Annotated in this window: 42 protein-coding genes; 12 read left to right on the forward strand and 30 right to left on the reverse strand. The window is 43.0% G+C overall.

Annotated features, from left to right (window positions below; genetic code table 11):
- Positions 1-145 precede the first annotated feature (145 nt).
- The 3 genes from PSI23_RS13570 (at position 146) to PSI23_RS13580 (ending at position 8,295) form a co-directional block, all read left to right on the forward strand.
- On the forward strand, positions 146-772 hold the full coding sequence (locus PSI23_RS13570; RefSeq protein WP_273555590.1) for a ubiquinone biosynthesis protein UbiH: 627 nt from the start codon (positions 146-148) through the stop codon (positions 770-772).
- Between the two features lie 163 nt (positions 773-935).
- Positions 936-3,152 (forward strand): flotillin family protein, encoded by a 2,217-nt coding sequence (locus PSI23_RS13575; protein WP_273555591.1) that lies wholly within the window; start codon positions 936-938, stop codon positions 3,150-3,152.
- A 130-nt stretch (positions 3,153-3,282) separates the two neighbouring features.
- The gene (locus tag PSI23_RS13580) at positions 3,283-8,295 is read left to right on the forward strand and encodes a DNA repair ATPase (protein ID WP_273555592.1); all 5,013 of its coding nucleotides are present in this window, start codon (positions 3,283-3,285) and stop codon (positions 8,293-8,295) included.
- 214 nt (positions 8,296-8,509) lie between these two features.
- Here the strand turns inward: PSI23_RS13580 and PSI23_RS13585 are convergent, their stop codons facing one another.
- Complete coding sequence (locus tag PSI23_RS13585) at positions 8,510-9,949, reverse strand: amidase (RefSeq protein WP_273555593.1); 1,440 nt, start codon at positions 9,947-9,949, stop codon at positions 8,510-8,512.
- Positions 9,950-10,529: 580 nt separating this feature from the next.
- On the opposite strand from PSI23_RS13585, the gene PSI23_RS13590 reads away from it, so the two are divergent.
- Positions 10,530-11,618 (forward strand): saccharopine dehydrogenase family protein, encoded by a 1,089-nt coding sequence (locus PSI23_RS13590; RefSeq protein WP_273555594.1) that lies wholly within the window; start codon positions 10,530-10,532, stop codon positions 11,616-11,618.
- Positions 11,619-11,718: 100 nt separating this feature from the next.
- Here the strand turns inward: PSI23_RS13590 and PSI23_RS13595 are convergent, their stop codons facing one another.
- The 3 genes from PSI23_RS13595 to PSI23_RS13605 all read right to left on the reverse strand — a co-directional run bounded on the left by PSI23_RS13595 (position 11,719) and on the right by PSI23_RS13605 (position 15,292).
- Complete coding sequence (locus tag PSI23_RS13595) at positions 11,719-12,297, reverse strand: TetR/AcrR family transcriptional regulator (protein ID WP_273555595.1); 579 nt, start codon at positions 12,295-12,297, stop codon at positions 11,719-11,721.
- Positions 12,298-12,656: 359 nt separating this feature from the next.
- Positions 12,657-14,105 carry a flavin-containing monooxygenase gene (locus PSI23_RS13600; RefSeq protein ID WP_273555596.1) on the reverse strand — a complete coding sequence of 483 codons (1,449 nt, stop codon included), beginning with the start codon at positions 14,103-14,105 and terminating at the stop codon, positions 12,657-12,659.
- 185 nt (positions 14,106-14,290) lie between these two features.
- Positions 14,291-15,292 carry a Fic family protein gene (locus tag PSI23_RS13605; protein ID WP_273555597.1) on the reverse strand — a complete coding sequence of 334 codons (1,002 nt, stop codon included), beginning with the start codon at positions 15,290-15,292 and terminating at the stop codon, positions 14,291-14,293.
- Positions 15,293-15,401: 109 nt separating this feature from the next.
- Here PSI23_RS13605 and PSI23_RS13610 point away from each other — a divergent pair, with 109 nt between their 5' ends.
- On the forward strand, positions 15,402-16,166 hold the full coding sequence (locus PSI23_RS13610; RefSeq protein WP_273555598.1) for a hypothetical protein: 765 nt from the start codon (positions 15,402-15,404) through the stop codon (positions 16,164-16,166).
- 120 nt (positions 16,167-16,286) lie between these two features.
- On the opposite strand, the gene PSI23_RS13615 is transcribed toward PSI23_RS13610, so the two are convergent.
- From PSI23_RS13615 to asnC, 24 genes are all read right to left on the reverse strand, one after another.
- Positions 16,287-19,460, reverse strand: coding sequence for a type III restriction-modification system endonuclease (locus PSI23_RS13615; RefSeq protein WP_273555599.1), 3,174 nt, complete (start codon positions 19,458-19,460; stop codon positions 16,287-16,289).
- Positions 19,461-19,470: 10 nt separating this feature from the next.
- Positions 19,471-21,375: a site-specific DNA-methyltransferase gene (locus PSI23_RS13620; RefSeq protein ID WP_273555600.1), complete on the reverse strand. Its 1,905-nt coding sequence runs from the start codon at positions 21,373-21,375 to the stop codon at positions 19,471-19,473.
- A 370-nt stretch (positions 21,376-21,745) separates the two neighbouring features.
- Positions 21,746-22,288, reverse strand: coding sequence for a GNAT family N-acetyltransferase (locus PSI23_RS13625; protein ID WP_273555601.1), 543 nt, complete (start codon positions 22,286-22,288; stop codon positions 21,746-21,748).
- Entirely contained in the window at positions 22,269-22,574 is a 306-nt protein-coding gene (locus PSI23_RS13630) for a type II toxin-antitoxin system TacA family antitoxin (protein ID WP_273547552.1), read from the reverse strand. The genes PSI23_RS13625 and PSI23_RS13630 overlap by 20 nt, the downstream gene beginning before the upstream one ends.
- Before the next feature lie 222 nt (positions 22,575-22,796).
- Positions 22,797-23,114 (reverse strand): hypothetical protein, encoded by a 318-nt coding sequence (locus PSI23_RS13635; RefSeq protein ID WP_273555602.1) that lies wholly within the window; start codon positions 23,112-23,114, stop codon positions 22,797-22,799.
- A 42-nt stretch (positions 23,115-23,156) separates the two neighbouring features.
- Positions 23,157-26,072, reverse strand: a complete 2,916-nt coding sequence (locus PSI23_RS13640; RefSeq protein WP_273555603.1) for a type I restriction endonuclease subunit R — start codon at positions 26,070-26,072, stop codon at positions 23,157-23,159.
- Positions 26,073-26,130: 58 nt separating this feature from the next.
- Positions 26,131-27,348, reverse strand: a complete 1,218-nt coding sequence (locus PSI23_RS13645; RefSeq protein ID WP_273555604.1) for a restriction endonuclease subunit S — start codon at positions 27,346-27,348, stop codon at positions 26,131-26,133.
- On the reverse strand, positions 27,348-28,955 hold the full coding sequence (locus PSI23_RS13650; protein WP_273555605.1) for a type I restriction-modification system subunit M: 1,608 nt from the start codon (positions 28,953-28,955) through the stop codon (positions 27,348-27,350). The genes PSI23_RS13645 and PSI23_RS13650 overlap by 1 nt, the downstream gene beginning before the upstream one ends.
- A gap of 64 nt (positions 28,956-29,019) precedes the next feature.
- Positions 29,020-29,178 carry a hypothetical protein gene (locus PSI23_RS13655; RefSeq protein ID WP_273555606.1) on the reverse strand — a complete coding sequence of 53 codons (159 nt, stop codon included), beginning with the start codon at positions 29,176-29,178 and terminating at the stop codon, positions 29,020-29,022.
- Between the two features lie 77 nt (positions 29,179-29,255).
- Positions 29,256-31,085 (reverse strand): glutamine--fructose-6-phosphate transaminase (isomerizing), encoded by a 1,830-nt coding sequence (gene glmS, locus PSI23_RS13660; protein ID WP_273555607.1) that lies wholly within the window; start codon positions 31,083-31,085, stop codon positions 29,256-29,258.
- 219 nt (positions 31,086-31,304) lie between these two features.
- Entirely contained in the window at positions 31,305-32,705 is a 1,401-nt protein-coding gene (gene glmU / locus PSI23_RS13665) for a bifunctional UDP-N-acetylglucosamine diphosphorylase/glucosamine-1-phosphate N-acetyltransferase GlmU (RefSeq protein WP_273555608.1), read from the reverse strand.
- Between the two features lie 183 nt (positions 32,706-32,888).
- Complete coding sequence (locus tag PSI23_RS13670; protein WP_086109486.1) at positions 32,889-33,314, reverse strand: F0F1 ATP synthase subunit epsilon; 426 nt, start codon at positions 33,312-33,314, stop codon at positions 32,889-32,891.
- A 21-nt stretch (positions 33,315-33,335) separates the two neighbouring features.
- On the reverse strand, positions 33,336-34,718 hold the full coding sequence (atpD, locus tag PSI23_RS13675) for a F0F1 ATP synthase subunit beta (RefSeq protein WP_198688923.1): 1,383 nt from the start codon (positions 34,716-34,718) through the stop codon (positions 33,336-33,338).
- A gap of 34 nt (positions 34,719-34,752) precedes the next feature.
- Positions 34,753-35,616: a F0F1 ATP synthase subunit gamma gene (gene atpG, locus PSI23_RS13680; RefSeq protein WP_273555609.1), complete on the reverse strand. Its 864-nt coding sequence runs from the start codon at positions 35,614-35,616 to the stop codon at positions 34,753-34,755.
- A 58-nt stretch (positions 35,617-35,674) separates the two neighbouring features.
- On the reverse strand, positions 35,675-37,216 hold the full coding sequence (atpA, locus tag PSI23_RS13685) for a F0F1 ATP synthase subunit alpha (RefSeq protein WP_273555610.1): 1,542 nt from the start codon (positions 37,214-37,216) through the stop codon (positions 35,675-35,677).
- Between the two features lie 14 nt (positions 37,217-37,230).
- On the reverse strand, positions 37,231-37,764 hold the full coding sequence (gene atpH, locus PSI23_RS13690) for a F0F1 ATP synthase subunit delta (RefSeq protein ID WP_086109482.1): 534 nt from the start codon (positions 37,762-37,764) through the stop codon (positions 37,231-37,233).
- 12 nt (positions 37,765-37,776) lie between these two features.
- On the reverse strand, positions 37,777-38,247 hold the full coding sequence (gene atpF / locus PSI23_RS13695; RefSeq protein ID WP_273555611.1) for a F0F1 ATP synthase subunit B: 471 nt from the start codon (positions 38,245-38,247) through the stop codon (positions 37,777-37,779).
- 55 nt (positions 38,248-38,302) lie between these two features.
- Positions 38,303-38,527, reverse strand: a complete 225-nt coding sequence (gene atpE, locus PSI23_RS13700; protein ID WP_370688885.1) for a F0F1 ATP synthase subunit C — start codon at positions 38,525-38,527, stop codon at positions 38,303-38,305.
- Positions 38,528-38,585: 58 nt separating this feature from the next.
- Positions 38,586-39,410 carry a F0F1 ATP synthase subunit A gene (gene atpB / locus PSI23_RS13705; RefSeq protein WP_273555613.1) on the reverse strand — a complete coding sequence of 275 codons (825 nt, stop codon included), beginning with the start codon at positions 39,408-39,410 and terminating at the stop codon, positions 38,586-38,588.
- Between the two features lie 30 nt (positions 39,411-39,440).
- Entirely contained in the window at positions 39,441-39,818 is a 378-nt protein-coding gene (gene atpI, locus PSI23_RS13710; protein WP_273555614.1) for a F0F1 ATP synthase subunit I, read from the reverse strand.
- Positions 39,819-40,428: 610 nt separating this feature from the next.
- Complete coding sequence (gene rsmG, locus PSI23_RS13715) at positions 40,429-41,049, reverse strand: 16S rRNA (guanine(527)-N(7))-methyltransferase RsmG (protein WP_273555615.1); 621 nt, start codon at positions 41,047-41,049, stop codon at positions 40,429-40,431.
- A gap of 11 nt (positions 41,050-41,060) precedes the next feature.
- On the reverse strand, positions 41,061-42,950 hold the full coding sequence (gene mnmG / locus PSI23_RS13720; RefSeq protein ID WP_273555616.1) for a tRNA uridine-5-carboxymethylaminomethyl(34) synthesis enzyme MnmG: 1,890 nt from the start codon (positions 42,948-42,950) through the stop codon (positions 41,061-41,063).
- A gap of 375 nt (positions 42,951-43,325) precedes the next feature.
- The gene (gene mioC / locus PSI23_RS13725; protein ID WP_273555627.1) at positions 43,326-43,766 is read right to left on the reverse strand and encodes an FMN-binding protein MioC; all 441 of its coding nucleotides are present in this window, start codon (positions 43,764-43,766) and stop codon (positions 43,326-43,328) included.
- Between the two features lie 90 nt (positions 43,767-43,856).
- Positions 43,857-44,318, reverse strand: coding sequence for a transcriptional regulator AsnC (gene asnC / locus PSI23_RS13730; RefSeq protein ID WP_273555617.1), 462 nt, complete (start codon positions 44,316-44,318; stop codon positions 43,857-43,859).
- A gap of 165 nt (positions 44,319-44,483) precedes the next feature.
- Between asnC and asnA the strand changes: the two genes are divergently transcribed.
- From asnA to rbsR, 7 genes are all read left to right on the forward strand, one after another.
- A complete protein-coding gene (gene asnA / locus PSI23_RS13735; RefSeq protein WP_273555618.1) occupies positions 44,484-45,476 on the forward strand; it encodes an aspartate--ammonia ligase in 993 nt (330 codons plus the stop codon).
- Between the two features lie 332 nt (positions 45,477-45,808).
- Entirely contained in the window at positions 45,809-46,228 is a 420-nt protein-coding gene (gene rbsD / locus PSI23_RS13740) for a D-ribose pyranase (RefSeq protein WP_273555619.1), read from the forward strand.
- 7 nt (positions 46,229-46,235) lie between these two features.
- Complete coding sequence (rbsA, locus tag PSI23_RS13745) at positions 46,236-47,780, forward strand: ribose ABC transporter ATP-binding protein RbsA (RefSeq protein WP_273555620.1); 1,545 nt, start codon at positions 46,236-46,238, stop codon at positions 47,778-47,780.
- A gap of 25 nt (positions 47,781-47,805) precedes the next feature.
- The gene (gene rbsC / locus PSI23_RS13750; RefSeq protein WP_273555621.1) at positions 47,806-48,777 is read left to right on the forward strand and encodes a ribose ABC transporter permease; all 972 of its coding nucleotides are present in this window, start codon (positions 47,806-47,808) and stop codon (positions 48,775-48,777) included.
- Positions 48,778-48,802: 25 nt separating this feature from the next.
- Positions 48,803-49,693 (forward strand): ribose ABC transporter substrate-binding protein RbsB, encoded by an 891-nt coding sequence (gene rbsB / locus PSI23_RS13755; RefSeq protein WP_273555622.1) that lies wholly within the window; start codon positions 48,803-48,805, stop codon positions 49,691-49,693.
- An 81-nt stretch (positions 49,694-49,774) separates the two neighbouring features.
- The gene (rbsK, locus tag PSI23_RS13760; protein WP_273555623.1) at positions 49,775-50,704 is read left to right on the forward strand and encodes a ribokinase; all 930 of its coding nucleotides are present in this window, start codon (positions 49,775-49,777) and stop codon (positions 50,702-50,704) included.
- 2 nt (positions 50,705-50,706) lie between these two features.
- A complete protein-coding gene (gene rbsR, locus PSI23_RS13765; protein WP_273555624.1) occupies positions 50,707-51,708 on the forward strand; it encodes a ribose operon transcriptional repressor RbsR in 1,002 nt (333 codons plus the stop codon).
- Between the two features lie 5 nt (positions 51,709-51,713).
- Here the strand turns inward: rbsR and mdtD are convergent, their stop codons facing one another.
- Complete coding sequence (gene mdtD / locus PSI23_RS13770; RefSeq protein ID WP_273555625.1) at positions 51,714-53,099, reverse strand: multidrug transporter subunit MdtD; 1,386 nt, start codon at positions 53,097-53,099, stop codon at positions 51,714-51,716.
- A gap of 186 nt (positions 53,100-53,285) precedes the next feature.
- A partial coding sequence (locus PSI23_RS13775; protein WP_273555626.1) for a hypothetical protein occupies positions 53,286-53,646 on the reverse strand: 361 nt, incomplete at its 5' end.

The raw sequence follows: 53,646 nt of genomic DNA on the forward strand, positions 1-53,646 counted from the left end.
AATCGCCCTCGTAAAACACGAGATTACAAAACACCGAATGAGTTATTTAAAGGAGTACCCACTCATTTACTTCGTTCATTACGGTGTTGCGCTTAATATGTGAATCCAAGTTTAATTATTATTATCGTCTTGAGACAGCATTCTGATGGAGCTTTTCTTACAAAATTGTTTGGCTTTTCCGGTTGTTATTTTCAGTGGATTATTATTCATTATTTTGTTTTATTGGATATGTGCTGCTTTTGGTTTGCTTGATATTGATATCCTTAATATGGATGTGGATGGATTTGATGCCTCAAGTCTGGCAGGTTGGTTAACAAAACTTGGCTTAACAGGAATTCCTGTCACCATTATTATCACGCTGTTTACTCTGATTGGTTGGCCTTTGAGTTATTTCAGCATGCACTTGATGCTCCGCTTTATTGAAACCGATGTATTCCATTATTTACTTGGAACCATCACTTTCTTTGCCGTGAGTTTCATTTCCTTATTACTGACAGCAATGTTATTGCGCCCATTACAACCGAAACTGACCAAACTCAATCGCTCCAACAGCGTCGATAATCTGATAGGAAAATTTGCCGAAGTCCGTTCTCCCATCGTCACAGAACAGCGCGGCGAAGCTCTGATGGCAAACCACGGAGCCAGCCTTATTTTACAAGTACGGGCTCCAGAAAGTGACGGTATTACCCGCGGTGACCGTGTTGTCCTGATCAGTTACGACGCCGCAACCCACAGTTACACCGTGGTCAGCGAAGACGAATTTAGGCTGTAACGGCTGACCATGACCAGCCGCCGCTTAACGTTAAATCACTATCATAAACCTTGCTATCTGATATGCCTCACTCAACATTTATTTCGGTCATGGATGAATAGCAGCTTAAATTATGGGTCACTGACGCCTTTCCCGTTAGCCCCAAAATAAAATGGAGAAATACATGTCAGATATTGCCTTGGCGGATTTCATGCCTTTTTTGATCATCATTGCGACAATAATTATCGTCATTCTGGGTTTCTTTGGGCTTTTTAAAGCGTTTTATATCAAAGTCCCACAGGGAACGGCGCTGATCGTCAATGATATGTCTGCCCAGCCGAAAGTACATTTCACTGGTGCGCTGATTTATCCGGTGATTTACAAAAAGGAGTTCATGCGTATCTCCCTGCTGACGCTGGAAGTCGATCGCCGTGGTAAAGATGGCCTGATCTGTAAAGATAACCTGCGTGCGGACATCACCGTTGCATTCTACCTGCGGGTTAATGAAACCACCGAAGACGTGCTGAAAGTGGCAAAATCCATCGGTGTAGAGCGTGCTTCTGACCATAACGCCGTCAATACCCTGTTCAGTGCCAAATTTTCAGAAGCCCTGAAAACCGTAGGTAAGCAATTCGAACTGTCAAAATTGTTCGAAGATCGCCAAAATTTTCGTGATCGCATTGTTGATGTCATCGGTAAAGATCTGAACGGTTATGCACTGGAAGATGTCGCCATCGACTATCTGGAACAAACACCGAAAAACTCGCTGGATCCAAACAATATCTTTGATGCGGAAGGTATTCGTAAAATTACCGAAATTACCGCTATCCACAATATTGAAACCAATCAGAAAGAACGCGATCAAGAACTGGCTATCCAGAAGAAAAACGTGGAAACCCGCGAAGCCAGTCTGGCATTGGAACGCCAGCAAGCGGATGCGGAAGCCCGGCAACAACGTGAAATAAAAAGTATCCGTGCTCGTGAATCTGCTGAAACTCTGCGTGTACAGGAAGAAGAACGCCTGAAAGCAGAACAGGCTCGCATCCAGACTCAGCAGGAAATTGAAATCCGCGAAGAAAATCGTCTGCGTGAAGTTGAAGTGGCACAACAAAACCGTTCCCGTGCCGTCGCCATTGAGATGGAAAAAGTCATTCGTGCGCAGGAATTGGAAATTGTTTCCCGTGAACGTGAAGTGGAACTCCAGCGCATTGAAAAAGAAAAGACATTGGAAGAAGAGCGCAAAAACATCTCTAACGTGATTCGTGAGCGTGTAGTGGTAGAAAAAACCGTTGCACAGGAAGAAGAACGTATCAAAGAAGTGCGCATGATTTCTGAAGCTGACCGCAAAAAACAAATCACAATTATTGATGCTCAGGCTAAAGCGGAACAGGAACTGGTTCGTCAGGTGAAACAAGCAGAAGCGGATGAAAACAGTTCTAAATTTAAGGCACTGGAAATCAGTACCATGGCACAGGCAGAGCTGGAAGCCGCCGCCAAACAGTCAGAAGCGAAAAAACGCATGGCCGAAGGTATTGAGGCAGAAGAGGCCGCATTAGGTTTGGCCGAAGCCCGTATCCGCCAGGCTAAAGCCGAAGCCGAAGAGAAAGAAGGTCTGGTGCAGGCGAATGTGATTGCAGAAAAACTGCTGGCAGAAGCCCGTGGTACACAAGAAAAAGGTTTGGCGGAAGCGCGGGTTATGGAAGCCCAAGCCAATGCATCTGAAAAACAGGGCCTTGCCGAAGCGAAAGTACTGCAAGAGAAATTGGCTGCTCAGGCACGTGGTGATGAAGAACAAGCCAACGCCAAAGAAAAATTGGGTCTGGCGGATGCCAAAGTGCTGGAAGAAAAACTGGTGGCACAAGCCCGTGGTGAAGGTCAGTTGGGTACAGCTCAAGCTGAAGTTATCCGTCAACGCCTGAAAGCAGAAGCAGACGGTCTGACCGACAAATTCACCGCCATGGGCAATCTCAACGATACGGCTCGCGATCACGAAGAGTTCCGTATGCAGCTTGAGAAGAACTTCGAACAAGCAATGGCCTCAATCGCCGCCAACAAAGAGATCGCCAAAGAGCAAGCAGAAGTGCTGGCTGCGGCACTCAGCAAAACCAACATTGATATCGTGGGTGGTGATGGCAGTTTCTTCAATACCTTCTCCAAAGCGCTCAGTGTGGGCAAAGCCATCAATGGTGTAGTAGACAAAAGTCCTTTGGTAAAAGAGGCTGTACAGAAATTGCTGGCAGGCAAAGGTGAAAAAATCAATGGGGAGAAAAACGGAGAAAAAGAAGTCGGGGAGCAAAAACTGGACCTTGATTCACTCCTGAAAAACCCTGAAGTGCAGTCTTTGATTAAGATGTTTGGCTCAAGTAAAAAGCGCCCTAACAAAGATAATACCAAAGAGTAATCAATAACACTCATCCGTCACAGGCAACTGTGACGGATTTTCCCTGCACTAAACCATGCATATCAGTACAAGCCCCAAACCAGAATCAACATCATTAAAATCAATCTTAAGCAAGGAAACGTGATACGCCATGTCAGATAGCCAATTGAATAATCGTGAACAGGAATTATTGGATAACGCTGTCGCAGAAGGCGGAGCTTACGATATCTTACGCAATCGCCTGTCTGAACAAGGCCAGCAGCTACATGAAAAAGCCAGCCTGTTGAACACCCGCCGTCTGGAAGAGTTTGGTAAAAATCAGACTGATATTATCGGGCGTATCCGTATTCGCACAGAAAACAACTGCGTTGCCCGCGATATCGTCCGGGTCGGTGATTGGCTGCTGTTTGGCTATAACGTATTCCTCGGCTTAAAAAAAGAGACACGAATTGAAGATGTCTTCTCCCTGTATAAGCTCAAAAAAGAAAATGGCGAATATGATGTGGAATCCGTCCCACTGACAGGTACATTTCTCAATATCACCAGCTTTGTGCAGGATTTCAGTGAACTCTACATTTACTATAAAAACACTCAATTGCTGGGTCTGGTCGAGCGCGATGGCAAACTTCTCGCTAGTTTCCAGATTGGTGAACGAATCACAGATATTCGCGTATTTCGCTGGGCGATTTCCAGCGACAAAACAGAAATAACCTATATTGATAATCGTGGCGAACGGGATATCGCCCTGCCCCCTGCCTATGATTTTGAATGGCAAAAAACCACGCGGGAAAATGCCGTTAATGGCCGTTATCCACATATGAACATTCTGGATACGGTGTTTGTCGAAACCATTGGCGGCGATCTGACCATAAAATGTGAAAACAACACCGAAGATGGTCTGGGGATCTATCGGGAAGCCGTTCTGGATAAAACCCAGTCACTGGATGATGCGCAGATTGAATATGCTCAGACAGGTAGCCTGATCCTGCTGAAAATCCTGCCTTATCGTGAAGAATCTTGGCGTTATCTGGTCTACAACACCCTGACCCAAAGTGTACAGCGCATTGATGCCATCGGCTCGGCCTGCATTCAGTTACCGGAAGATCACGGTATTATTTTCCCCGGCGGTTATTACCTGCAAAGTGGGGAATACAAAACTTTTGATCAACCGATGAATGGAATGTGCTTCCGCCGTGTCCGCCGTTCCCCAAATGGGGAAGATGTCATGTACATCTTCTACGAACCAAAGCTTGGTCGCCTGGCACTGTTCAATTACAACCTGATCGAACGCAAGCTGCAAAACCCGCTGTTTGGTCACGGCTATGCTATGTTGGAAGATGGTCAGATGGTGCTGTTTGAAGGGCAATCAGAAGAGCCGACCCGTATCCACCCGATGCAAATCTGGCAAACCCCATTTTATTCTGATGAATATGCCGCTCGCCAACCAGCAAGAAACAGTTTTTTAGGCCGAATCGGCAATGCTGAACTAGTACGTGGTATTTCAGATCTTTACCATATCGCCAAAGAAATAGAACAACAGCAAGTGTCTTCCCTGCTCTACGAAAAACTCTGTCAGGACACCCACCGTCTGGTGGATATCTACTATTGGTTTAATGATGAACATAGGTTTAATGATGAACATAGGTTTAATGACGAACATTGTCTTAATAACGAACATTGCCTTAATGACGAACAGAGCCTGAATATCTCTGGGTTGTTGAAAGAGATCGCCAATACTGGCGAAAAGGTACTGGATGAATACGAAAAAGTAGAAAGCATCCGCCGCCAGTCTGTTCGGGCCATGAATGAAGCAACGTCGTATCAGAAAGATTTATTGTCTGCGATGCTGCCGGAAAGCTGGACAGAGACTCAGCAATTCATTGAAGCCTTAAAAAAATTGAGCATCCAGCGTGGTCACTTGATCACTTTGCGCGATCATCGTTATATCGATCTGTCCCAACTTGATGAAATGGAAGCACAACTGTCTGATAGCCAGCAACGTATTTCTCTGGCGACAGCCGAATTCCTTGCCAGCGAAAAGGCATTACAGCCATTTACTCAGCAATTACAAGAACTGGAAAAACAGGTTCAGGCTGCCGCTAACAGCGCTCAGCTTAGCGAGCCGCTGGCGAACATAGAGAAAATGTCCGCCGATTTGGATATGCTGTCAAACTTGATGGCTTCACTGAAATTCGAAGACACCACTCAGCAAACCCATATCATTGAGTCGATTTCTGAAATTTATGCCCTGCTGAATCAAGCACGAGCCAGACTGCAACAACGCCGCAAAGAACAAGGTTCTGTTGAGTCTATTGCTCAGTTCGGAGCACAATTTAAACTGTTCAGTCAGGGAATTACTAATGCGCTGGCGCTTTCTACCGATCCTGAGCGTTGTGACGAACAACTCTCCCGCTTGCTGGTACAACTCGAAGAGCTGGAAACCCAATTCAGTGATCACGATGAATTCTTGAATGACATTCTGGGCAAACGTGAAGAGTTGCTGGAAACATTTGAAACCCACAAACAGTCACTGTTGGATGAGCGCCAGCGAAAAACCCAGAATTTGCAGGTTGCCGCAGAGCGTCTTCTGGACAGCATTAGCCGCCGGACAGCAAAATTTTCCTCACTTGATGAACTGAATGCCTTCTTTGCTTCCGATACTCTATCGCTGAAAACCCGCGAAATTATTGAACGCTTACGAGAATTGAAAGACAGCGTAAAAGCGGATGATATTGATGCCAAATTCAAGGCAGCACGAGATCAAGCCATTCGCAGCTTACGGGATAAAACCGAAATCTATGAAGATGGCGGTAATGTTATCAAACTTGGCCCGCGCCACCGTTTCAGCGTTAATACCCAAGAGCTGGATCTTACTATTTTGCCACGGGGTGATCGTCTCCACCTGCATCTAACGGGAACGGATTATCAGGAGCCGATTGACAGCCCAGAACTCGAATCCCTGAAACCTTATTGGCCGATTGCACTTGAATCAGAAGCACCACAAGTTTATCGCGCGGAGTATCTTGCTTATTCACTGATCTACGCTGCAAGTAAAGAACACGCTGGCTTGACACTGGACGAACTAAAATCCCTGTTAAGCCAGCCTGATATGCTGGAAAAAACCGTACGTGAATTTGCGGCGCCTCGCTATAAAGAAGGTTATGAGAAAGGTATTCATGACCATGATGCCGTCGCGATCTTACGCAAATTAATCCCTGTCGGGGAAAGTGCCGATCTTTTGCGATTCAACCCTCACGCCAGAGCGATTGCCGTTCTGTTTTGGGAACAGATTCAACACGAAGAACAGCCAGCATTGTGGCCTGAACGTGCCCGTACCTGTGCCAATATTTATCAACTTTTCCGTAATGATACTGGTTTGCGGGATCTACAGGCAGAAATCGAAGCAGAAATTAGCCTGTTCCTTGAGCGCCATCCAATCAAGTGTGAACCTTACCAGCAGACACAAGCCGCGGAATATTTAAGTTTGGCAATAAGCCGGGCAACCGTGGAATTCAGTTTCAGTAAATATGCCCGTACTCTACTGGAAGGGCTGCAATCTGAGCTGGAAAAAGCGCATATGTGGGGGGATTTCAACCACTCACAACAAAATCTCAATCAACGTTTCGCCCAGCGCTGGATGTTGGTGGAAAACTGGCTGAATGGTCTCTGTTCCCTGCAAAAATTTGCCCCACTGAAAGGCTATATTTCAGAAGCTGTGGCACTGGTTTTATTGGAAAAAGCGCTTAATGCTCGTTTCAGTGAAGTCGATCTGCATTTCACTGTCACGGATTTGATCGGCGAGCACCCTTCCATCGTCAATCAAACTCTGACTCTGAGTCTTGATGATTATTTCTGCCGGATGCGTAAACAGCGTAAGGTCTTTATTCCTGCCTATCACCATTATCAGGAATTGCGCCAAAACGTACTGAATCAGCAGAGAAAAGCGCTGCGCCTACATGAATTCAAGGCTCGACCACTCAGTTCATTTGTGCGCAACAAATTGATCAACGATGTTTACCTGCCGCTAATTGGCGATAATCTTGCCAAACAAATTGGTGCCATTGGGGAAGGTAAGCGCACCGACTTGATGGGGATGTTATTGATGATTTCCCCACCGGGTTATGGCAAAACGACCTTGATGGAATATATTGCCAATCGCCTTGGATTGATCTTTATGAAGATCAACGCACCCGCATTGGGGCACGACGTTTTGTCACTTGATCCCGTTCAAGCTCCGAATGCAACCGCCCGTCAGGAATTGGAAAAGCTGAATCTGGCGCTGGAAATGAGCAATAACGTGATGCTGTACGTGGATGATATCCAGCACACCAACCCTGAATTCCTGCAAAAATTTATTTCCCTGTGTGATGGCACACGGCGTATCGAAGGGGTTTGGAAAAACCAGACCAAAACCTACGACATGCGGGGCAAAAAATTCTGCGTTGTTATGTCAGGTAACCCTTATACCGAATCCGGCGAATTGTTCAAAATTCCCGATATGCTGGCAAACCGTGCTGATATTTATAACCTCGGTGAAGTATTGGGTGGCATGGAAGAGGCATTTACGCTGAGTTATATCGAAAACAGCCTGACCTCAAATCCGGTACTGGCTCCATTGGCATTGCGCGATATGAATGATCTCTATCTGTTTATCGATAAAGCAATGGGCAAACCATTCTCCAGCAATAATCTGAGTTACCCCTACAGCGAAGCAGAGATCACCGAAATCGCCGCCATTCTTGAGCGTTTGCTGATGATGAGGGATGTCGTCTTCAAGGTGAACCAACAATATATTGCCAGTGCCGCGCAATCCGACAAATACCGGACAGAACCACCGTTCAGGCTGCAGGGCAGTTATCGCAACATGAATAAACTCAGCGAAAAAGTTTCTGCGGTTATGAACACTGAAGAAATACGCCGCATTATTGATGATCACTATTTAGGTGAAGCTCAATTACTAACGAGTGGTGCCGAAGAGAACCTACTCAAACTGGCAGAGATTCGCGGCACAATGACACCGGAAGAGGTGCAACGCTGGCAGCAAATCAAACGTGACTTTATGCGGAATAAAGCACTGGGTGGTGATAATGCCGATGTGGGTGATCGCGTGGTTGCTCAGTTGGCTGACTTAGTTGAAAGTGTTCAGGCATTGAAGAACGGATAGTTACAGGTTTTTTTATAAAATCACTTGATTCAGGTCAGAAGGGTAATCTGAACATTCTTCTTTTCCTGTCCTGCTAAAGATAATTATCCGGCATGCGATGCACGAGCGATGTAAGAGTAAAGGTTGGTCATGAGATCAACCTTTACTCCAATTTCAGACGTATCTCACACACTTGCCCTACACATATTTTGTTACGTTGCTGTTACACCATCCTTCAGGTTGTTATCAATGGCCGACGGTCTTTCCAAGCCATCTCTTGCTCTAGTTGAGCGGAAACCTGAAGTACAATAGCCTCGTCGCCATAACGACCGACAAGTTGTACACCGATGGGAATACCATCATCGCTCCAGCCAAGCGGCAGTGAGATCGCCGGCTGACCAGTAATGTTGAAAGGAAAGGCGAATACTGAATCTGTCCATTTGTCGTTGTAACGGTCAATGTCAGTCTCCGACATATCATAGTAGCCAATGGGACGCGGTAATTGTGTCAACGTAGGCGTAATGAAAATATCGTAAGGTAAAAGGTCATTGGTTAGCTCTCGTCCGAGCAAGCGGATCTGCTCTATGTCTTTAGAATGTGTTGTACCACTGATCGAACGACCACGTTCGATAATTGCCCAAGTAATTGGCTCGACATCATCCGGTGTCACTGGCCGTCCAACGATGCTAGATAGGTCATTTAAACCTGACACTGCCTGCACGAAAATCATGTCTGTATAAGCCTTCCAGGCAACAGTGGTGTCAAACACCATGTCGTGCTCTTCCACTATGTGTCCAAGTCCTTCCAGCGTACGTACCGTTGCCAGCACAGCCTTTTTCACCTGAGCATCAATTGGGGTGCCATTGGAGGGAGTAACGGTGAATCCGACACGTAATTTTCTAGGTTCCTGGGCCAACAGTTCCAACCAAGGTAAATCCGGGGTTGGAGGTGTATAGAGATCGCCCGGAAGTGCGCCGGCCACGGCGTCCAGATAAGCGGCAGTGTCTCTTACAGTGCGTGAACAACAGAGAAAACAAGCACCGCCATACCAATAATCACCGATAGGCGCTAGCGTCATACGCCCTCGCGATGGTTTTAGCCCCACGATGCCACAGCAGGACGCTGGGATACGGATAGATCCGGCTCCATCACTGGCTTCACCGATGGGCACAATGCGTGCAGCTACTGCCGCGGCTGTGCCACCACTTGAACCTCCGGCACTAATCCCTTCTTTCCAGGGGTTTTTCGTGATGCCATAGAGTTTTGGCTCAGTGCTGATCGACAAACCATTCTCTGGCGAATTTGACTTCCCGACCAATATTAATCCCGCACGTTTAATACGCTTTGTTACCTCTGAGTCAATCGGCGCAATCATATCTTTCTGATAGCGGGAGCTATTGGTGAGAGGCGCACCTTTCCATAGTGAGGCAAGTTCTTTAAGCAAGAACGGTACGCCAGCAAAGGGAGCATTATGATTAACAGAAGCCGCTGCCTCTCGACCAATATCATAGAGTTTGTGAACTACAGCGTTAAGTTCAGGATTAAGCCGTTCAATACATGTAATAGCTGCTTCTACCAATTCTAAAGGGGTAACCTCACCCTGATGCACTAGCTTAGCTAAACCCAGCGCATCCGACTCAGTATAGGTGGTTATGAGACTCTCAGTTATAGCCATATTACCTTCTCCTATCGAATAGTTACGAGCTTGCTTAAAACATATACAGATTTACTGATTTCACACATTCCTCTTGTCGGTTTATTCCTCAGAAATTATGCAAGATCTTTAGATAAAGATTTTTTCAGCAAATCGAGTCTATAACTATATTTCTGGCTGTCAATTGAACTAAATAGAAGTAGAAGGAGTAATAGAGCTCTTTACAACAAGATTTCTTTGCAAGAATAAAAGTAATATCAATCCCCCGCCACGTGGGACAAGGTATATCAGCTAATGAACATATTCCCTGTTATGGTAGAACCAAAAAATGGATCATATAGACAGAATATCTAAGATAACAGGACAATGATATAAATAGGAAAAACGCCAGTATTATTAAGGATATAACCTTGTTGTATAAATAAATAACCATAATGGTTAATAATTTAAATCAACTATTTATAGATTATATAGTTACATAATAGAAAGCATTTTAAATTTAAAATAGCTTATAAATATATTGCAATAAGTTCAATGATCTCTAAAATTAGGTCAGTTGACCTAATTTTAGAGATCATTGAACTTTTGTAAGGATCATAAAATGAAGAATATATCTGTATTACTCGTTGGTGGTTATGGAGTTGTTGGTCAGCAAGCAGCGCAAATTATCAATCAATACCAACCTGATTTACACTTAATCATTTCCGGTAGAGATATTAACAAGGCAAAAAAAGTATCTGAAACCTTAAATAATTCCGAAGGTTTATTTTTTGATGTGGAAAACCCTTCTTTGCCAAATGAACTAAAAATTGATATTTTGTTAGCACTTGTTAATGATCCACAAGATAAATTATTAAATTTTGCGCATCAAAATAATATTGCATATATAGATATTACTCGTTGGACTGAGCGCTTGCAGGTTGCACTAAGTAAGGCAACCGTCATGCAAAATCAAAAAAGAAGTACTATGATTTTTGCATCGTCATGGATGGCTGGTATCGTAGCAACATTAATCAATGATATCAGTAAGTCATTTGCAAAAATTGATAGTATTGACATGAGTGTCTTATATGCTTTGAATGACAAGGCAGGACCAAATTCAGTTGATTATATGGATAGGTTAACAACCCCTTTTACTGTGAAGCAAAATGGGAAATACCAGAAAATTCTACCTTTTTCTGATGAGCGAACTGTTTTATTTAGTGATGGCAGTACCCATAAAGTTTTTCGTATTGATATGCCAGAACAATTTATCTTCCCCTTAATTACAAATGCACAAACCGTTGCAACCAGAATTGGTTTCGATGATATTAAAAGTAATCAGCTATTAGCTTTTTTAGTTAAAAAAGGGATTTGGAAGCTATTGTCAGGAAAGAGAACTACTGGGCTGCGTAGAAAAATCTTATATAACCCAGGAAAAGGGCATCAACATCAAATTCGTACCGATATACAAGGCACTGATGAAAAGGGGCATCGCAAAAGTGTATATCTGCAAATTAACGATCCAAAAGGACAAACACACTTAACGGCAACAGGAGCTGCCGCATTGGTGATTCAGTTGGCTGAGCATATACAAAATAATCACTCAACGATTTTAAATTCTGGTGAAAGTTTTTTAGATGTTGAAAAACTAAAATCGCTATTATCCTCAGAAAACGTTCATTTTAGTGTTAATAGAGAAACAGAGTAAAATCTTTCTGCAACCAGATAATGTTAAATGTTAATAGTATAAGATGCTTTCAAAAAATTAAGCCCTTAAATAATCCATAAAGACTTCTTTACGGATTATTTTATTCTGACTCCATAATTGCAATTATGGTAGAACGTAAACGCTTACTTAAATCAAAATTAAAACTTTCCTTATTCTGATAGGAATACAAGATGGACAAACCTTCAAATAAAGAAACCAACATTAACGCTTTTTCTTGCCTGATATTTTCTGGCATATCTGAACAGGTATTACGCAAAATAATAATAATTTTCTCAATATAACGTTGATAAAACTTGGTCAAAGCTTTATGCAGTTTATCTGAGTGATGGCTCGCTAACCATGTTTCTAACGTCAAGGTACATAGCGACATGTCTTGTAAGTTCATTAAAATGATGTCCAGTAAAATATCAAGTTCAGTACTCTTAGCATTAACAAATTGTAATCTTGTTGCCGCATCTTCAATAATTTGATTGAATAATCCCTCTAATAAAGATTCTATATTAGGAAAATAGTACTGTAAATTTCCAAGAGTGATTCCACAATAATTAGCGAGAGCTCTCATGCTAAAAGAGCGACTTTCTCCTTGAACAAGGAGTTCTATCGCATTTTTTAAAATACTATTTTGTTTTTCTTTGAATTTTTCTTTTCTAGATTTCATTATGGTCATTATCAACGTAGTATAGTTAATTAAATGATAAATATATAGAAAGTTGTATATGGCATTAACCTGTATTGCAAGAGAACTTTTCAGATAAGACACTCATATACCCGGCTTTTTTGTTGGAGATTAAACCAAAATTAATTGATTATACCTTCCTACCGAAATCTATGACCATCCCCCATTTTTGTAATACTGATAAGTATGATGTTATTCATGATGGTCTCTCCTAAAAGAGAACATCCTGCCAACATACAGCTAACAGGATGGGAATGAGCATCTCATTAAAGCCAAATTTGATTCTGAACTTGCTGTTCTTTAGCAAATTTGGGGATATATTGAATTTTACATTTCTGAAATTATTTCCATTTCAATGCCACATCATCTACTGGCTGCCCCAATACTTCTTTATCTTTTTTATAATCATGTGGAACATGCCAATTTGGACTTCTCCCCTGACGAGGAAGGCCTTTATCACCACGCTTCACATAACCCGAGCGTAAGGCACCAAACATATGTTCATCAACAACTATCTCATCTGATGAAGCATACGGTGTTACAACTGTGGCATGACGACGATCCATCTCATTTAACAAACGACAAATATAGTCTGCTGATAGATCAACTTTTAATGTCCAGGCATTATTAATATAACCAAACAAATAGGCAAAATTAGGAATACCTTGTAACAATGTCCCCTTATAAAACATCAAATTATGACTTTCTAGTGGTTGTCCATCAATAGAGAGCTTAATTCCTCCCATAAGTTGTAATTGCAACCCTGTCGCTGTCACTATGATATCCGCTGGTAATTCCTTACCAGACTGCAACAAAATACTGTTTTCAGTAATGCGTTCAATTTGATCAGTAACGATAGACGCTTTGCCTTCTTTCAGTACCTTAAATAGATTGCTGTCGGGAACAAAGCACAACCGTTCATCCCATGGCATGTACTTTGGCGTAAGGTGTTTCATGTCAAAAGTAGGGCCAACCTTTCTGCGAGCTAACCCCAGCAAGAATGATTTCAATAGGTTAGGAAAATATCGACTCGCTTTATACAGTGAACTAAAAAAGAAAATATTACGACTTCTGCTCGACGCATAAATCCAACGTTGCGGAACAATGCCTTTTAAAAACTCAGCGATCTTATCCCTGCCCGGTATCGAAAAAATATAGCTAGGGGAACGCTGTAACATAGTGATGTGCTCAGTATCATTGGCCATAGCGGGAAGTAAAGTCACTGCTGTTGCACCACTTCCAATCACAACAACTCGCTTTCCTTTGTAATCCAATGTCTCAGGCCAATGTTGTGGATGAACTATTGAGCCTTTGAAATTTTCAAGGCCGGGAAATTGAGGTAAATGTGGTTGATCATAGTTGTAGTAACCTGTCGCAGAAATAAGAAAATGACAGGTAAATTGCCGCATTTCTCCACTGGCTTCGTCAATTGCAGTAATAGTCCATTGATCTGTTTCATTTGACCAATCAGTTTGAATAATTTTTAATCCAAACTGTATTTTCTTATCAACTCCATACTCTTCCGCCGCTGAGTGGAGATAACGTCTAATTGAAAGACCATCAGCAAAAATGCTGGTATCTGCCCAAGGGCGGAATTTATAGCCGTAGCTCATCATATCTGAATCTGTACGAATACCCGGATAGCGAAATAAATCCCAAGTTCCACCTATCGCATGACGACGTTCTAAGATCCCCACTTTCTTGTCAGGACATTCTCTTTCCAGATGACATGCCATACCAATGCCAGAAACTCCAGCTCCTATGATCAAAATATCATAATGGTTATCCATACAATCCCCCCTGCAAAAATGCACGTTTAATCAGATAAGTATCCTGCACAATCTTCCATGTTATTTTTTATTTGCAGGGGTAACCATTTGCATTTATGTGGGGGGAGTATCACAGTTAGAGACAGCTAATAGCCTGAGTTTTGGTAGAAACAACTGTATTTCCAATCTTAGATTTTCTCAACATGTTATCTAATTCGCCAATATCCCCCTTTTTTCGCACCAACTCGAATCAATAGTCCATCTTCCTGCAACACTTTGATATTTCGTTCTATAGTTCGAGGATTAACACCCAAATCATCGGCTAATTGAGATATTGTTATAGATGGCTGATCAGCAATAATAGATAAGATTTTTTGCGAAGTCGCATTAAGTGGCTGTGAATTTTCTACCGACATTTCTACCAACATTGAAGTAGTATTCGGCTTTTCCGTATGAATACTTTCCTTAAGTGCTCTGACTAATTTTTCCAACATAAAATCAATAAATGACGTACAGTCGCTCGCATGGTCACATTCTCTAAGTACCTGATAATACGCCTGCTGTTGATAATGCATGATGGTTTCTACTGGTAACCATGCCAACTCTGAACGCCATTCACTTAAAATCAATGTTTGCCATAAACGCCCCATGCGGCCATTCCCATCAGCAAATGGATGAATAAATTCAAATTCATAATGAAAGATCGAACTGGCAATCAATGGGTGAATATCAGTCTGCTTTAACCATGTAAGTAGATCGCTAACCAGACGCGATATTTGGCTGGCAGGGGGAGCCATATGGACAAGTTGATTTTCGCGATAAATTCCAACATCACTGCAACGTAATTGTCCTGGTTGATCAATTAACCCCATCATCAACAGCCGGTGTGCTGCCAATAAGTCAGATAATCGGTGACTACGCCAATCCGGTAATTTCTCATAAGCTAATATGGCATTGCGTACTTCCTGAATATCCTTTGCAGGAGCCAATACACGTTTACCATCCATAATTGCTGTGACTTGTTCAATCGATAAACTATTATGCTCAATAGCCAATGACGCTTGTATTGTGCGAATCCGGTTTTCTTTACGCAACAAGGGTGAAATTGTCTCACTTTGTACTGACCAGCGCCCCAATAACTCGCCTATTTCTATAACACGATTAAGTATGGATGGTGTGATACGGTAAGGAGGTTGATAAGCCGCCACAATAATTTCCTCTTGAATCGGCCAAGTTTTAAAGTGAGATTACTACATTGGTGCTACAACTACATGTTATGTAAACCTAGTTGATGATGCAAAAGATTATTCAGATCATTTGGTTGAGTTACGTTCTGAGCTAATAGAAGGGGATTATCGCCTATTATATCTGCCTTGGCTGAAACGTGCATTTGATGGCGATGAGACGTTGAATAAACTGCCTCTGATTGATTTCAATTTTAAACAATTATCCGAAGCTCAATCGGCATTTGCAGAATTATTCGGTATCCCACCAGAAGCGTACAAGGCCTTAGATATATTGCTTGCATCATCGCAAGCACATACCGCAAGGGTTAAACACCTGACCGCAGCAGAGCAAATTAATAGACTATCTGCATCAGATAAAGATTTATTATTGAAGTTATTATTTGAGCAAGAACAGCTCACTGCAAATCAGGCGCGTGCGTTGGTTTGTAAACCATTAACCAACAATGATTATAAATATTGGCTGAGCACTTCGTCACTTAATACCTATTGGCAAGCTGCGAATGAGGAAGCGACGCGCGAACGTTTGCTGGCTGAAGAACAAAGACTCGAACAAGAGCGGATTGCAACACTCAAGCGGCTTAATGCTGTCTTTTCCTCAAGAAAGGTTCACTGGGAAAATGTGAAGAAATACAGTGAACAAGGCCATGCCAGCGCTTACGATAAAGCTGCCAGAGAAATGAAAGATCTGTACGAAGCTTATCGGATTAATAATGCACTGGCAGAATTTGTTCCACTCTATCGGATATTTGCCAAACATATAGAAAGAAGAAGAACACTGGTACAACGATTGGAATCACTCAATCAGGAAATCGCTAAATATCAAGGTAGTATTTGATTTTATCAGTAAAGGTACGGCACGCACTATGCCTGGCACACTAAAGCAAAACGCCGGAAAAAATCAGCACCTTGTCAGTATCCAGAAGGCACTATTGCGAGTGCCTTGATGCCATTAAGATTAAAAATGAGCACTGAACGTATCAAAGTTATCAGCTTTGACAAATTTGGCAGCGTTGGGCACCTCTTTGCCATCTTTGTCTTTGCTTAACGCATTGAAATGCTCAACGCCACATTTGATCTTGGCCTTTTCAGCCTCACGCAGATCATCTGAGAATATGCTTGATTTCGTTTCAACCACAAAGTAAAGCTGCTCCCCCGTCCCATCATCTTTGTCAATTAATACCGCCCAGTCAGGATTGTAACTGCCCAGCGGGGTATCAATCTTGAACCAAGATGGCAGTTTGGAATAAATCTTCACTTCTTCAGCGCCTTCTAGCTTTTCAGCAAAGTTAAACTCGGTATCTGAATCACAAATGATGTAGTCATATACCGACTTTTCAGCTTTCACCATATCTTTGAGGTAGCCGGTCAGTTCTTCTTCTTGGAAAAGCTCTTGGGCATAGTATGCCTCGTCACCAATACGGTGATATTTAACACCATCTACAATGACAATACGCATCTGCTTACGGATAACTTCACCAGCTAACTCGATAAAGCGCTGAGGGTTATTTTTGAAGGCTTCCAGCTTATCGCCCAAACCCAGCAGAATATCGATAATTGTCTGACGGGTCAGATTAGTTTGATCGGTCAGATAAGTCACAATATCTGGCAACTGGAAGTTGCGATTGCGGTAATACTGGATTTTGGTTTTCTCATCGTAGGTTTCCAGTTCAGCTTCAGTAACAGCAACCTTAACCTTGGTGTACTGAAACCTGACACTGGCTACCGCCACGTTCGTTCTAATTTCCTTGATACAGTTTTCAACCAGCTCGTTGATACTAAAGTTAACACGATAAGTCGTTTTATATTTAATACGCCCCCAAAGAGCCTTGAAGTCTCCACCAAGTACAACCTGTTTACCATTTGTATCTTCGCACAAGGCTACAGAGCGCTTCTCTTCGTGTTTTTTCACATTCAAACCTCTTGCCAGCTTCTTCAACATGGCAACGATGGCATCAGTATGCTCAGTGACACTGGAAGGCAGACTTACCTTGTCGTTATTAATGGCAATTTTCAGCACATCCTGAATCTTGCCTTTGCCATCGATATAACCTTGAGACAGAAGGTGCAGGAAGATCTCTTCTGACTTTTTCGCTCCCAAGAAGGCTTTCTGATCCAGCTCGCCAGAAACAACAATGTTGGCAAATTGGTGAGACTCAACCGCACCAAATTTAATACCTTCTTCCGCTTCAATCTCTTTTTGCAGTTCAGAAACAAAGCTTTCATAAGATTCGTTTGCCATAACGGTCAGGGTATTTACCTCAAAACCGTAAGGAACGCGCTCACCAGATTGATCAACAGCTAAACGTAGGCCACGACCGATTTCCTGTCGTTTTTTAGTGATTGAGCTGGTTTCATTCAACGTACAGATCTGGAAAACATTAGGGTTGTCCCAGCCTTCTTTCAGTGCTGAGTGTGAAAAGATAAAGCGCAGCTTCTCGTCCATAGATAGAAGCTTTTCTTTGTCTTTCATGATCAGGTTATAGGCTGACTCATCGGCTGCGGTTTTCCCCCCTTCGCCTTTAGCTGAAAGCTTCGAGTCAGCGAACTGAGGGTTGCCGGAGGCATCTTTTTTCTTGTCTTGTGCAAAGTAGCCATCATGCACTGTTTGAGTGAGTTCTTGCAACGCTACTTCGTTGATGGTGTATTTATCTCCATTATTATCCCAGATTCTCGGGTACAACACGCGATATTTGGGCTTGCTAACCTGCTTGGTAAACTCTTCTTCAAACCACTTAGCAAAATTACCCTGAACAGGAACGCCATCTTCAGAGTAGCCGCGGTAGTTGGCAACCTTATCGATAAAGAACAGACTCAGCACCTTAATACCTTTCTGGCTTAGGATTTTCGAGTGGTCAAGCTTGTCATAGCCCGTTGTTACCTTATGATAGAACTTCAGCTCTTTTTCTAGGTGCTCTTCAATAGTTTTGGCTATTTGAATGCGCTTAAAGGCCTCCGAATCCACTTCACCGATGACTTGCCCAAGACGCACAATTTCATCACGACTAGTAAAGTCAATATACTCATTACCTTCTTCGCAATAAATATCGTTAACGACATAGCCTTCATAAACACTACGCCCACCCGAAAGTTCGAATAAGTCATTGACCTGACCATCTTTGATGGTTATTACCTTATGTGGTTGCAGCTTGCCTGTGCGCGTTTGAGCATCAATTTCAATCTTGGCAGAAATAGGGGACTTCTTATTATCAACACTCACTAGCTTAATGTAGGCTTGGTTGTGTCCATCCTTAACATCCAGAGAAGCAACCTCAATTTGCTTAACCAGTTTGCGTTCATAGGCATCAATAGAATCAAGCTTATACAGCAGGTGCGGCGCTTCCTTCAACGTGGCTGAATAACGAAATGTACACAGTGGTTTTAAGCTGCCAATCGCTTCTTTTCGGTTTGCCGTTGATACAACAGACTGTGGTTCGTCAATAATGACGACAGGACGAGTAGCCTGAATAAATTCAATAGGCTTCATGCCGTTCAATCTGTCATCTGTACGGTGAATTAGATTCGCCGTAGTTTCCTTTGTAGGATCAGTGAAGGACTTACTGAACGCATCAATATTGATCACCATGATTTGAATGTAATCATTAGTAGCAAAGTTACGAACCTGTTCGCGCTTTGATGAGTCATAGACAAAATAGTCATACTGCGCATTTTTGTACTGCTCACGGAAGTGCTGCTCAGTGATTTGCAGTGATTTATAGACGCCTTCTTTAATCGCAATGGACGGCACCACGATAATGAACTTTGTCAGTCCATAACGCTGATTTAGCTCAAAGATAGAACGTAGGTACACATAGGTTTTACCTGTACCTGTTTCCATCTCAACACTGAAATCCAGACTTGGCAGTTCTTGTTTTACGTTTTCAACCTGTGGCAAGCCATTCTTTAACTGAACATTACGCGTGTTGGCATAAATTTCATCAGGCAATAAGGTAAGAGTATTACCGACACCGATATCGTTGTTTTTACCAAAGATATCCAACTGCTGATTCGCCAGCACATTATCAGCTACAGTAAAATTGCATTGAAATGTTTCCTGCCCTTCAAACACACCTAAAACAGCTTCAACCGCATCGATTTGGTGTGATAAATCCGATCTAAATTGAATCTTCATCATCACCACCTTAAATGCTCTTCACATCGTCGATACCATACTGCTTCAGGATCTGAATCGCGTTGGTCTTCACTACGCTGTCTGCAAAGCCTTGGTCTTTAAAAACGACTTGAGTACTTTCTGGATTGAGTTTTTCTTTCAGTTTGGCTATACCCTTAACCACCTGTTCCGTGATGCCATCGTCCAAGCAAACCATTAAGGCACCTGCACCAACAACAAATACTCTCTTGCCCTCGACTGTAGTTTCTTCCACTTGTTCGGTCAGCTCTAAACCATATTTCAACAAGATCTCGTAAAGCACATCTTCAGGAGTGCGGTCATCTTTGATAGATTTAGCAGCCAGTTGCAGAGCAGGTTCTAAGCTTTCAAAGTCAGCATCCCAAGCGTGAATATTTGTTTGATCTAATTTGAAAAACTTAACACCTTGGGTTTTATCTTCTTCTAAAATGGCATTTTTTATTCTTTTTAGGGAAATTCTGGAAATCAATTCGGGTATTAACTCCTTAGTACAATACTCTGTTGCACCCGCATTTTTTGAGATAGACTCAGGCAATTGAACCAATATAAACTTTCTTCTACCGCCATCTTTCTTATTTTGTTTTAACACAGCATGACCTGTAGAACCACTTCCAGCAAAAAAGTCAAGAATTATATCTTCACTATCCGTGACCTTCATTAAGTGTTCAATTAAGCCTGTCGGCTTTGGATAATCAAAAACAGATGAACAGAGAAGGGCTTCAACCTCTTTACTTCCTTGCTTCGTTGTAAAATCTGTTATTATTGTTTTTGGATGTTCGGTGCCTCGCTTTTTAACATACTGAAGAACACCATTAGGTTTGAAGAAGAACTCAACAACCTGCTGTCCTTTAGAGTCAAAAGTATCATTTCCTGATAGCCAATTTTCGATTTGGCTCTTCATTGTCCAACCCGCTTTTAGAGTGACTTCGCTAGCTAAGGCTCCATTCTTACATTCAAATACACCTGAAATAACTTCAACGACTTCTTTATCTCCAAATACTGATGGAAACGTTTTATTTTCACCTAAAAACTTGACTCCGGCAGGGAATGTTATTTCTGACGCAGGGTTTTTAACGCTCACCTTTTTTATTGCACGATCAGAAATTAAGCTATCATCTCCTTTATAAATAATATGAGGTAATTGAGATATATCTTTTGCATATGCCAAGATATATTCATGTTCTCTGGTAAAAGTTGATGCTGAAGTTCTTCCACTCTTCCAAATAAATCTTTCAATAAAATTATCTTCACCAAATATTTCATTGCACAAACTGGACAAATTAACAACTTCATGTTCATCTATAGATATAAATATAATTCCATCATCAGATAATAAATTTCTGGCCAATTTCAATCTGGGGTAAAGCATATTTAGCCAATCTGTATGATACCGACCAGATGTGTCAGAATTAGTGCTAAAAGGCTTACCTTGATTATTTACTTGTCCCGTTAATACCTGATAATTTCTTATGTTGTCATAGAAATTATCTTTATAAACAAAATCCTTACCCGTATTGTAAGGAGGATCGATATAGATCATCTTAACTTTCTTGTGATAAGACTTTTGAAGCAACTTAAGCACTTCAAGGTTGTCGCCTTCAATAAACAGGTTTTCGGTAGTATCCCAATTAACACTCTCTTCCTTGCATGGACGTAGCGTACCTGTTGATAGAGTTTGGGCAATTTGACGCGCGCGGGTTTTACCATGCCAGGTGAAGTTATAGCGCTCATCTGAGTCATCAACGACTTCACCAAGTACAGCTTTTAAGGCATCAAAATCGATTTTTCCTTCAGAAAATACCTCAGGGAAAAGCTGTTTAAGTTGATCGATATTTTCTTGAGTGATATTTGTACTCTTGGATTCAGGGTAGTCCAGGGTGATTTTTTCAATTGTCATCAGAGGAATTCCATTTATTGCCAACTGAGCAAAACTCATGCTCGTGGTTCATATTCTTCGTTACACAGTTAAATCATTGCCTTAATCGCAGCAACTTACTGTTTAAGCGTAGTAAAGAATCCCTGATACATCACAATAAATACTGACACTCTTATGACATAAAAATGAAATGTGAAACTAAAACCATCGGATCGCCAACATTCCGCCGAATTGAAAACAGCGTCTATCTCGACGCTACGATCCCAATAAAAATCAACCGAAGGAATGATAAATAAGGGGAATGGATAAAAAAATTGCCGAATTTCATGAGCTCGGTTAAGGCGGGAAGAAAAGTTCATCTAAATTTAGTTATTCAAAAAATGAATAGCTGTTACTTTATAGCTGCCAATAAATCCTGAATTTTTAAAAACATGGGAGTTGTTCCATTGGATACAGGAATTCCCAATTCAACAAATCCGAGAAGTGTGTAAAATGCAACAGCATCAGGATCAGCATCCAAAAATATTCCCTTAATTGGCATCACATTATGAACTTTAATGGCATGTTCTAAAAATTCCCTCATTAAAATATGACCATATCCTTTCTTTTGATGTTTAACTGATACTCCCAGCATCACCAAACGAACGACAGAAAGGTCACTTGGCATCGAGCCACTTAATACGCCACTGAGCCGAGATTTTGCCAGTGAATAGCCAGTAAAACTACAGACTCCAAGTAATTCACCCATTTTGGTGTCAATTAGGACTTTGGCAACACAATTTCCATTGGCGACGTTGCTCTTAAGACTATTGCGAACGTAACGATTAATAACATGATTGCCACAATCAAAGGCTTTTTGACCCGAGTATGTCATATCACTCTGATAGTTCACACAAATGTATTCAACCATGATTTCATTTAGTAGCTTTTCCATCTTTGTTCTTTCTCATCAAAGCACATAAAGCAAGTGTTGGAGATGCGGGTTCAGCAATCAGTACATTCAAGGTACGCCAGTTTTCTTCATCTAACTCACGACGTTTTTGGTTTTCCAGAACTTCTTCAGCTCGTTCGAAAGCCGCATTCAAGATAAAAGCACTTAAATCAACACCGGCAACCTGCGCGGCCTGACGTAAGATTTCTTTTAGTTCGGTGCTGGTTTTTAACTCTACACGGGCATTTTTAGCCGCCTTGAGTGTTTTTTCCACTGATATCGTTGCCATTCTAGGTCACTCCTGTTGTTTGATTATTACCATTTCTTACTCGTGTGTAGGAATAGATTTCTTATATATATTGTACTGATGGAAGATAGCATTTAGTGGAGCCAGATGCAATTATGTACGGCTGTAAGCCGTACATATAAGATGAAAGTTTAACAATTGAGTGGCGTCTATTTGCTGGTTTAACCGCCGTCTGGTTGTCGGCTTAGAGCTGTTTGAAACCCTCTAACAACTTGTATTTAATATAAAAATATCAATATATATATCTTCCTCTTCAATTATTCGTTGCATACTTTCAATCCAAGAAACCTTAAAGGCAGGGGCGTTTGCAAACAGTTTGTAAAGCTCCAACTCATTTTTTCGACGTTGCAGCATAATTTCCTTCAATATCTTTTCAAAAGCTAAATCTCGGGTATCTGGGTCAGGGTTGTCTTTATATTTAGTTTTAAAATCAGGATGCTTGCGGACACTGTCAACTATTCCAAGGCTCGCTAAGCTTGCAACAATATCGCCCGAGAAAGAAAGGTTGCACACTGTTTCCAAAGCACTTAGAGTTATGTTCTGCTCAAAACAGGCATCTCGTTGTCAGAATCCACTCAACCCGTTAATAAACGTATCAATCACGCTGCGTACCCGATTATACACACGTGCCAGAACGGTCTGACGCTCCAGAATCTTCGGTGTCCAAGTCAGCGTTGCAGCAACCTCGTCCTCACGCGGCATCACATTGGTGAACAAGTAATTATCCAGTAATTCATTCAACTTGATAGAATCCAGCCGCTCTTCAATGCATAGCGCAGAGATCGCTTTGTTTTTTTCCTGCGTGACATAAGTTTCAAACACCTGGGTGATATCTTCATCATGCGCTACACGTAGAAGATTTTGTTCGATAAAGTTATCAATCAGTTCACGTTTACTACGCAACGTCACATCGCTATCAATAGCTTCCATAACTTTTTTCTTCTGTTTCTGCTGCTCTTTTGGCGACATTGACTGAATATTTGCCAGTAATTTGAGGATATAACCGACATTAATTTCATCACGAAGGAGCAGGGAAACTTCGAAATCCACCTCATCCAGAATGGATACTTTCTCTTTACCGGAGTGCTTTTTTACTTTGTCGTAAATATCGAGATATTTACTGGTGTAGTCAGCCAGAGTTTGGTCAGAAAATGGTTTACTCACATCATCAAAATCAGCAAAGCTTTCGAGGATATTCTTCAGGCGCATCACATCTCGGAATGCATTAACAAATACCAATTGGGCATGTTCATCCGGTAGATTGTCCACACTTTCCACTGTTGGGGTTAAGGTCAACAAATAATCAATAGAAGCCTGATACTCGCTCAGGTATTCTTCAAATGGCTTTAGCAGTACAACAGAAGATGCATTTTTATTGGAGAACAGTGCAATAGCATCATCCGTCGCTTTTTTCAGGTTGCGGAAACAGACGATATTTCCGTGACTTTTCTTCTCGTTAAGGATTCGGTTAGTACGAGAGAACGCTTGTACCAATCCGTGGAAACGCAGGTTTTTGTCCACATACAATGTGTTCAGTGCCGGGCTATCAAAACCAGTAAGGAACATATTCACAACCAAAAGAATATCAATACCTTTCTCTTTGGTGCGTTTGGCAATGTCTTTGTAGTAGTTATAAAAACTCTGTGAGTCATTTGCTGAGTAGCTGGTACCGTACAGAGCGTTATAATCCGCAATAAAACTATCCAGATGATCACGACTGGAGATATCAATTTTGCTTCCTTGTGGCAGGCTGATATCTTCTTCATCCAGTAAACCGTTAACCGCTTCTTTATCGCTTTTATCCGCTTCATTAGCGGTATAGGTAAAGATGGAAGCAATCTTCAATGGCTTGTATGCCGGATCAGCTGCTGAAAGTGTGGCCTGTTTTTCTTTAAACAGTTTGTAGTAAGTGATCAGCATATCCACTGACCCGACGCAGAACATGGCGGTAAATTCGCGGTTACGGGTCTTAGCGCTGTGGTGTGCCAGAATATAGTCGGTGATTTTCCCCAGTCTGATCTCGCTTTCCATCACCTCTTTGGTATCGATATCTTCCACATCAATATCGATTTCATTGCTACTCGCTTTGCGTTTGTAGGTACCAACATACTCAACTGAAAAGCGCAGTACGTTTTCGTCGCGTATCGCATCGATAATCACATATTTGTGCAGGCATTTGTCAAACAGCATTTCAGTGGTCTGTTTGATACCGTTAGTGATATTGACGTTATCGGCAAAAATTGGCGTGCCAGTGAAACCGAATAGCTGCGCATTTTCAAAGAAACTCACAATTGCTTTATGGGTGTCGCCAAATTGACTGCGGTGGCATTCGTCAAAGATAAACACGATGCGCTCTTTGCGCAGGTGTTCCAATTGTGCTTTATAGCCTTCGTGAGTGATAACATTGTTCAGCTTTTGAATGGTGGTTAGCGTTAGTTTGCTGCTGGTGGCCTTCAGGTGCTTAATCAGCGTGCTGGTGTTATTGGTAGTATCCACACTGTCTTTGGCAAAGGCATTAAATTCTCTGGCCGTCTGATAGTCGAGATCGCGGCGATCGACAACAAAAATTACCCGATCCACTTCTGGCATCGACATAATCACTTGACTGGCCTTAAAAGAGGTAAGCGTTTTGCCGGAGCCGGTGGTATGCCAGATATAACCGTTGCGCGGTTTTTCTTGAATGTGCAGGCTTTCTTTCACATGGCGGATCATCGCTTCGCAGGCGTAAAACTGATACGGGCGCATCACCATCAAGCACTTACGGGTTTCGTTCAGCACTGTATAGTGGGTGATCATTTTGGCAATATGGCATACTTTCAGAAACGCTTCGGCAAACTTCTCCAGCGATTTAATCGGCTCGTTTTTTTCATCCGTCCAGAAGAAGGTCTGCTCGAAATGGTTGGCACGATTATTAGCGTAGTATTTGGTATCTACGCCGTTACTGATGATAAAGATCTGCACATACTGGAATAGACCGCTGCCGACCCAGAAAGCATCGCGATGGTAGCGGTCGATCTGGTTAAACGCTTCTTTTAGCCCCAGTCCACGGCGTTTAAGCTCGATCTGAACCAGCGGTAAGCCATTAATCAGTAATGTAACGTCAAAGCGGGTTTTGCGGCTGTTCTGCTCGGCATTAAACTGTTTTACCTGACGCGTGACCTGAAACTCATTCTGGCACCACTCTTCTTTATTAATAAAACTGAGCCATTTCTCTGTACCGTCATCACGCAACAGTTGGTAGCGATCGCGCAGGGTTTTGGCGCGATCGATTACCTCGTTACCTTTGGTCAGATGCAGGAAAACACGTTTAAATTCGCTGTCACTGAGCGGCGCAGCTTCTAATCGGTTATGGATTTCAATCTGCTTTTTCAGGTTGGCTTTCATACTGGCTTCGTCAGTGACGTTAACCAGTTCGTAGTGCATGCCTACCAGTTGATCCACCAATTGCGTTTCTAACTCGTATTCGCTTTGCGTTGCCATTAGTTGTAGTGCCTTATTTTGTAAGTGCAGACCCGGTTCTAGCCGGGTTAGAGGATATTTAGACGAACATTTGCTGGAGTAAACCTTGCTTCCAGGTTTTTAATTTGTCTAGTTCTGCTTTTTTGGAGGTGATTTTGCAGTCAATAGCAGAGAGAACATTAGCGATCTTTTCTTGTTCAGTTAAGCAGGGGGACGGTAAGGATAAAGTCGCAAAAGCTTGGTAACTGATTTGTTTTCCATCACGTATTCCAACAACAGTTTGACTAAGCTCTTCAATAAAGCTTTCTTTTTTCAAATAGAATCTATAAAAATCACCAACTATTGGCTTTATGTTTTTTAGAATAGTATATGCTGGACTACAGATGCCTTTTATGAATGAGTATTCTATTCCACCTTGGAATGAGCGCAAACTAATTACAAAGTCACCTTTTTCAATTATTTTGTATGAGTTTATACTGGACTGACTACTTTTGATATCAATGTTTATATCATCTCTTTTTACTACACCATTCTCTTGAGTAACAGCTAAAACAGGTAAATCACCATTGTGTTTTTTATTACTACTATTCTTGAAAATTTTCCCAGCATTAATAAATTTCCACTCTGGAAAAGCCTCCCCATTCTCATCCTTAAACCGTAACTCCTGACTAAAAATCTTCTGCATCATGCCTTTTTTATACTGGCACAACAGATCGTATTGCTTGTTTAGCAGCATGAGTTTTTTGTCTACAGAGGACAGAAAATCGGCGATTTTGGTTTGTTCTTCTTTACTTGGATAACAGATTTCAATTTGAAAAACATCGTTTTTTGTAATGTTCTTCATGCTATTACTTGTACCTGAAGCCTGCTCTCTTAGTAATGACCTTCCTTTATCTGAACTCAGAAAGCATGCTAACCATTGCATATTACAAACATCTTTATTTATCTTAACTTGCCATAAACGATCAGGTACAAAAGTATTTTTTGGAGCACTATTTATGTATGCGTTCGCTCCCACTAATAATGGAGTATTCATTCTGCTGATTAATATACTATCGCTAATCAATCTTTCTTTTAATCTTGCAACTTCTTCATCTGCTATTACTTTCTTCCTTTCCATATCATTAAAATAGCCAAGTGACACGCAACTTGTTTTAAGGATGGAAAACTCATTTTCATCAGGTGATTCATCAAGCGAATTAACAGAAACTCCAGCATCAAGAGACACGATTAACTTTTTAAGATAATCCAAGTTCCATTTATCTTTGTATGATTTAAATCGCAACTTCGGCACCATCACTTATTTCCCTCAATCAGCGTAAACGGTGTCCCAATCTCTAGTTCCTTACAAAACCCAGCAATGGTCTTATCAATCTCCGCTACTTTTCCTTCCAGCTCGCAAATTTCCTTCGCCACGGCATTCAGATCGATTTCCTCTTCCGCTTCAAAGGTATCGACATAGCGCGGGATATTGAGGTTGTAATCGTTATTATGGACCTCTTCCAGCGTTGCGATATGGCTGTATTTCTCGACCGCCTTCCAGTCATTATAGGTGTCAGCAATTTTGTCGATATGCTCCGGTAGCAGGCGGTTCTGAGTTTTCACCTTCTCGAAGTCATTGCTGGCATCGATAAATAGAATGCTGTCGTTATGCTTACGGCATTTGCGCAGTACCAGCACGCAGGTTGGGATACTGGTACCGTAGAAAATATTGGCAGGCAGGCCGATCACCGCATCAATGCAGTTCAGTTTTTCGATCATAAACTGACGGATATGACCTTCCGCCGCGCCACGGAACAATACGCCGTGCGGCAAAACCACCGCCATGGTGCCGTCATCTTCCAGATGGTGGAGCATATGTTGTACAAACGCCATATCTGCCTTGCTGGACGGGGCCAGTTTGCCGTATTGAGCAAAGCGGTCATCGTTCATAAACAACGAGCTGGCGCTCCACTTGGCAGAAAACGGCGGATTAGCCACAATTGCATCAAACTTCAGGTGCATATGCTGCGGATGTTCCAGCGTGTCTTCTTGAACAATTTCAAAATCCGCATAGTGAACGCCATGCAGGATCATATTCATTCGCGCTAAGTTGTAGGTGGTGCGGTTCATCTCCTGACCGTAGATTTTACCCACCGATGAGGCTTCACGTTTTACGCGCAGCAGCAATGAACCAGAACCGCAAGTTGGGTCATATACGTTTTTTAGTTTCAGCTTATAGGTAGTGACGATTTTCGCCAGCAAAGTCGAAACAGGCTGTGGGGTATAAAACTCCCCGGCTTTTTTACCTGCACCACTGGCAAACTGACCAATCAGATATTCATAGGCATCGCCCAAGATATCGGAACTGGCTTCACTCAGGTTAAAACTCAGCTTATCTAGTTCGGTGATTACTTTGCCGATCAACTCGTTTTTCGCTTCTGCAGTACTACCCAGTTTACTGGAACCTAAATCAAGATCTTCAAACAGGTTGCTGAAGTCATCGGCAGAATCAGTACCCAGCGTGCTTTGTTCAATATTGCGCAGCGTGGTCGCCAGATCTTCAAGAATAAAACCGGTACCAGCGCCTTTCGGATCTTTGGCGACGCGTTCCGCCATGGTGTGGAACAGGTCTGTGGGTGGCAGGAAATAACCCAACGTCTGGATGCTGTCTTCTTTTACCGCTTCTACGATATCCTGATACGCCGGATGTTCTACCGTGAGTTCGTTGTACTGAATTCCGTCTTCAGCAAGGATATTGTTCGCATATGTAACAAATTTTTCAGAGAGATATTTGTAGAAGATGAAGCCTAAGCAGTAATCGCGAAATTCATCGGCATTCATTTTACCACGCAGGGTATCGGCGATATTCCACAGGCGGCTTTGCAGTTCACTTAAATTTTGCACTTCAATTTGGGGAGACATAGTTCTTCCTGTTGTTTCTGTTCGTCACGACACCGCAACATTTGGGTTAAATCATATCACTGAGTTAGCTCAGGATTTGTTGTTCGTATAGCACCGCCAAGCGTTGCTGGTAATAGCGCTTTTCTCGCACGGCCAGGTACATTCCCCCCATCGCTTTCTGTTTCGCCAACGATGGTAGCGTTACGGTAAAGTTTTTTAGCTCATTAACAGCAATGCGCTGCACGAATGAAAAATCCGGCCTGCTTATGCATAACCGGATTAAGAAAGCATTTAGTTTTGATTTACGCGTGTATTACGTGATCACTCCACCGTCACCGATTTCGCCAAATTACGTGGTTGATCCACATCTGTACCTTTGATCAACGCAACGTGGTAAGAGAGCAATTGCAGTGGCACGGTATAGAAGATCGGGGCGATCAACTCTTCTACGTGTGGCAGGGAGATGATCTTCATGTTTTCGCTGTTGGTGAAACCGGCATCCTGATCTGCGAAGACATACAGCAAGCCGCCGCGGGCGCGAACTTCTTCGATGTTGGATTTCAGTTTTTCCAGCAGTTCGTTGTTTGGTGCAACGATGATCACTGGCATATCCGCGTCGATCAATGCCAGAGGGCCGTGCTTCAATTCACCCGCCGCGTAGGCTTCTGCATGAATGTAGGAGATCTCTTTCAGTTTCAGTGCACCTTCCACTGCGATCGGGTATTGATCGCCTCGACCAAGGAACAGCGCATGATGTTTTTCGGAGAAGTCTTCTGCCAGTGACTCAATGATTTTGTCTTTCGACAACATGCTTTCAATACGGCTTGGTAGGGCATGCAAGGCATGAACAATGTCTTGTTCCAATGCTGCATTATCATCTTTCAGGCGTCCCATATAAGCCACCAGCATTAATAATACTGTTAGCTGGGTGGTAAAGGCTTTAGTGGATGCCACGCCGATTTCTGCACCGGCTTTTGTCATCAGGGCAAATTCTGATTCGCGTACCAGAGAGGAACCAGCCACGTTGCAGATGGTCAACGAAGTCAGGTAGCCCAATTCTTTGGATAAACGCAGCGCAGCCAAGGTATCAGCCGTTTCACCCGACTGGGACAGGGTGATCAGCAGGCTTCCTTTACGACGTGCAGGCTTGCGGTAACGGAATTCCGAGGCGATTTCAACATCACATGGAATGCCTGCCAACGATTCGAACCAGTAGCGCGAAACCATTCCCGCATTGTAGGAAGTACCGCAAGCAACAATTTGGATATGCTCAACTTGAGACAGTAATTCCGCAGCATTAGCGCCCAGTTCTGACAGATTGACCTGACCGTTGCTTAAACGGCCTTCCAATGTGCTCTTGATCGCCATTGGCTGTTCGTAAATTTCTTTCTGCATGTAGTGACGATATACACCTTTGTCACCTGCATCGTACTGAACGTTGGATTCAATTTGCTCGCGCTCAACCGCTTGGCCTTGTACATCAAAGATGCGAACGGTACGGCGAGTGATTTCTGCGATGTCACCTTCTTCCAGATAGATAAAACGACGGGTCACTGGCAGTAACGCTAATTGGTCAGATGCAAAGAAATTTTCTCCCATACCCAAGCCAATCACCAATGGGCTGCCAGAACGTGCTGCTACCAACACATCAGGTTGACGGCTATCCATAATTACGGTGCCATAAGCGCCACGCAATTGTGGAATAACACGCTGAATAATTTCCAGCAGTGATCCGCCTTGTTGCTGTTCCCAATGAACAAGATGGGCAATGGTTTCAGTATCTGTATCAGAAGAGAAGGTGTAACCACGCGCTTTTAATTCTTCGCGCAGTTCTTCGTGGTTTTCAATTATGCCGTTATGCACAACCGCAATATGTTCAGAAACATGCGGATGGGCATTGCGTTCGTTTGGTTCACCGTGAGTCGCCCAACGAGTATGAGCAATCCCCGTTCCGCCAATGACTGGCTGTTTGTCGGCTTCATCAGCCAGCATCTGCACTTTACCCACTTCACGCAGGCGGGTCATGCGGTTTTCACTGTCAACGACAGCCATACCCGCAGAATCATAACCACGGTACTCCAGGCGACGAAGACCTTCGATCAGTATTTCTGCAATATCTCGTTGTGCTACTGCACCAACAATTCCACACATGGGTTTTATTCCTAAAAACAGGGCTAATCAACGCCCTTTTTATGTCGCACAACCTGATTGTCTTACGGCAAATCGCGTTCCGGCTTTGCCGTCCCCGAGCTTTGTAGAGATGGGGATTGTCCCCTTCATCTTTCAAGCCGCTGCTTTGTCGGCTTCGTTCACTTGCCGCCGCGCTGCAACTTGAAATCTATTGGGGATTTTTTTATGGGTATACCTTATTTATTTTTTCTTTACTGGACGCTGCCAGTTTTTAATATGAGTTTGTTTTACGCGGCTGATAACCAGCTCATTCTCAGCAACGTTTTTTGTTACGGTAGTTCCAGCGCCAATCGTTGCCCCGTTAGCTACTGTAACTGGTGCAACAAGCTGGGTATCAGAACCAACAAATACATCATCACCAATGATGGTTTTAAACTTATTGGCGCCATCATAGTTGCAGGTAATGGTTCCGGCACCAATATTCACATTGTTGCCAATTTCAGAATCACCAAGATAAGTCAGGTGACCTGCCTTAGAGTCCTTGCCAAGTGAAGATTTTTTCATTTCAACGAAATTGCCAACGTGAGCTTTTTCCGCCAATTTGGAACCAGGACGTAAACGAGCAAAAGGCCCAATAGTACACTCAGCAGCAATTTCAGAATCTTCAATGACAGAGTAAGGGCTAATGACGGCACCATCACCAATTACGCAATTTTTCAGGATACAACCTGAGCCAATCTCAACATTATTTCCCAATGTGACATGACCTTGGATAATGACATTGGTATCAATCACCACATCGCGACCATGTTCTAATGTTCCGCGCAAATCAAAACGTGCCGGATCTAATAACATGACGCCAGCCAATAGTAATTTTTCAGCTTGTTCTGATTGGTAAATGCGCTCCAAAGCGGAAAGTTGAAGGCGATTGTTGACCCCTTCCATCTCACTTAAACGGCTTGGGTGTACTGCCTTGATTTGACGGCTTTCTTTGTGTGCAAGCGCAATAATATCAGTCAGATAATATTCGCCTTGTGCGTTGTTGTTTTCCAACTTGGATAACCAACGTTTTAAATCACTGCCATTCGCCACCAAAATACCAGTGTTGATTTCGTTGATTTTACGCTGTTCTTCCGTTGCATCTTTTTGTTCGATAATGCCCGTCACTTCACCATTTTCACGAATGATACGACCATAGCCTGTTGGATTATCCAGAATTGCAGTTAATAAACCAATTCCACCCTCAGGTTTAGCCTCAATCAAACGCTCTAAAGTATCTTTGGCAATCAAAGGCACATCACCGTAAAGAATCAGAATATCTTCATCATCCGAAAAATGCGGGGCAGCTTGCTGCATGGCATGACCAGTACCTAGTTGTTCAGCTTGCAATACCCAGTTCAGATTTTGGTTGGAAAGTGCTTGTTTCATCAGATCACCGCCATGTCCATAAACCAGATGAACATTTTGAGTACCCAACTCCATTGCTGTGTCAATAACATGCTGAACCATTGGTTTCCCGGCCAGCAAGTGCAGAACTTTAGGAAGAGTAGAATACATGCGAGTTCCCTTGCCTGCCGCAAGGATCACGACACTTTTTGTACTGACACGATTTGAATTGACACTATTTGCAATAATAGACATAAGAAACCTGACAATTCCAATTTTAAATATGAAAGTAAACCTGTTTGCGAAATAAATTGCCACATATTTCGCAATGCAAAAAAGCCAGTTAGCTTTCACCAACTGGCTTTCTATCTAACTGCCTATATCCTTCATTTTTCAAGTTGCAACTCATTTGGATGCAATTCGAAATCTATCGGATAATTATAACATCATCTTTTTTGTCATCTCGATAACGCGAAGTTTCGCGATCGCTTTCGACAATTCAGCAGATGCCTGAGCATAATCAACATCGCCGTGAGAATTACGGATGTGTTCTTCTGCCTTGCGCTTGGCTTCAAGCACTTTAGCTTCGTCCAAATCCTTACCACGGATCGCTGTATCAGACAGTACGATAACGCCGTTTGGCTGTACTTCAAGAATTCCACCTGACAGGTAGATAAACTCTTCTTCACCAAACTGCTTAACAATACGTATCATGCCCGGTTTTATGGCAGTCAGCAGTGGTGTGTGTTGAGGATAGATCCCCAACTCACCTTCACTACCTGTCACCTGAATTTTCTGTACCAGTCCTTCAAACAGCTGTTTTTCAGCACTGACTACGTTCAGGGAGAACGTCATTGCAGCCATATAAACCTCCCGTCAGCCGTATTAAAGCTTCTTCGCTTTTTCCACAGCTTCGTCGATGGTACCAACCATGTAGAACGCCTGCTCTGGCAGATGGTCATAATCACCGTCCAGGATGCCCTTGAAGCCACGGATAGTGTCTTTCAGAGAAACGAATTTACCTGGAGAGCCAGTGAAGACTTCTGCAACGAAGAATGGCTGAGACAGGAAGCGCTGGATCTTACGGGCACGTGCCACAACCAGTTTGTCGTCTTCAGACAGTTCATCCATACCCAGAATGGCGATGATGTCTTTCAGTTCCTGATAACGTTGCAGGATAGACTGAACGCCACGAGCCACGTCATAGTGTTCCTGACCAACAACCAGTGGGTCAAGCTGACGGCTGGTTGAATCCAGTGGGTCAACCGCAGGATAAATACCCAAAGATGCGATCTGACGACTCAATACGACCGTTGCATCCAAGTGGGCAAAGGTTGTCGCTGGTGATGGGTCAGTCAAGTCATCCGCAGGAACGTAAACCGCCTGTACGGAGGTGATAGAGCCAGTTTGGGTTGAGGTGATACGCTCTTGCAGAACACCCATCTCTTCCGCCAACGTTGGCTGATAACCTACCGCAGATGGCATACGGCCCAATAGTGCAGATACTTCTGTCCCTGCCAGGGTATAACGGTAAATGTTATCAACGAACAGCAGAACGTCGCGGCCTTCATCACGGAATTTTTCCGCCATAGTCAAACCAGTCAATGCAACACGCAGACGGTTTCCTGGTGGCTCATTCATCTGACCGTATACCAGAGATACTTTATCCAGCACGTTTGAGTCAGTCATTTCATGATAGAAGTCGTTACCTTCACGGGTACGCTCACCTACACCGGCAAATACAGAGTAACCTGAGTGCTCGATCGCGATGTTACGGATCAGCTCCATCATGTTAACGGTTTTACCTACACCCGCACCACCAAACAGACCTACTTTACCACCCTTAGCGAATGGGCAAATCAAGTCCATGACTTTGATACCGGTTTCCAGCAGTTCCTGCGAGTTGGACAGCTCTTCATAGGTTGGTGCTGTACGGTGAATTGACCAACGCTCTTCTTCGCCAATCTCACCTTTCATGTCAATTGGATCGCCCAATACGTTCATGATACGGCCCAGTGTTGCTTTACCCACTGGTACTTCAATTGGGTGTCCTAAATCAGTCACGTCCAAATTACGGCGCAGACCATCGGAAGTACCCATTGCGATACAACGGACAATACCACCACCTAACTGCTGCTGAACTTCCAGCACCAGTTTTTCTTCACCGTTTTTAACCTCAAGGGCATCGTATACTTTTGGTACGCTGTCCTGAGGGAATTCGACGTCCACTACGGCGCCGATTACCTGGATAATCTTTCCAGTAGCCATCTTGAATCCTCTACGTAATTCGTAAACCTAGCTGTTAAACCGCAGAAGCACCCGAAACAATTTCGGTGAGTTCCTGAGTGATACTGGCCTGACGAGCCTTGTTGTAAACCAACTGCAACTCTTTGATCAGGTTGCCACCATTATCGGTCGCGGCTTTCATCGCTACCATTCGTGCGGCCTGTTCACTAGCCAGGTTTTCAACGACGCCCTGATAAACTTGCGATTCTATATAGCGGCGCAGCAGGGTATCCAACAACGCCTTAGGATCAGGTTCATACAGATAGTCCCAGGACGTCTTCTTCAGTGCTTCATCGTCTCCGGCTGGCAGAGGCAATAACTGAGTGATCGTCGGAACCTGAGACATTGTATTCATGAACTTGTTTGTCATTATATACAGTTTATCCAGACGTCCTTCGTCATATGCTTGCATCATGACGTGGACTGGCCCGATCAGTTCGGACAATGATGGGTTATCTCCCATCCCTGTTACTTGGGCAACAATGTTGCCACCAACAGAAGAAAAGAAAGAAACCGCTTTCGATCCAACAAGCGCCAAATCAACTTGGACGTTTTTATCAGACCAGCCTTTCATTTCTATCAGCAATTTTTTGAACAAGTTAATGTTCAAACCGCCACACAAACCACGGTCAGTCGAAACAACCACATACCCAACACGTTTTACTTCGCGTTCTTCAAGGTAGGGATGTTTGTATTCCAGATTACCTAACGCAAGGTGTCCAATCACACTGCGAATGGTTTCTGCATAAGGACGACTGGCCGCCATGCGATCCTGCGTTTTACGCATTTTGGACGCGGCAACCATTTCCATCGCTTTAGTGATTTTTTGCGTGTTCTGCACACTGGCGATTTTGGTACGTATCTCTTTTGCGCCGGCCATATCTGCTTCTCCTCATTAACCAGACGGCCCATGTTCAATTAAACTGGGCCGAATAGTGTTACCAGGACTGAGTCGCCTTGAAGGATTCCAACAGAGATTTCAGCTTAGCTTCAATCTCTCCATTGTAATCACCAGACTGGTCAATCTCTTTCAGAAGATCAGCATGTTCACGGCTAGCATACGCCAACAGCGCAGCTTCGAAACTGACCACTTTCGCGATTTCGATATCTTCCAGATAACCACGCTCAGCAGCAAACAGGGACAGCGCCTGCTGTGCAATGGACATTGGCTGATACTGTTTCTGTTTCAACAGCTCAGTTACTTTCTGACCATGATCCAACTGCTTACGGGTTGCATCATCCAGATCAGAAGCAAACTGGGAGAATGCCGCCAGTTCACGGTACTGAGCCAGAGCGGTACGAATACCACCAGACAGTTTCTTGATGATCTTAGTCTGAGCAGCACCACCTACACGGGATACGGAAATCCCTGGGTTAACCGCTGGACGGATACCTGCGTTGAACAGAGAAGATTCAAGGAAGATCTGACCATCAGTGATGGAGATAACGTTTGTTGGTACGAACGCAGAAACGTCACCCGCCTGAGTTTCAATGATTGGCAATGCAGTCAGAGAACCTGTTTTACCTTTCACTTCGCCATTGGTGAATTTTTCAACGTATTCAGCGTTAACACGCGCTGCACGCTCCAGCAAACGGGAGTGCAGATAGAAAACATCACCAGGGAATGCTTCACGTCCAGGTGGACGACGCAGCAACAGAGAAACCTGACGGTATGCTACAGCCTGTTTAGACAGGTCATCGTAAACAATCAGTGCATCTTCACCGCGATCACGGAAGTATTCACCCATCGCGCAACCAGAGTATGGTGCCAGATATTGCAGCGCCGCAGATTCTGAAGCGGATGCAACAACAACGATAGTGTTTTCCAGTGCGCCGTGCTCTTCCAGTTTACGAACTACGTTAGCAATGGTAGATGCTTTCTGACCAATCGCAACATAGATACATTTGATACCAGAATTACGCTGGTTGATGATCGCATCAATGGCCAGAGCGGTTTTACCCGTCTGACGGTCACCGATTACCAATTCACGCTGGCCGCGGCCAATTGGGATCATGGCATCAACGGATTTGTAACCTGTCTGGACAGGCTGGTCAACAGATTGACGATCGATAACGCCCGGTGCAATAACTTCAACAGGAGAGAAGCCATCATTTTCAAGAGCGCCCTTACCGTCGATTGGTTCACCCAGCGTGTTAACAACACGACCCAGTAGACCACGACCAACAGGTACTTCTAAAATACGGCCAGTACATTTGACTTTCATGCCTTCAGCTAAGTCAGCATACGGACCCATCACAACTGCACCTACAGAGTCACGCTCTAAGTTCAGTGCAATTGCGTAACGATTGCCAGGCAGAGAGATCATTTCACCCTGCATAACATCGGCTAAACCGTGAATACGAATGATACCGTCGTTAACGGAAACAATCGTACCTTCATTGTGAGCTTCGCTCACAACATTGAACTGAGCAATACGCTGTTTGATCAGTTCGCTGATTTCGGTGGAATTCAGTTGCATATGCTCCAGTCCCCTTAAGACTGCAAGACGTCTGTTAAACGATCCAGACGGCCACGAATACTGCCATCGATCACCATGTCACCAGCGCGGATAACCACACCGGCAATAACAGACTTGTCAATTTTGCAATTCAGCTTCACTTTGCGTGACAGACGTTTTTCCATCGCCGCAGAAATTTTAGCCTGCTGTTGCTCATTCAGTTCGGACGCAGAAATCACTTCAACATCAATGGTTGATTCAAGTGACGCACGCAATTGGATAAATTGCTGGAAGACTTCTGGCAGTACCAGCAAGCGACCATTTTCTGCCATTACACGAATAAAGTTCTGAGCATGCTCATCAACCTGCTCACCACAAATGGTGATGAAGGTTTTGGCTAACGTTTCCGGTGCCAATGAACCGGAAAGCAGCTCACCAACCTGCTCATTGCAAGTGACTTCAGCTGTGAACGCCAGCATGTTTTGCCAGTGTTCAAGAGATTGGTGTTCTACAGCAAAGTCAAAAGCTGCTTTGGCGTAGGGGCGAGCTACCGTAGCAAATTCAGACATGCCCCTCCCTCCTTACAGTTCAGCGACCAGTTTATCAACGATGTCGCTGTTAGCAGCTTCATCCACGGAACGTTCGATGATTTTCTCGGCACCTGCGATAGCCAGCATCGCAACCTGTTTACGTAACTCTTCACGAGCGCGTTTGCGTTCAGCCTCAATTTCAGCGTGAGCCTGCGCTACAATTTTGTTACGTTCCAGCTCAGCTTCTGTTTTAGCGTCATCAATGATTTGGGCTTTTTGTTTATTAGCCAGCTCAATGATAACTTGCGCATCAGCTTTCGCTTTTTTCAGTTGGTCGGACGCATTGGCTTGCGCTAAGTCCAGGTTCTTTTTGGCACGCTCTGCTGAAGCCAAACCGTCAGCAATCTCTTTCTGACGTTTTTCAATGGCCGCCATGATTGGTGGCCATACATACTTCATGCAGAACAAAACAAACAGGACAAACGCGATGGCCTGGCCGAGGATTGTTGCGTTAATATTCACAGCACAATACCTCTATTTCAATTAATGAATCGGCGTAATTTTCAGTTCTGCTATTTTATTTAGTGCCAGTAGCGAACATCATATACAAGCCCAGACCCACAGCAATCATCGGGATGGCGTCAACCAGACCCATAACGATAAAGAACTGTGTACGCAGCAAAGGAATCAGATCAGGTTGACGAGCAGCACCTTCCAGGAATTTACCTCCAAGTATGCCGATACCGATCGCAGCACCAATAGCCGCCAAACCCATCAGAATAGCGGCAGCTATGTATACCATATGCATTTCCATGACAATCTCCAGTTTGTTTTAGTTAAAACATAATGATTGATAAAAATTAATGCTCTTCAGATGCCATCGACAGATAAACAATCGTCAGAACCATAAAAATAAAGGCTTGTAGCGTAATAATCAGTATGTGGAAAATCGCCCACGGCAGGCTAAGTAACCACTGTGACCAAAACGGTAAAAGAGCCGCAATAAGAATAAAGATCAACTCACCAGCATACATATTACCAAACAGTCGCAGACCGAGTGATATAGGTTTGGACAGCAAGCTGACCCCTTCCAGAATTAAGTTAATTGGAATAAACAATGGATGATTGAAAGGCTGTAATGCCAGCTCCTTCGAAAAACCACGAATTCCTTTCATCTTAATGCTGTAGAACAGAATGAGGACAAAGACACCCAAAGCCATCGACAAGGTGACACTGACATCTGCTGTTGGAACAATACGCAGAGCAGGCAAGCCGAAGAAGTGTTCACCGATTAAAGGAATAAAATCGATTGGCAGCAAATCCAATGCGTTCATTAGTAACACCCAGACGAACACAGTCAAAGCCAGAGGGGCAATCACTTTGCTCTTGCCGTGATACATATCACGCACAGTGTTATCAACGAAACCGATTACCATTTCTATTGCAGTCTGGAATTTCCCCGGCACGCCATCAGTGGCACGAACCGCGACTCTTCTGAATACAAATAGAAACAACATTCCTAATACGATGGAGAAAAAAAGCGAGTCAATGTTCAACGTCCAGAACGTCGCCTCATGACTCTTGTGAGGATCGACCAACTCAAAGGTACGCAAGTCCAACTGAAGGTGACTCAGATGATGACTTATGTAATCTCCCGGAGTTGAAACTTCTCCTGATGCAGACATGATGCTTTTACCCTTTTGTTGTTAAAAACGCTAACCGTTCATTACGGCAGGTGCGATGAGCTGCACAATCAGCACCGCTAAATAGGCCACACCAAGTGGTGCAAATGCCGCCTTGAACACTCCTAAAGCGACTATCAGCACGGTTATCGCAATGATAACCTTAATCCCTTCGCTAATCGCGAAAAACCATGCAATACGTACTGGAACCCCTTTTTCCTTTGTCTTTTGGAAGCGGCCAAGCAGCATAAAAATGGCATTTGGTAGCCAACACGCCAGCCCACCGACAAAAGCAGAAGCGCCCCACTCTATACTTTTGGTACAAAAAGCCACACTGAGAATAACAAAAGTCATTAACTGCAAAAATAACAGTTTCAGTACCATTCTACCGCTGTAAAGGGATACAGACATGACTTTTGTTTTCTCCCTGAGGTACGCCATCACATATCAGGCTTTGCTGAATGTTGTATAAAACTGGCTTTGCTTAAGAGTGTCAAGTGACAAAAACGTGCAAATTATACGGGCAGCCAAAATGAATTCAATCCATAAGTAGCGAAAAAGTGAATTATTATTTAAATTTCTAACTTTGGTGCTAGATCGCTCACAAATACCATTTAATATTCTGCAATGCTTAATGATATAACCTCAAAACTAAACGTGATACACATCACACTAAACAAAATTCATCAATTATATTTATCATTAAACATATGTTGGAAGTATTTTGTTTTTTTATTGAAAATCAACTAATTAATATTACACCTATAAAGTTTTATCTGGTATATCGATAAAAAAGGTTAGATGTTTATTTTACTTACTTTCCCTAAAGTTTATTTATAAAGAAAATCGATAACGATCTTTAGAAAGATAAATTCTTCCAATATAAAAATAACGTTGGTTTTCTGTGAACCATCAGTAAATAAATCTGAAACTATGGGAGGAGATAATTAGTAACGCCCGTTACATTTTAAATGTGGTTGGCATTACTAATTATTTAAGTTTTTATTGACAAACAGCAAAGTTAGTTTGATTTAAGTATTACCAGATGGCGTTGTTCATCCAATCCTGTGATCCGGAGAGGAATGACAGTATCAAGCACAATCCCCGTAGGCAATTGGGTCAATTCATCTTTCGGTAATACGCCTTTCAAGGCATAAAAACGTCCTTCAAGTGGTTGGGGAAGATGGCTACACCACGAGAGCATGTCTTGCAGTGAAGCAAATGCTCGGCTAATCACCCCATCAAAAGGTGGTTCAGGAATAAATTCTTCAACCCGGCTCTGTACAGGCTCAATATTGGTCAAACCTAATTCATGTTGAACCTGACGCAAAAAGCGAACTCGTTTTCCCAAACTATCCAACAAAGTGAAATGGGAATCTGGACGTACAATTGCCAGCGGGACACCTGGCAAGCCAGGACCTGTTCCCACATCAATAAATCGCGTTCCATGCAGGAATGGATTAACAACAATGCTATCCATAATATGCCGAACTAACATCTCTTCCGGATTTCGGACAGATGTCAGATTGTAAGCTTTGTTCCATTTATTCAGCATGTCAACGTAGGCAACAAGCTGCTGTTTTTGTTCCAGTGATAACTCAATATCCGTTTTCGCCAGCAGTGATTCCAATTTGTTAAGCAAAATTTGTCTCCTTAGGCGCTACGACGCAATAAACCTTGTTTTTTCAGCCATACCAGCAAAATAGAAATTGCGGCTGGAGTAATGCCTGAAATACGTGAAGCCTGACCAATTGAACTTGGTTTATGATCATTCAGTTTTGCAATAACTTCATTGGAAAGCCCGTTGACTTGTTGATAATCCAAATCAACTGGTAATGCTGTGTTTTCATTACGTAATTGTTTTTCGATCTCTTCTTGCTGACGAGCAATGTAGCCTTCGTACTTCACTTGAATTTCAACCTGATCAGCAGCTTGAGGCTCTGTCAGTCCGGGTGAAAAACGTGGTAATGAAGTCAGTAATTCATAATTCATCTCAGGACGACGCAGCAGATCTTCAGCATTGGCTTCTTTTGATAACGGTTTTTTCAACATTTGGTTGATATCCGCTAGGTTGTCAGAATTAGGATGGACCCAGATATTGCGCAGACGTTGGCGCTCCTGCTCGATCATTTCAACTTTGCGGCAATAATATTCCCAACGGAGATCATCAATCAAGCCAAGTTTACGACCTTGTTCAGTCAGGCGAAGATCCGCATTATCTTCACGCAGCATCAAGCGATATTCAGCACGGGATGTAAACATGCGGTACGGCTCTTTAGTACCGAGCGTACATAGATCGTCGACCAATACGCCAATATAAGCCTGATCACGACGTGGGAACCAACCTTCTTCACCATTGGCATAACGTGCAGCATTGAGGCCAGCCAGTAACCCTTGTGCAGCAGCTTCTTCATATCCTGTAGTGCCATTGATTTGACCAGCAAAGAACAGACCGTGGATAAATTTACTTTCCAGAGTTTGTTTTAAATCGCGTGGATCAAAGAAATCGTATTCGATCGCATAACCAGGACGAATGATGCGGGCATTTTCCATGCCTTTCATGGAATGAACTATTTGCATCTGAACATCAAATGGCAGACTGGTCGAAATTCCGTTTGGATAGACTTCGTTACTAGTTAATCCCTCTGGTTCCAAGAAGATCTGGTGAGCGTTACGATCCGCAAAACGCATAACTTTGTCTTCAATGGAAGGACAATAGCGAGGGCCTATCCCTTCGATGATCCCTGCATACATTGGACTGCGATCCAAATTATTACGGATCACTTCATGGGTTTTTTCGTTGGTATGTGTGATGTAGCACGGGATCTGCCGTGGGTGTTGATCAATGTTACCCATGAATGAAAATACTGGCGTTGGATTATCGCCCAGTTGCTGTTCAAGCTGACTAAAATCAATAGTTCGTGCATCAATGCGAGGTGGTGTACCTGTTTTTAGGCGAGCTACGCGCAAAGGTAATTCACGTAAACGATGAGACAATGAGATCGCCGGAGGATCTCCTGCTCGCCCTCCACTGTAATTTTCCAATCCGATGTGAATTTTTCCATCAAGGAAAGTCCCTACAGTGAGAACCACAGATTTAGCTTTGAATTTCAATCCCATACGAGTAACAACACCTGTAACGGTATCATTTTCAACAATGAGATCTTCAACTGGCTGCTGGAAGATCATTAAGTTAGGTTGATTTTCCAATGCTGTTCTTACTGCTTGTCGGTAAAGAACTCGATCCGCTTGTGCGCGTGTTGCTCGAACAGCAGGGCCTTTGCTGGCATTGAGTGTTCTAAACTGAATCCCAGCTTGATCCGTGGCTTTTGCCATTAGGCCACCAAGTGCATCGATCTCTTTTACCAGATGCCCTTTACCGATCCCACCAATGGCTGGATTACATGACATCTGGCCCAAAGTATCAATATTGTGAGTCAGTAGTAAGGTTTGACGCCCCATACGTGCGGAGGCCATCGCTGCTTCAGTACCGGCATGGCCCCCGCCGATAATGATGACGTCAAAGTGCTCTGGATAAAACATGTGTGAACCTTCAATTGTGAAAATGCTTCATATGCATTGGGGAGAGAATTCTACTCAAGTTTGGACCTAAGACCAAGAGGTGTGAGATCATCATTATTTAAAATAAGATCTTTTTATTTAAAGATCTCTTTATTAGATCTTTTATTAGGATCGCTATCTTCTGTGGATAAGTGGATTTTCCATATAAAGATCATGATGGTGTAAAGGATCATTTGCTGTGAATGATCCGTGATCCAACCCAGTATAAGCTGGGATCTAAAAGCCGAGTTATTCACAGCCACTAGAATGATGCTGGGTTATTAAATGGATAACTACGGGTTAACCCCTGCTTTTCAGATGAGTTATCCACAGTTGATCGTTATATTTTTAATCGGATCAGAGTAACTTAGCCCACTCTTTAACCCATTTTTCGGCCGGATCTTCAGGAATTTCGTGTTGCAGAATGTCTATTTCCAATCGATCCCCGATCCGTTTTGCTCCGAGATCCTCCAATAAACGTTCCAGAGATCTTATTGCACCACAGAATGTGTCATATTCGGAGCTGCCAATGCCGATAGCACCAAATGTGATATTACTTAGATCGGGTTGCTGTTGTGTGATCGCATCTGCCAGAGGCTGGAGATTATCAGGTAAATCGCCAGCTCCATGCGTTGAAGTAACCACAATCCACAATCCTTCAAGGGGAAGATCTTCCAATGAGGGACCATGAAGCATTTCCGTTGAAAACCCGTCATTTTCTAAGATCTCAGCTATATGTTCTGCGACGTATTCAGCGCTACCCATTGTACTGCCGCTGATTAAGGTTATCGTGCTCATCATGATCCTTGCTAAATTAAAGAGCAGCTATTGTACGCTGTGAATCTATTGGGATCTACCTGTGGATAATGTGGTTAACTGGTTTCTGCTTTACGGTTTTATTGTCCTTATTATCGGGTTTTGCAGGGAGATCAATGTTTCTGTTGACTGGATCTCGTCAATAGTCTGTATCTTGTTGATAAGTACGTCCTGAAGAGCTTCGATAGATCGACACATGACCTTAATGAAAATGCTGTAGTGTCCTGTGGTGTAATAAACTTCAACGACTTCATTAAGCATATCGAGTTTCTTTAATGCAGCCGGATAGTCTTTTGCGCTTTTCAATATGATGCCGATAAAGCAGCACACATCGAACCCCAATTGTTTGGCACTAATATCAACCCGAGTCCCTGTGATGATCCCTGATTGCTTCATTTTTTCTACACGGACATGAATTGTTCCTGGGCTTACCGCGAATTTTTTGGCTAATTCTGCGTAAGGTGTACGAGCGTTTTCCATTAAAGCGTGAAGTATGTCACGGTCTAAATTATCGATCTGATAAATTTCTGCCATTTTCAATCCCTATTTTTGAATAATATTCATTTTTATAGTCTAAAAATTATCGTTTGTAGATCTTATTCAATATTTTTATTATCAGATATTGAATTTGTACCTCATTTTGTTGCTTAATCTATACCAACAGGACACAGGGTCACTAAAAATTTTGAGATCAGCATCATGAAAACATCCTTCATTGAAAAACAGCAGCAGATTAGTTTTGTGAAATCATACTTTTCCCGTTTGCTGGAGAAACAACTTAGTTTAATCGAAGTTCAAGGACCTATCTTGAGCCGTCTTGGTGATGGTACTCAGGATAACTTGTCTGGCCATGAAAAAGCGGTTCAGGTGAAAGTGAAAACTTTGCCGGATGCTACATTTGAAGTGGTTCATTCTCTGGCGAAATGGAAACGCAAAACATTAGGTCGCTTTGGTTTTCAGGCTGAACAAGGATTGTATACCCACATGAAGGCTCTGCGTCCTGATGAAGATCGCTTGACTCCTATCCATTCTGTCTTTGTTGATCAGTGGGATTGGGAGAAAACGATGGGTGAAGGTCAGCGTTCACTCGACTATTTAAAACAGACAGTAGGCAAAATCTACGAAGCAATAAAAGAAACACAACAAGCAGTAAGTAAGGAATTTGGTCTGGCACCGTTCCTGCCAGATCAAATTCACTTTATTCACAGTGAAGAGCTTCTGAAACGTTACCCTGATCTGGATGCTAAAGGTCGTGAGCGTGAGGCCGCTAAAGAGTTTGGTGCGATTTTCCTGATGGGTATTGGTGGTAAATTGTCTGATGGTCAGGCACATGATGTACGCGCGCCGGATTACGACGATTGGACGACACCAAACAGTGATGGTTTCTTTGGTCTGAACGGTGACATCATTGTCTGGAACTCAGTTTTGCAGGATGCTTTTGAAATTTCTTCAATGGGTATCCGTGTTGATGCAGAAACTTTGCAACGTCAGCTTGCGCTGACTGGTGATGAAGATCGTCTGCAATATGATTGGCATCAGGCGCTGATTAAAGGTGACATGCCGCAATCTATTGGTGGCGGTATAGGGCAATCCCGTTTGGTGATGTTGTTGCTGCAAATGGCACATATTGGTCAGGTTCAGTGCGGTGTTTGGTCACCAGAAATCATTGAATCCGTTGAGGGCGTACTCTAAGTTTTAATTTAGCCATCTTCTCCATGAACGGTTTGTAATCCCGGTATTAAAATGCCAGATATGATCAAATATCCGCATAATACCGGGTTTTTCATTTTTGCATAATCGATCATTAGTTGTTCTTTTACCTGTTCTAAATTATTGAGCTTCAATAAGAGAATTAAAAAATCGATTCAGCCTAACCTATTCAATAAGTTAGTTTTTTTTCTTTACTTACCTTCTTCTTAAACGTTTCTATGATGATCACATTTTCGTATCAATCGTGTTGTCTTTAGTATTTAGCTTTATATGATGACTGATTAGCGAAACGTTTCGCTAAGAGGCGTATAAAAATGAAAAAAGGTGTTTTATTACATTCTGGTATTTCAGCCGTTATTTCTCGTTTGGGGCACACTGATCAGATTACAATCAGTGATGCGGGGTTACCTATCCCGTCGTCTACCCAGCGAATTGATTTAGCGCTAACCCAGGGAACTCCCGATCTGTTATCTGTTTTTGATGTTGTTGTTCAGGAAGTACAAGTTGAAGCGGCCATTTTGGCCACTGAAATTATTGAACACAATCCGCAAATACATGAGCAAATCATCAAGCGTATTGCTGATCTCGAAATACAACAGGGAAATCCAATTGCGATAAAGTATGTCAGTCATAGCATTCTGAAAGCGAAAACAGAGAAGAGCAAAGCAGTTATTCGTACGGGAGAATGTTCTCCTTATGCCAATATCCTGCTTTGCTCTGGTGTAACTTTCTGAGGATATTATGGAGCCATTACTGGAGTTAAAGGAGATTGATAAGACTTTCCCTGGGGTAAAAGCGTTGTCAGGGGCAGCGTTACGTGTTTATCCAGGGAAAGTGATGGCGTTAGTCGGAGAAAACGGTGCCGGCAAATCCACGATGATGAAAGTCTTGACTGGTATTTATAAAAAAGATGCTGGCACGATCTGCTATCTTGGACAAGAAGTGGCTTTCTCCGGTCCTAAATCGTCTCAGGAATCGGGTATTGGCATTATTCATCAAGAGTTAAACCTCATCCCTCAATTAACGATTGCTGAAAACATTTTTTTGGGACGTGAATTCGTCAATAAATTGGGCGTCATCAACTGGAAAAAAATGTATGAAGAAGCCGATAACTTGTTGAGGCGTTTAAATATCCGCTACAGCAGCTATCGGCTTGTTTCTGAATTGTCCATTGGTGAGCAACAAATGGTAGAAATTGCCAAGGTGCTGAGTTTCCAATCCAAAGTCATCATTATGGATGAACCTACCGATGCCCTGACTGATACCGAAACTGAATCCTTATTTCATGTCATACGGGAACTGAAAGCGCAAGGATGTGGCATTGTCTATATATCCCATCGTTTGAAAGAGCTTTTTGAAATTTGTGATGATGTGACGGTATTACGCGATGGGCAATTTATTGGTGAACAGCCCATTAATGCTCTGAACGAAGAGCAATTGATCGAAATGATGGTGGGGCGAAAGCTAAAGGATCAATACCCACGTTTGGATCTACCGAGAGGTGAAAAACGACTGGAAGTTGAAAACCTCTCTGGATCGGGGATCAATAATGTCAGTTTTTCCCTGTTTGGTGGAGAAATTCTGGGGATCTCCGGATTGATTGGCTCTGGTCGTACTGAACTGATGAAGGTGATTTATGGAGCTTTGCCAAAAACTGAAGGTAAGATCTTGCTCGATGGCAAACCTCTGACGATCCGCAATCCACAGGAGGGACTCACCAATGGCATTGTCTATATTTCTGAAGACCGTAAGCGTGATGGATTAGTTTTACAAATGTCGGTCAAAGAGAATATGTCCCTCACTGCATTATGCTATTTCAGCCGAAATTCTTGTCTTTTGAATCACTCCTCAGAACAAAAATCCGTTGCCGACTTCATCAAGCTGTTCAATATAAAAACACCCTCAATGGAACAAACTGTAGGTCTGCTTTCTGGCGGTAATCAGCAGAAAGTTGCGATTGCCCGTGGATTAATGACTCGACCAAAAATATTGATTCTTGATGAGCCAACCAGAGGCGTAGATGTAGGGGCGAAAAAAGAAATCTATCAGCTTATCAACCAGTTTAAAAAAGAAGGCTTGAGCATTATTTTGGTTTCTTCTGAGATGCCTGAAGTAATGGGAGTGAGTGACCGTATCCTAGTCATGTATGAAGGTAATATCAGCGGGGAATTCGACGCCAAAGGTGTTTCTCAGGAAGCATTGATGGCCGCTGCTGTTGGTAAGCAATATATAAGCAAACAACCTATTGGTACACAATCTATCGACAAGCAAAATACGGCTAATTAAAAGAGAATGGTCAAGGATAATGGATATGAACTCTAGTACAGCGCCAGCCTCCCGACGTTGGTTTACTAAAACGTGGTTGATGGAGCAAAAATCACTCATTGCGCTCTTATTGTTGATTGCTGTGGTTTCTTTCCTTAGCCCCAATTTTTTCACATTGAATAACTTATTCAACATCCTCCAGCAAACTTCTGTCAACGCTATCATGGCGGTTGGAATGACGTTGGTTATCCTGACATCGGGAATTGATCTATCTGTTGGTTCTCTGCTGGCTCTGACAGGAGCTATGGCGGCATCAATGGTAGGAGCAGACATCAATGCTTTGCTCGCTGTTGCTGGTGCTTTGGTATTGGGGGCTGCAATTGGGGCTTGTACAGGTGTGATTGTTGCGAAAGGCAAGGTTCAGGCATTTATTGCGACATTGGTGATGATGTTATTACTGCGCGGAGTGACCCGGGTTTATACCGATGGGAGTCCGATTAATATGGGGTTCAGTGACAATGCGGAGCTGTTTGGTTGGTTTGGTATTGGGCGTCCATTAGGAGTACCTACACCTGTGTGGATTATGTTACTGGTGTTTATCGCTGTTTGGTTCATTCTTCATCACACTCGTCTTGGCCGTTACATCTATGCATTAGGCGGAAATGAATCTGCGACACGTTTATCAGGTATTAATGTTGATAAAATAAAAATAATTGTTTATTCCCTATGTGGTCTGTTGGCTGCACTGGCCAGCATTATCGAAGTTGCCCGATTATCTTCTGCTCAACCCATGGCTGGAAGTGGTTATGAACTGGATGCCATTGCAGCAGTCGTACTGGGTGGAACCAGTTTGGCAGGAGGCAAAGGGCGCATTGTTGGTACGTTGATTGGTGCGCTGATCTTAGGCTTTTTAAACAATGGATTGAACTTGTTAGGAATTTCTTCCAACTACCAAATGATCGTCAAGGCAGTTGTGATTTTACTTGCGGTCTTGGTTGATAACAAAAGTAGTAAATAACCTCACCCTACAGGAAAAAAACAACATGAAAATGAAGAAGCTGGCAACCATTCTCTCCGTCATGGCATTAAGCGCCACCATGAGTGCTAATGCACTGGCGAAAGATAGCATTGCATTGGTTATTTCAACTTTGAATAACCCCTTCTTTGTCACAATGAAAGATAGCGCACAAAAAGAGGCTGATAAGTTGGGGTATAACCTGATTGTGCTTGATTCTCAGGATAACCCGGCAAAAGAGTTGGCCAATGTACAGGATTTGACGGTTCGTGGCATAAAATTGATGTTAATTAATCCAACCGACTCGGATGCCGTTGGTAATGCAGTGATCATGGCAAATAAGGCGAATATTCCGGTTATCACTCTTGACCGTTCAACGTATAAGGGCAATGTTATCAGCTATATTGCCTCCGACAGCCGTTCAGGCGCCAAAATGGCAGCTGATTTTATCGCTGGAAAATTAGGTAATGATGTCAAAGTCATTCAATTGGAAGGTATTTCAGGAACTTCAGGTGCGCGTGAACGTGGTGAAGGTTTTGGTCAGGCAGCCCAAAAACACAAATTCAATATGTTGGCTAGTCAGCCCGCTGACTATGATCGTACAAAGGGAATGAATGTCATGCAAAACCTGCTGACAGCTCATCCGTCAGTACAAGCTGTTTTCGCTCAAAATGATGAAATGGCTCTTGGTGCATTGCGAGCGTTGCAGACAGCCGGTAAAGAAGATGTGCTGGTTGTCGGATTCGATGGTACTGACGATGCTCTTAAGGCTGTACAGAGCGGTAAATTGGGAGCAACGATCGCACAGCGTCCAGATCAAATTGGTATCATCGGTGTTCAGACCGCGGACAAAGTGTTAAAAGGTGAAAAAGTTGACGCCACTATTCCGGTTGAGTTGGAATTAGTTATCAAAAAATAATTAGCATTACGATGTAGCTATCGAGATTGGTGGCTGCATCGTTGTTGAGCAAGTAATAGCAGCTGAACAGGAATAAATGTAATGAGTATGGCAAAATTGGTGGTGATGGGCAGCATCAATGTAGATCACATATTGAATCTCGATTCTTTTCCTCAACCAGGTGAAACAGTGAAAGGAGAACAGTATAGGGTTGCATTTGGAGGAAAGGGCGCAAATCAGGCAGTTGCTGCTGGTCGTTGCGGTGCTGACATTATATTTATTGCTTGCGTTGGCCAAGATGATATCGGTGCACGGATTTACCAGCAGTTGGCGAAAGATAATATTAATACCTCCTCAATTGAAATTATTGAAGGGGAAACAACGGGCGTTGCTCTGATTTTTGTTAATCAGCAGGGTGAAAATGTCATTGGTATTAATGCAGGGGCGAATAGGAGTTTAACCCCAGATTATTTCCTCCGCCATGACCACGTGGTCAAGGATGCTGATGCATTACTATTGCAGCTCGAAACACCATTGGAAACTGTACAGCTTGCTGCTGAAACGGCCAAGAAACACCATACTAAAGTGATCTTGAATCCAGCGCCAGCACAGCACATTTCAGATCGGCTGCTTTCGTTGGTGGATATCATCACTCCAAATGAAACTGAAGCAGAGTGCCTGACCGGCATTGTTGTCAAAGATGATGTTGGAGCGGAAAAAGCAGCTCAGGCCTTACATGATAAAGGAATAGAAACGGTTATTATCACATTGGGTAGCCGAGGCGTATGGCTGAGTGAGAAAGGTAATAAAGGTAAAATTGTTCCCGGATTTAAAGTAAAAGCGCTCGATACAATTGCTGCAGGGGATACATTTAATGGCACCTTGATAACGGGATTGCTGGAAGGAAAAGAAATGTTGTCAGCGATCCGTTTTGCTCATGCAGCGGCTGCGATTGCAGTGACACGTCAGGGAGCGCAGCCTGCGATTCCGTGGCGAAATGAAATTGATGCATTTCTATCTGAACAGGATTAACTGTGGCTACCATGAAGGACGTTGCCCGTCTGGCGGGCGTCTCAACATCAACTGTTTCTCATGTGATTAATGACAATCGTTATGTCAGTGAGAGCGTGAAAAAGAAAGTCAATGCAGCGATTGAGGAATTGAATTATGCCCCGTCTGCTGTGGCAAGAAGCTTGAAAATCAAGCAAACTAAAACCATTGGTATGTTGGTTACGGCCAGTGATAATTCCTTTTATTCAGAAGTTGTCAGAAGTGTTGAAAGCAACTGTTACGAACGGGGATATAGTTTAATTCTGTGTAATACCGAAGGTAACGTTACCCGTATGGTTCGCAGTATGGAAACCTTGCTACAAAAGCGTGTTGATGGCCTGTTAATCATGTGTTCTGAAACTCAGCGCCCACCCAGTAACGTCCTGCGCCGTTATCCATTGATTCCGATGGTAATCATGGATTGGTCTCCTTTTGATATCTGCAATGACATTATTAAGGATAATTCCCTACAAGGGGGAGAAATGGCCACCAATTATCTGATCAGTCGAGGCTTTCGCAAAATTGCCTGTATCACTGGCCCACGAGATAAGACACCTGCCTGCCAGCGTTTGGCTGGATATCAAAAAGCGATGCAAGAAGCTGGGCTGGAGATTCCCGTTGGATATGAAATCTACAGTGATTTTGAGTTTGCTGGCGGATTGTCATCAATGAAGCAACTACTCCAATTATGTGAACCACCGGAAGCCTTATTTGCGGGTAACGATGCTATGGCGATTGGAGCTTACCAAGCCTTGTATCAACAGGGGCTTTCTGTACCGGATGATATCTCCATTATCGGATATGACGATATTGCAATCGCACCTTACTTGATTCCTCCGTTGACAACCATCCATCAACCAAAAGATGAATTGGGTAAATTGGCGATTGATAGCTTGCTTTATAGAATGGATCATCCAGAAAGTGAGCCAAAACAACTGATTTTGACGCCTGAATTAATCGAGCGAAGTTCTGTCGCCTGCCGTTAATCAGTTTATTTCTTCTTAATTAAGTTATTGCCGTCTTCTTTATTCAGTAATAGGAAAACAGTAGAAGAAATCAAGGTAATCACTCCCATCGTAATCAAAGTATAGTGAAAATGGCTCACGGCTGAGCCATACCCTATTGACTCATAAAACCGCAGGGCTGCCGCACTGACGGTTACCCCAAAGCTGATAGATAACTGTTGAGTAACTGCTAGCAGGCTATTACCGGCACTGGCATTGTTATCATTCAGATCACCCAGGGTGATTGTGTTCATCGCTGTAAACTGTGTGGACATCACCATTCCCAATATAAAAAGAGGAATTATTAAAAATGCGATAGGGAGTTCCGGTGTCTGTAGTGAAAATTGCGAAATCATTACACCGATAATAATTGTGACCCAAATAAGCGTATTTCTATATCCAAAACGAGTCAGTATCTTGGTGACAAAAGATTTGGCTAAAATTGAACCAATTGCGTTCGGTGCCATCATTATTCCTGCAATCACAGCTGAAAACCCAAACCCCATTTGCAACATCAAAGGAATAATAAATGAAAGCGATCCCGTACTTAGTCGAGTAGCAATATTGCTGGCGATGCCAATTGAAAATGTACGTGTTTGGAACAACTGGAGATTAATGAGAGGATTTGGATGTCTTTTAGCATGGAAAACATATCCCGCTAGCATGATGATACCACTAGAAAATAAAGCGAGAGGAATATAGCCAGAAAATGAGTTATGCCCAAATAAGTCAAAGCTGACTGAAATCACTACCAAGCCTATACTAAACAACATAAATCCCAGAAAATCGAAAGGGCATTTGGGCATGGTTAAATTGGGCATATTCTTTTTGGCATAAATGATACCCAATAAACCAATGGGAATATTAATGATAAAGATCCAATGCCATGTTGCATAGGTCACTAACAACCCACCAAACATTGGACCCAAAATCGGACCCAGTAATCCTGGCATGGTGACAAAGTTCAGAATAGGTAACAGTTCGCTACGCGGATATGTTCTTAGCAAAGCCAGACGAGCAACAGGCATCATCATAGCTCCACCTATACCTTGAATAATTCTGGATATAACTAAGGAGGGGAGATTGTGCGATAGTGCACAAGCAAGCGAGCCTAAAGAAAAGAAAGAAACAGCATAAATGAATACCGTACGAGTGCCAAATCTATCAGCGAGCCAACCGCTTACGGGAATTAGCATCGCTACAGTTAAGGTATAACTGACAATAGCAGGCTGCATTGCCAGTGGAGAATGATTAAGACTTTTAGCAATTGCCGGTAGTGCAGTGTTAAGAATTGTGGCGTCTAAAGACTGCATAAAAAAAGCCATGGCCGCAATCCAAGGTAACCCCGACATACTGCGTGCAGATTTAACCATTAGATATCCCGTTTATTTTTTATGATAATTAGTGAATACGTAATATTTTAATACATTAAACTCAAACTATTTTTGGTTACTAATAAATCAATCACATCATCCAAGGTCGATTGACTGTTGTTACAGGCTGTTATAGACAATCGCACTAACAATCGTTGTATGCCACATGGATTTAATGATTGTTGTCTAAAACGTCAATTTTAGAATAAAAAAAGCGCGAAATGGTCGATTTTGTTGAAAAAAAACACGAACAGAAAAAAAATCGAAAAAAACTCTTGTCACCGCCGGAAAACTCCCTATAATGCGCCACCACTGACCGACGCTGAGCTGAGACACGCCGCGGCGGGCAGCGAAGAAAAGCGAAAATAAGCGCTTGACTTCGGAGGCGAAACGCGTAAGATACGCAGCCTCGCAACCCGGAAGCACTTCCCGGTTGCCCCGCTCTTTAACAATTGAATCAGACAATCTGTGTGGGCACTCGCAAGACACTATCCACGCCGAAAGGCGAAAAAGATACCAAGTCTTGAAGAGTGACTGAACAGTTAAT

It is taken from the genome of Xenorhabdus yunnanensis, assembly GCF_028598805.1.
Lineage (GTDB): Bacteria > Pseudomonadota > Gammaproteobacteria > Enterobacterales > Enterobacteriaceae > Xenorhabdus > Xenorhabdus yunnanensis.

What these genes read in the sequence shown, in the direction of transcription:
- PSI23_RS13570 (WP_273555590.1), top strand. Translation starts at nt 146, where the DNA reads ATGGAGCTTTTCTTACAAAATTGTTTGGCTTTTCCGGTTGTTATTTTC.
- PSI23_RS13575 (WP_273555591.1), top strand. Translation starts at nt 936, where the DNA reads ATGTCAGATATTGCCTTGGCGGATTTCATGCCTTTTTTGATCATCATT.
- PSI23_RS13580 (WP_273555592.1), top strand. Translation starts at nt 3,283, where the DNA reads ATGTCAGATAGCCAATTGAATAATCGTGAACAGGAATTATTGGATAAC.
- PSI23_RS13585 (WP_273555593.1), bottom strand. Translation starts at nt 9,949, where the DNA reads ATGGCTATAACTGAGAGTCTCATAACCACCTATACTGAGTCGGATGCG.
- PSI23_RS13590 (WP_273555594.1), top strand. Translation starts at nt 10,530, where the DNA reads ATGAAGAATATATCTGTATTACTCGTTGGTGGTTATGGAGTTGTTGGT.
- PSI23_RS13595 (WP_273555595.1), bottom strand. Translation starts at nt 12,297, where the DNA reads ATGAAATCTAGAAAAGAAAAATTCAAAGAAAAACAAAATAGTATTTTA.
- PSI23_RS13600 (WP_273555596.1), bottom strand. Translation starts at nt 14,105, where the DNA reads ATGGATAACCATTATGATATTTTGATCATAGGAGCTGGAGTTTCTGGC.
- PSI23_RS13615 (WP_273555599.1), bottom strand. Translation starts at nt 19,460, where the DNA reads ATGAAGATTCAATTTAGATCGGATTTATCACACCAAATCGATGCGGTT.
- PSI23_RS13620 (WP_273555600.1), bottom strand. Translation starts at nt 21,375, where the DNA reads ATGACAATTGAAAAAATCACCCTGGACTACCCTGAATCCAAGAGTACA.
- PSI23_RS13625 (WP_273555601.1), bottom strand. Translation starts at nt 22,288, where the DNA reads ATGGAAAAGCTACTAAATGAAATCATGGTTGAATACATTTGTGTGAAC.
- PSI23_RS13630 (WP_273547552.1), bottom strand. Translation starts at nt 22,574, where the DNA reads ATGGCAACGATATCAGTGGAAAAAACACTCAAGGCGGCTAAAAATGCC.
- PSI23_RS13640 (WP_273555603.1), bottom strand. Translation starts at nt 26,072, where the DNA reads ATGGCAACGCAAAGCGAATACGAGTTAGAAACGCAATTGGTGGATCAA.
- PSI23_RS13645 (WP_273555604.1), bottom strand. Translation starts at nt 27,348, where the DNA reads ATGGTGCCGAAGTTGCGATTTAAATCATACAAAGATAAATGGAACTTG.
- PSI23_RS13650 (WP_273555605.1), bottom strand. Translation starts at nt 28,955, where the DNA reads ATGTCTCCCCAAATTGAAGTGCAAAATTTAAGTGAACTGCAAAGCCGC.
- glmS (WP_273555607.1), bottom strand. Translation starts at nt 31,085, where the DNA reads ATGTGTGGAATTGTTGGTGCAGTAGCACAACGAGATATTGCAGAAATA.
- glmU (WP_273555608.1), bottom strand. Translation starts at nt 32,705, where the DNA reads ATGTCTATTATTGCAAATAGTGTCAATTCAAATCGTGTCAGTACAAAA.
- PSI23_RS13670 (WP_086109486.1), bottom strand. Translation starts at nt 33,314, where the DNA reads ATGGCTGCAATGACGTTCTCCCTGAACGTAGTCAGTGCTGAAAAACAG.
- atpD (WP_198688923.1), bottom strand. Translation starts at nt 34,718, where the DNA reads ATGGCTACTGGAAAGATTATCCAGGTAATCGGCGCCGTAGTGGACGTC.
- atpG (WP_273555609.1), bottom strand. Translation starts at nt 35,616, where the DNA reads ATGGCCGGCGCAAAAGAGATACGTACCAAAATCGCCAGTGTGCAGAAC.
- atpA (WP_273555610.1), bottom strand. Translation starts at nt 37,216, where the DNA reads ATGCAACTGAATTCCACCGAAATCAGCGAACTGATCAAACAGCGTATT.
- atpH (WP_086109482.1), bottom strand. Translation starts at nt 37,764, where the DNA reads ATGTCTGAATTTGCTACGGTAGCTCGCCCCTACGCCAAAGCAGCTTTT.
- atpE (WP_370688885.1), bottom strand. Translation starts at nt 38,527, where the DNA reads ATGGTATACATAGCTGCCGCTATTCTGATGGGTTTGGCGGCTATTGGT.
- atpB (WP_273555613.1), bottom strand. Translation starts at nt 39,410, where the DNA reads ATGTCTGCATCAGGAGAAGTTTCAACTCCGGGAGATTACATAAGTCAT.
- atpI (WP_273555614.1), bottom strand. Translation starts at nt 39,818, where the DNA reads ATGTCTGTATCCCTTTACAGCGGTAGAATGGTACTGAAACTGTTATTT.
- mnmG (WP_273555616.1), bottom strand. Translation starts at nt 42,950, where the DNA reads ATGTTTTATCCAGAGCACTTTGACGTCATCATTATCGGCGGGGGCCAT.
- mioC (WP_273555627.1), bottom strand. Translation starts at nt 43,766, where the DNA reads ATGAGCACGATAACCTTAATCAGCGGCAGTACAATGGGTAGCGCTGAA.
- asnC (WP_273555617.1), bottom strand. Translation starts at nt 44,318, where the DNA reads ATGGCAGAAATTTATCAGATCGATAATTTAGACCGTGACATACTTCAC.
- asnA (WP_273555618.1), top strand. Translation starts at nt 44,484, where the DNA reads ATGAAAACATCCTTCATTGAAAAACAGCAGCAGATTAGTTTTGTGAAA.
- rbsD (WP_273555619.1), top strand. Translation starts at nt 45,809, where the DNA reads ATGAAAAAAGGTGTTTTATTACATTCTGGTATTTCAGCCGTTATTTCT.
- rbsA (WP_273555620.1), top strand. Translation starts at nt 46,236, where the DNA reads ATGGAGCCATTACTGGAGTTAAAGGAGATTGATAAGACTTTCCCTGGG.
- rbsC (WP_273555621.1), top strand. Translation starts at nt 47,806, where the DNA reads ATGAACTCTAGTACAGCGCCAGCCTCCCGACGTTGGTTTACTAAAACG.
- rbsB (WP_273555622.1), top strand. Translation starts at nt 48,803, where the DNA reads ATGAAAATGAAGAAGCTGGCAACCATTCTCTCCGTCATGGCATTAAGC.
- rbsK (WP_273555623.1), top strand. Translation starts at nt 49,775, where the DNA reads ATGAGTATGGCAAAATTGGTGGTGATGGGCAGCATCAATGTAGATCAC.
- mdtD (WP_273555625.1), bottom strand. Translation starts at nt 53,099, where the DNA reads ATGGTTAAATCTGCACGCAGTATGTCGGGGTTACCTTGGATTGCGGCC.